Origin of the sequence: Sediminibacterium ginsengisoli (assembly GCF_900167075.1) — a bacterium.
GTDB lineage: Bacteria > Bacteroidota > Bacteroidia > Chitinophagales > Chitinophagaceae > Sediminibacterium > Sediminibacterium ginsengisoli.
Genome location: NZ_FUWH01000003.1, coordinates 57672 through 115342 on the forward strand (window position 1 = coordinate 57672; position 57671 = coordinate 115342).

At 46.2% G+C, this 57671-nt stretch carries 54 protein-coding genes (1 of these 54 only partly in view); 35 read left to right on the top strand and 19 right to left on the bottom strand.

What is annotated here, in order from left to right; translation table 11 throughout:
- Positions 1-1202, top strand: partial view of a hypothetical protein gene (locus tag B5D42_RS05955; protein ID WP_078830560.1) — the 3' portion only. The gene continues 1021 nt to the left of window position 1, outside the view; 1202 of the gene's 2223 nt are visible here — the last part of the coding sequence; the start codon falls outside the window, past its left edge; the stop codon is at positions 1200-1202.
- 1 nt (position 1203) lies between these two features.
- On the opposite strand, the gene B5D42_RS05960 is transcribed toward B5D42_RS05955, so the two are convergent.
- The 6 genes from B5D42_RS05960 to mqnC form a co-directional block, all read right to left on the bottom strand.
- Entirely contained in the window at positions 1204-1746 is a 543-nt protein-coding gene (locus tag B5D42_RS05960; protein WP_078830561.1) for a L,D-transpeptidase family protein, read from the bottom strand.
- A gap of 175 nt (positions 1747-1921) precedes the next feature.
- A complete protein-coding gene (locus B5D42_RS05965) occupies positions 1922-2815 on the bottom strand; it encodes an outer membrane beta-barrel protein (protein WP_078830562.1) in 894 nt (297 codons plus the stop codon).
- Between the two features lie 21 nt (positions 2816-2836).
- Positions 2837-3985: an anti-sigma factor gene (locus B5D42_RS05970; protein WP_078830563.1), complete on the bottom strand. Its 1149-nt coding sequence runs from the start codon at positions 3983-3985 to the stop codon at positions 2837-2839.
- 5 nt (positions 3986-3990) lie between these two features.
- Positions 3991-4479 (bottom strand): RNA polymerase sigma factor, encoded by a 489-nt coding sequence (locus B5D42_RS05975; RefSeq protein ID WP_078830564.1) that lies wholly within the window; start codon positions 4477-4479, stop codon positions 3991-3993.
- Between the two features lie 150 nt (positions 4480-4629).
- Entirely contained in the window at positions 4630-4815 is a 186-nt protein-coding gene (locus B5D42_RS05980; RefSeq protein WP_139367013.1) for a hypothetical protein, read from the bottom strand.
- A 77-nt stretch (positions 4816-4892) separates the two neighbouring features.
- A complete protein-coding gene (gene mqnC / locus B5D42_RS05985; protein WP_078830565.1) occupies positions 4893-6017 on the bottom strand; it encodes a cyclic dehypoxanthinyl futalosine synthase in 1125 nt (374 codons plus the stop codon).
- A 168-nt stretch (positions 6018-6185) separates the two neighbouring features.
- On the opposite strand from mqnC, the gene B5D42_RS05990 reads away from it, so the two are divergent.
- The 8 genes from B5D42_RS05990 (at position 6186) to gcvT (ending at position 14803) form a co-directional block, all read left to right on the top strand.
- Positions 6186-7379: an aspartyl protease family protein gene (locus tag B5D42_RS05990; RefSeq protein ID WP_078830566.1), complete on the top strand. Its 1194-nt coding sequence runs from the start codon at positions 6186-6188 to the stop codon at positions 7377-7379.
- A 159-nt stretch (positions 7380-7538) separates the two neighbouring features.
- Complete coding sequence (locus tag B5D42_RS05995) at positions 7539-8750, top strand: M16 family metallopeptidase (protein ID WP_262507777.1); 1212 nt, start codon at positions 7539-7541, stop codon at positions 8748-8750.
- On the top strand, positions 8740-10020 hold the full coding sequence (locus tag B5D42_RS06000) for a M16 family metallopeptidase (RefSeq protein WP_078830568.1): 1281 nt from the start codon (positions 8740-8742) through the stop codon (positions 10018-10020). The genes B5D42_RS05995 and B5D42_RS06000 overlap by 11 nt, the downstream gene beginning before the upstream one ends.
- A 56-nt stretch (positions 10021-10076) precedes the next feature.
- Positions 10077-10433, top strand: coding sequence for a phage holin family protein (locus B5D42_RS06005; protein ID WP_078830569.1), 357 nt, complete (start codon positions 10077-10079; stop codon positions 10431-10433).
- A gap of 210 nt (positions 10434-10643) precedes the next feature.
- Entirely contained in the window at positions 10644-10835 is a 192-nt protein-coding gene (locus tag B5D42_RS06010) for a hypothetical protein (protein WP_078830570.1), read from the top strand.
- Positions 10836-10909: 74 nt separating this feature from the next.
- Positions 10910-11272, top strand: coding sequence for a PadR family transcriptional regulator (locus B5D42_RS06015; protein WP_078830571.1), 363 nt, complete (start codon positions 10910-10912; stop codon positions 11270-11272).
- Positions 11273-11293: 21 nt separating this feature from the next.
- A complete protein-coding gene (locus tag B5D42_RS06020; protein WP_078830572.1) occupies positions 11294-13540 on the top strand; it encodes a PspC domain-containing protein in 2247 nt (748 codons plus the stop codon).
- A 177-nt stretch (positions 13541-13717) separates the two neighbouring features.
- Complete coding sequence (gcvT, locus tag B5D42_RS06025; protein ID WP_078830960.1) at positions 13718-14803, top strand: glycine cleavage system aminomethyltransferase GcvT; 1086 nt, start codon at positions 13718-13720, stop codon at positions 14801-14803.
- 74 nt (positions 14804-14877) lie between these two features.
- Here gcvT and B5D42_RS06030 read toward each other — a convergent pair whose 3' ends face one another.
- Complete coding sequence (locus tag B5D42_RS06030) at positions 14878-15249, bottom strand: DUF2116 family Zn-ribbon domain-containing protein (RefSeq protein WP_078830573.1); 372 nt, start codon at positions 15247-15249, stop codon at positions 14878-14880.
- A 331-nt stretch (positions 15250-15580) separates the two neighbouring features.
- On the opposite strand from B5D42_RS06030, the gene B5D42_RS06035 reads away from it, so the two are divergent.
- From B5D42_RS06035 to B5D42_RS06045, 3 genes are all read left to right on the top strand, one after another.
- Complete coding sequence (locus tag B5D42_RS06035; protein ID WP_078830574.1) at positions 15581-15919, top strand: single-stranded DNA-binding protein; 339 nt, start codon at positions 15581-15583, stop codon at positions 15917-15919.
- 295 nt (positions 15920-16214) lie between these two features.
- Positions 16215-16943, top strand: coding sequence for a 2-phosphosulfolactate phosphatase (locus B5D42_RS06040; RefSeq protein WP_078830575.1), 729 nt, complete (start codon positions 16215-16217; stop codon positions 16941-16943).
- Positions 16944-17300: 357 nt separating this feature from the next.
- Positions 17301-21062, top strand: a complete 3762-nt coding sequence (locus B5D42_RS06045) for a DEAD/DEAH box helicase (RefSeq protein ID WP_078830576.1) — start codon at positions 17301-17303, stop codon at positions 21060-21062.
- 344 nt (positions 21063-21406) lie between these two features.
- Here B5D42_RS06045 and B5D42_RS06050 read toward each other — a convergent pair whose 3' ends face one another.
- Positions 21407-21730, bottom strand: a complete 324-nt coding sequence (locus tag B5D42_RS06050; RefSeq protein WP_078830577.1) for a YHS domain-containing protein — start codon at positions 21728-21730, stop codon at positions 21407-21409.
- Between the two features lie 334 nt (positions 21731-22064).
- Here B5D42_RS06050 and B5D42_RS06055 point away from each other — a divergent pair, with 334 nt between their 5' ends.
- The 14 genes from B5D42_RS06055 (at position 22065) to B5D42_RS06120 (ending at position 41657) form a co-directional block, all read left to right on the top strand.
- Positions 22065-24977, top strand: a complete 2913-nt coding sequence (locus tag B5D42_RS06055) for an outer membrane beta-barrel protein (RefSeq protein WP_078830578.1) — start codon at positions 22065-22067, stop codon at positions 24975-24977.
- 379 nt (positions 24978-25356) lie between these two features.
- Positions 25357-26064, top strand: coding sequence for a GNAT family N-acetyltransferase (locus B5D42_RS06060; protein WP_078830579.1), 708 nt, complete (start codon positions 25357-25359; stop codon positions 26062-26064).
- 36 nt (positions 26065-26100) lie between these two features.
- Complete coding sequence (gene argG, locus B5D42_RS06065; protein ID WP_078830580.1) at positions 26101-27330, top strand: argininosuccinate synthase; 1230 nt, start codon at positions 26101-26103, stop codon at positions 27328-27330.
- Positions 27327-27674, top strand: a complete 348-nt coding sequence (locus B5D42_RS06070; protein ID WP_217698793.1) for a cupin domain-containing protein — start codon at positions 27327-27329, stop codon at positions 27672-27674. Before argG ends, B5D42_RS06070 begins: the two co-directional genes overlap by 4 nt.
- 2 nt (positions 27675-27676) lie before the next feature.
- On the top strand, positions 27677-28657 hold the full coding sequence (argC, locus tag B5D42_RS06075) for an N-acetyl-gamma-glutamyl-phosphate reductase (RefSeq protein WP_078830962.1): 981 nt from the start codon (positions 27677-27679) through the stop codon (positions 28655-28657).
- Positions 28658-28681: 24 nt separating this feature from the next.
- Positions 28682-29833, top strand: coding sequence for an aspartate aminotransferase family protein (locus tag B5D42_RS06080; protein WP_078830581.1), 1152 nt, complete (start codon positions 28682-28684; stop codon positions 29831-29833).
- Between the two features lie 37 nt (positions 29834-29870).
- Positions 29871-30833, top strand: coding sequence for an N-acetylornithine carbamoyltransferase (locus tag B5D42_RS06085; protein ID WP_078830963.1), 963 nt, complete (start codon positions 29871-29873; stop codon positions 30831-30833).
- 25 nt (positions 30834-30858) lie between these two features.
- Positions 30859-31644, top strand: a complete 786-nt coding sequence (argB, locus tag B5D42_RS06090) for an acetylglutamate kinase (RefSeq protein WP_078830582.1) — start codon at positions 30859-30861, stop codon at positions 31642-31644.
- A gap of 3 nt (positions 31645-31647) precedes the next feature.
- Entirely contained in the window at positions 31648-32721 is a 1074-nt protein-coding gene (locus B5D42_RS06095; RefSeq protein WP_078830583.1) for a M20 family metallo-hydrolase, read from the top strand.
- Positions 32722-32768: 47 nt separating this feature from the next.
- Positions 32769-34112, top strand: coding sequence for an argininosuccinate lyase (argH, locus tag B5D42_RS06100; RefSeq protein WP_078830584.1), 1344 nt, complete (start codon positions 32769-32771; stop codon positions 34110-34112).
- A gap of 59 nt (positions 34113-34171) precedes the next feature.
- A complete protein-coding gene (gene bamJ, locus B5D42_RS06105; protein ID WP_078830585.1) occupies positions 34172-34909 on the top strand; it encodes a BamJ family beta-barrel-assembly machinery protein in 738 nt (245 codons plus the stop codon).
- A 160-nt stretch (positions 34910-35069) separates the two neighbouring features.
- On the top strand, positions 35070-37886 hold the full coding sequence (locus B5D42_RS06110; protein ID WP_176112922.1) for an outer membrane beta-barrel protein: 2817 nt from the start codon (positions 35070-35072) through the stop codon (positions 37884-37886).
- Between the two features lie 176 nt (positions 37887-38062).
- A complete protein-coding gene (locus B5D42_RS06115) occupies positions 38063-39148 on the top strand; it encodes a helix-turn-helix domain-containing protein (protein WP_078830587.1) in 1086 nt (361 codons plus the stop codon).
- A 118-nt stretch (positions 39149-39266) separates the two neighbouring features.
- Positions 39267-41657, top strand: coding sequence for an outer membrane beta-barrel protein (locus B5D42_RS06120; protein WP_139367014.1), 2391 nt, complete (start codon positions 39267-39269; stop codon positions 41655-41657).
- A 22-nt stretch (positions 41658-41679) separates the two neighbouring features.
- Here B5D42_RS06120 and B5D42_RS06125 read toward each other — a convergent pair whose 3' ends face one another.
- From B5D42_RS06125 to trmB, 3 genes are read right to left on the bottom strand one after another with little or no spacing between them, the layout of a single operon-like run.
- Entirely contained in the window at positions 41680-42066 is a 387-nt protein-coding gene (locus B5D42_RS06125; protein WP_245825584.1) for an MGMT family protein, read from the bottom strand.
- 38 nt (positions 42067-42104) lie between these two features.
- Positions 42105-42314, bottom strand: coding sequence for a C1orf53 family protein (locus B5D42_RS06130; protein WP_078830589.1), 210 nt, complete (start codon positions 42312-42314; stop codon positions 42105-42107).
- A complete protein-coding gene (gene trmB / locus B5D42_RS06135) occupies positions 42298-43002 on the bottom strand; it encodes a tRNA (guanosine(46)-N7)-methyltransferase TrmB (protein WP_078830590.1) in 705 nt (234 codons plus the stop codon). Before trmB ends, B5D42_RS06130 begins: the two co-directional genes overlap by 17 nt.
- Before the next feature lie 101 nt (positions 43003-43103).
- Here trmB and B5D42_RS06140 point away from each other — a divergent pair, with 101 nt between their 5' ends.
- The 3 genes from B5D42_RS06140 to B5D42_RS06150 are packed head-to-tail and all read left to right on the top strand — an operon-like array spanning position 43104 to position 45451.
- Entirely contained in the window at positions 43104-44186 is a 1083-nt protein-coding gene (locus B5D42_RS06140) for a serine hydrolase domain-containing protein (protein ID WP_078830591.1), read from the top strand.
- A 60-nt stretch (positions 44187-44246) separates the two neighbouring features.
- Positions 44247-44666 carry a hypothetical protein gene (locus B5D42_RS06145; RefSeq protein WP_078830592.1) on the top strand — a complete coding sequence of 140 codons (420 nt, stop codon included), beginning with the start codon at positions 44247-44249 and terminating at the stop codon, positions 44664-44666.
- 29 nt (positions 44667-44695) lie between these two features.
- Complete coding sequence (locus tag B5D42_RS06150) at positions 44696-45451, top strand: hypothetical protein (protein ID WP_139367015.1); 756 nt, start codon at positions 44696-44698, stop codon at positions 45449-45451.
- A 127-nt stretch (positions 45452-45578) separates the two neighbouring features.
- On the opposite strand, the gene B5D42_RS06155 is transcribed toward B5D42_RS06150, so the two are convergent.
- The gene (locus B5D42_RS06155; protein WP_078830594.1) at positions 45579-46262 is read right to left on the bottom strand and encodes a response regulator transcription factor; all 684 of its coding nucleotides are present in this window, start codon (positions 46260-46262) and stop codon (positions 45579-45581) included.
- The gene (locus tag B5D42_RS06160; protein WP_078830595.1) at positions 46262-47758 is read right to left on the bottom strand and encodes a sensor histidine kinase; all 1497 of its coding nucleotides are present in this window, start codon (positions 47756-47758) and stop codon (positions 46262-46264) included. The genes B5D42_RS06155 and B5D42_RS06160 overlap by 1 nt, the downstream gene beginning before the upstream one ends.
- Positions 47759-47879: 121 nt before the next feature.
- On the opposite strand from B5D42_RS06160, the gene B5D42_RS06165 reads away from it, so the two are divergent.
- The 3 genes from B5D42_RS06165 (at position 47880) to B5D42_RS06175 (ending at position 50556) form a co-directional block, all read left to right on the top strand.
- A complete protein-coding gene (locus B5D42_RS06165) occupies positions 47880-49103 on the top strand; it encodes a TIGR03435 family protein (protein ID WP_176112923.1) in 1224 nt (407 codons plus the stop codon).
- A 102-nt stretch (positions 49104-49205) separates the two neighbouring features.
- Positions 49206-50021 (top strand): AraC family transcriptional regulator, encoded by an 816-nt coding sequence (locus tag B5D42_RS06170; RefSeq protein ID WP_078830597.1) that lies wholly within the window; start codon positions 49206-49208, stop codon positions 50019-50021.
- A gap of 61 nt (positions 50022-50082) precedes the next feature.
- Positions 50083-50556 carry a DUF6265 family protein gene (locus tag B5D42_RS06175; RefSeq protein WP_078830965.1) on the top strand — a complete coding sequence of 158 codons (474 nt, stop codon included), beginning with the start codon at positions 50083-50085 and terminating at the stop codon, positions 50554-50556.
- 381 nt (positions 50557-50937) lie between these two features.
- Here the strand turns inward: B5D42_RS06175 and B5D42_RS06180 are convergent, their stop codons facing one another.
- A complete protein-coding gene (locus tag B5D42_RS06180; protein ID WP_078830598.1) occupies positions 50938-51600 on the bottom strand; it encodes a DUF4145 domain-containing protein in 663 nt (220 codons plus the stop codon).
- A 398-nt stretch (positions 51601-51998) separates the two neighbouring features.
- On the opposite strand from B5D42_RS06180, the gene B5D42_RS06185 reads away from it, so the two are divergent.
- From B5D42_RS06185 to B5D42_RS06195, 3 genes are all read left to right on the top strand, one after another.
- Entirely contained in the window at positions 51999-52667 is a 669-nt protein-coding gene (locus tag B5D42_RS06185) for a DUF3800 domain-containing protein (RefSeq protein WP_078830599.1), read from the top strand.
- 11 nt (positions 52668-52678) lie between these two features.
- Positions 52679-53176 (top strand): hypothetical protein, encoded by a 498-nt coding sequence (locus B5D42_RS06190; protein ID WP_078830600.1) that lies wholly within the window; start codon positions 52679-52681, stop codon positions 53174-53176.
- Positions 53177-53848: 672 nt separating this feature from the next.
- Complete coding sequence (locus tag B5D42_RS06195) at positions 53849-54319, top strand: Lrp/AsnC ligand binding domain-containing protein (RefSeq protein WP_078830601.1); 471 nt, start codon at positions 53849-53851, stop codon at positions 54317-54319.
- A gap of 5 nt (positions 54320-54324) precedes the next feature.
- On the opposite strand, the gene B5D42_RS06200 is transcribed toward B5D42_RS06195, so the two are convergent.
- The 5 genes from B5D42_RS06200 to B5D42_RS06220 form a co-directional block, all read right to left on the bottom strand.
- On the bottom strand, positions 54325-54909 hold the full coding sequence (locus B5D42_RS06200; RefSeq protein WP_078830602.1) for a DUF420 domain-containing protein: 585 nt from the start codon (positions 54907-54909) through the stop codon (positions 54325-54327).
- A 28-nt stretch (positions 54910-54937) separates the two neighbouring features.
- Positions 54938-55750, bottom strand: coding sequence for an SCO family protein (locus B5D42_RS06205; RefSeq protein ID WP_078830603.1), 813 nt, complete (start codon positions 55748-55750; stop codon positions 54938-54940).
- A gap of 74 nt (positions 55751-55824) precedes the next feature.
- Positions 55825-56277, bottom strand: a complete 453-nt coding sequence (locus B5D42_RS06210; protein ID WP_078830604.1) for a cytochrome C oxidase subunit IV family protein — start codon at positions 56275-56277, stop codon at positions 55825-55827.
- A gap of 43 nt (positions 56278-56320) precedes the next feature.
- A complete protein-coding gene (locus B5D42_RS06215) occupies positions 56321-57001 on the bottom strand; it encodes a cytochrome c oxidase subunit 3 (RefSeq protein WP_078830605.1) in 681 nt (226 codons plus the stop codon).
- A gap of 78 nt (positions 57002-57079) precedes the next feature.
- Positions 57080-57658 carry a cytochrome c oxidase subunit 3 gene (locus tag B5D42_RS06220; protein ID WP_176112924.1) on the bottom strand — a complete coding sequence of 193 codons (579 nt, stop codon included), beginning with the start codon at positions 57656-57658 and terminating at the stop codon, positions 57080-57082.
- Positions 57659-57671: the final 13 nt, after the last annotated feature.

The window sequence follows — 57671 nt, forward strand, 5'->3', positions numbered from 1 at the left end:
GTAACATGACTATTGACAAAGCATATTATATCGATATTCTCAATAAATGGAAGGCCAAACAGGAAACCGACAAACCCATATTCTATATCATCAACACCAGCGGCGGCGGCACACGCAGTGCAGTGTTTACCATGAATGCCCTTCAGCGGCTCGACAGTTTATTCGGCGGTAAACTGATGGACCGCACATTCCTGATCAATGGGGCTTCAGGCGGAATGCTTGGCGCAGCTTATTTCAGGGAACTTTATTACGAAAAGAAAAAAGGCATTCCTGTGGATATGGGCAGCAAGCAACATATCGACAATATCGGCAAAGACCTGCTCAGCCCGCTGTTTTCATCTTTCGTTACCAGGGATATCATGGGGCCGGTACAGAAATTTGAGAAGAACGGTTACCAGTATTCCAAAGACCGCGGTTATGCATTCGAACAAAAACTGAATGCAAATACAAATGGCATCCTCGATAAGAAACTGAAAGATTATATACAGGCCGAAGCCAATGCAGAGATCCCGGTTATGTTCTTCAATTCCGTAATTAACCGCGACGGAAGGAAAATGATCATCGCCACACATCCTGCACGGTTCCTGATGCGGCCGGTTACCAACATCAACAATATCCTTCCTTTCGATCCGGATGCAGTTGACTTCAATTCCTTTTTCAAAAATGAAGATGCTGCCAATATCGGTATTCTCTCTGCCCTCCGCATGAATGCAACATTTCCATATGTATTACCGAATGTATGGTTGCCTACAGAACCGGTGATCGATGTAATGGATGCAGGGCTGCGTGATAATTTCGGCCAGGAAACCGCACTTCGTTTTATAGAAACTTTTGAAGACTGGCTGAAAGCAAATACCAGCAAAGTGGTGTTATTACAGCTGCGCGACAGGAGCCTTGCCGACTGGGACCGCCCCATGGAAGAAAACTCTATGCTCGATTTTCTTACCAAGCCGTTCCTGCTCCTGCAAAACAACTGGTACAAACTGCAGGATTATTACCAGCATGATGAATTGAAATATTTGTCGGAAGCATATGGTCCGCAGTTTCACAGGATCTGCTTCCAATATGTGCCTTCAAAAAAGGAAGCGCCGGCAAGTCTCAGCTTTCACCTTACGGCGGCTGAGAAAAGAGATATTGTACTGGCGCTCGATAATCCGCTCAACGGCCTGGAGTTCCAGCGGCTGGCAGCACTTGAAAAATAGATCAGCGCCTGATCTCTACTTTCGTACCTACAGGCAGGATGCTGAATAATTCTTCCACGTAAGTATTCTTTGTACTGATGCAGCCTTCGGTCCAGTTGTCATAACGGTCTATTGCATATTCCTCATGCGGCCACGTCCCATGTATACCAATGCCGCCGCCGATCTCTGCATTGGCAGGAATAAGTCCTTTCGCTTTTCTTTCTTTGAATCTTTTTACACTTTCCGCAGTGGGATAATCCAGCATCATGAACCGGTTCCATTTTTCATGGCGTCTTTTGCTTACGATATGAAATACACCTTCCGGCGTTCGCCTGTCGCCCTGCATCAGTTTATCGCCCATATCCTTATTGCCGAAAACAACGGGATAGTTGGCGATCCATTCACCTGTTGAATCAAAAAGCGTAAGCTGGTATTTGCTTTTGATCACCAGGATACTATAAGTGTCTTTTGAAAAATAACGCGCATCCATATTTCTCGCTTTGCGGAAAGAGGTACACGGAATGCATAAGGTTAACAGCATGCAGTACTGCCACATGGGTTTCATTGGTACACGGGTTTATGCACCTAAACTAATGATCACAATTGTTGAAGAGTGGTTAATTAGCAAAACATTAGCTTAACAAAAAACAAAAGCGCCGCCTGAAAAGGCGGCGCGAAGACAACATGAGAAAAATGCTGACATGCGTGTCTATAACCGTCAGCAGTTATTTATAATCAGATTACCAGTTGCTGAACCTGATACCTACGGTATAAGGATATTGCTCCAGGTGAGTTGATTCTTTGTGTAACCTGTTGAGGCTGTATGAGCCATATAAGCGAACCGGTCCCAGGCCCACTTCCGCCACTGTAGCCAGTCTCCATGGCTCCAGATCGAAATTGCCATTGTTCTTTTGTTTGCCGCGCTCGGCACTGATCTGCTTGTTGCGGCTGCTCAGCAGGTAACCTGCGCTTATTCCGCCGCTGATGCTGAAGCCGTTCCTTTTATTGGGGCTTGCGTTGATATTAACCATTAACGGTACAGTGAGGTAGCCCACATAAAGCTTGTTCTTTGAAAAACTGATCGAGTCATTGTATACATATGGAACCGGATCCCTGCGGTAACTCAGGCGGCTGTCGTAACGGAAATTGTACATTTCCAGTCCAAGTCCGTACTTCAGGTTCACCACGTGTTTGATCACATTGAGCTTCTGCATGAACAGCCAGATATTTACGTTACTGGATTTGCCGGTATTAAGGCGGAAACTGTTTTTATCTACAGGACCATCAACCGTGCGGAGCACTTTAAAATATCCGCCGGCCTGTGCTGCCGCATAATCTGTATTATCCCTGAAGTTAGCAAAGCCCAGGTCGAATATGAACCAGTTGGTGCTGATGTTGGTACGCTTATAGGGCTTTCGCTGTATCCTTACGCTGAAATCCCTGTCCCAGTCTTTCCATACACTGTTATCTTCCCCCTTGTCTTTCTTCTTGTCGGTGTTGTTATCCTTGTTCTTCTTGATGATAATGAAATTTCCCACACGCATGGTGTCGCTCTTGCCGGTTGTGGTATCTGTCTGGGCAAATCCTGCACCTGCAACCAGCATGGCTGCCATTAAACCTAATGCTCTTTTCATAATACGGTCCTGTTTTCTTGGTTATTTTAAAATTCTGGTATTACGTTCTTCTGTTTTGGTTTCTTCCTGTTTGGCTTTGCCCCGGAAGAGACTAGAGGCTTTACGGAAAATACCACGGAGTTTATCTTTATTGATCTCTATCGAACCCAGCAAAAGACTTTTGCTGTCGTCATCTGTATCCAGTTCCCTGTAAACAGCCGGCGTTGCCATTGTTGATGTGAAGCGGCGGTTCGGTTTATCATCGGTATCTGTATCCAGCACTTTAAGTGTATAGTTGTCGGCATCTGCTGCAACTGCAAGCCGGGCATTGGTGTTGGTCATTGCCGGTTCAACGGTTTCACTAACAGTAGTGCCTCTTTCGGTTACAGGAACAACGGTTTCATTTCTGGCCAGGAGAACCGGCGTTTCATCGGCTGTTACTGTTGCAGGACGTTTGGCAGTAATAACTGCATCAGGAACCGGAACGCTTGCAGGCTTTTGCATTTCAGGCACGCGCGCATCAACGGTGGCTGCATTTACAGCGGCGATCGTATTCTCATTGTCTGTACCTGTTGTTATCGTTTCTTCCGGAGTTGCTTCAGTACTTCCGGAACCTGCTGCACCTGGCGTATCCTTCTTCTGACCAGCTGCTGCCGCGAGCGGAGCTTCTTTTTCGCCGGATCTGCTGTTATTGTAGAACAGTGAAGCAGTAACCAGCAATCCGATCACAACAGCGGCGGCGGCGATCTTCCACCAGCGCATCATGATCACCGGGCGCTCCTTGGTTTCACTGCGATAAAGTGATGCCTTATCAGGACAAACCATTGTTTCCGGCTCCAGCTTTGCCTGTTTCAGCAGCGCAAACTGCGCTTCTGCGGCCGGTGTTTGTAAAAGCTTTTCTACGCGGATGCGCCCTTCCTGATTCAGTTCATTATCGAGATATAATAAAAGATCTTCTTCATGATCGGCAATTGATACAGGTTCTGCACTGCGCATCAGGCTTTCCTTGTTCATGAATACAAGGTCTTCCTCTACCGGAAGCATTGTTTCTTCCAGCATCTGGAGTTCTGCATGCAGATCAGGATTGTCGGCCACAAACTGTTCAACAGCACGCTTTTCCGCAGCAGACAGCTCACCGTCTACATAGAGCAGGAAAAACGTTTCATAATTATGTCTGTTGATCGTTGTCATTTATTTTATATCACGTTTTCAGGACTTACAAGATAATTTCTCAGCGTAAGCCTTGCCCGGTGAAGATAGACCTTTACCTGGCTCGGGTTCAGATCCATGATCTCGCCGATCTCTTCATAACTGTAGCCTTCATAATCTTTCAGCATCACCAGGCTTTTCTGCGTTTCGTTCAGCCTGTTAAGGGCATCCATCAGTATTTTCTTCATTCGTCCGCTCTGCTGCTGTTGCTGCGATCTGCCATCTTCCTGGAAATCTTCCTTCAGCTCAATTCTTTTTGCTTTCCGGATATGATCGATCATCTGGTTATAGGCAACGGTAAAAAGATAGGATTTTGATTTATCAGACTCAACGTTTTCCCTGTTCCGCCACAATTTTTCAAAAGCTGTCTGTACAATATCCCGCGCATCCTCTTCATGACGAAGATTCTTGACGATAAAGCGAAAAACATTATCGGCATAAAGAGTCACGCATTGATTGTATTCTTTCTCGGTCATAAACAGCCTTGATCTGTTGTTGTCTTGTCTGACGAAGCAGGATTTACCGCTTTGGGATGCCCGTCTTGTTAATTATACGTCTGGCGGAAGTTTTTGTTACAACTGCAAAGAAAAAAAATCCCGCGGTCAAAAAACTGCGGGATCCTGTTTTTATTTCGGAGACCAGGCCGTCAGCCGGTCCATCGATATATAATAAATCTCATTAATGTTTTCCACCTGTTTCTCTCTCCCATGCTCTATACAGGCTGCCGGAAATCGCCCGCCATTGAATAAACGGCAGGAAAAAAGGGTGGTACAGGCCAGGAGAAGGAATATGCGGATTGGTTTTTGTCTCATGCAGCGAGCTTTTGACACCGGCGAAGATAGCGGCGTTGCATCAGCGGCTGCTTTACAGAAAAGTTAAAACACGTTCATTAATAATCGATTACCTGCTCCTGTATACTTGCCGGGATCTCGCGCCACTCATACTGCTGATTTCGCAGCTGCGGCTCAAAACCCGCTTCGCGGATGGCATCCTGCATAGTCCTGTATGTAAAGCGGTGCGGTGCGCCTGCCGCACTTACCACGTTCTCTTCGATCATGATGCTTCCGAAATCATTGGCACCGGCATGCAGGCAGATCTGTGCGGTCTGTTTGCCCACGGTAAGCCAGCTCGCCTGGATATTCTTCACATTTGGCAGCATGATCCGGCTGATGGCAATCATCCTGATATATTCATCGGGTGTTGTTAGGTTATGCACGCCGCGTATACGCGTCAGCAAAGTGTCCACATCCTGGAATGTCCACGGTATGAATGCCAGGAAACCTTTCGCATCGGCCGGTTTACGGCTCTGTACTTCGCGGATGCGTTCGAGGTGGATGAACCGCTCTTCCAGCGTTTCCACATGTCCGAACATCATGGTTGCACTGGTCGTGATGTTTAATTTATGCGCCTGGTGCATAATCTCCAGCCACTCGTCGGCCCCGCATTTTCCTTTCGAGATCAGCCTTCTTACCCTGTCTATCAGGATCTCTGCGCCCGCGCCCGGCAATGAATCAAGACCGGCTTCCTGCAAGGCTTTCAGTACATCGTGGTGACTCATTTTCTCCAGTTTGCAGATATGCGCCACTTCGGGTGGTCCGAGTGCATGGAGTTTAATGGTCGGGAATTCCTGTTTCAGCTGGCGGAAGGTCTTTGTATAAAAATCCAGCCCGAGGCCGGGGTGATGCCCGCCCTGCAACAGTAACTGGTCGCCGCCGTATTTCAGCGTTTCGGATATTTTTTTCCTGTAGGTATCCATATCCGTTATGTAGGCATCTGCATGTCCCGGGATACGGTAGAAATTACAGAACTTACAATTGGCGATACATACATTGGTCGTATTCACATTCCGGTCTATCTGCCAGGTTACTTTCCCGTGCGGCACCTGCTTTTTACGCATTTCATCCGCCACATACATAAGCTCTGCAAGGGGTGCATGCTCAAAAAGGAACATTCCTTCTTCGATGGAAAGGAATTCCATATTCAGTGCCTTCCGGTATAAATCTGCTGTTTGCATATCCACGCTCGTAAGAATTAAATGAACTGCAAAGGTAGGATGATAAAATGGATTGTAATGGCTTATTGAAGTGGTCCGTTCCCGGCTTTTTACCGTTCAAAACAGGTTAAACGCATTCGGGCGCAATGCGTCACGTTTACTCGGGCCTTTTTTGTATATTGATGCTGCATGAAACGACTACTACCGATTATTGCCTTACTGCTTTGTATCAGCATGCGCACTGCCGCGCAGGAAGAATTTGTTCCGCCGCAATCCCGTTTCATCACACGTTTTCCTTTTACGCAGCTGAGTGGCGGCATTATTATCGTCCGTGCCCAGTTCGACCAGTTTGCCGATTCGCTCAACTTTGTACTGGATACCGGCAGCGGTGGTATCTCACTCGATTCGGCTACTGCACATGCCATGAACCTTCCCCTCACCATGTCAAATAAGACCATCAGGGGCATTGCCGGCCTTAAAACTGTAGAATTCGCTTATAATCACTCACTTAAGTTTCCCGGACTCACAGTAGAGAACCTTGATTTCCATATCAATGATTATGATCTTCTTACCAGTGTTTATGGTGTTAAAATAGACGGTATCGTTGGATTCAGCTTCCTCCGCAGGTATATCGTACGGATCGATAATGATGAACACTGGATTGAAGTATTCACCCCGGGCATATTCAAATACCCGCGCGGAGGCTACATGCTAAGACCCGATTTTTCAACCCTGCCGCTGCAGATGGCAGGCGTTAGTGATGAAAAATCTATTTTCAGCCGTTTCATTTTTGATACGGGTGCAGGATTGAATTTCCTGCTGTCGAAGGATTTCGTGGAAGACAGTTCCCTGCTTAAAAAGGGCAAGAAATTATACCCGACGCAGGCTGAAGGTCTGGGCGGTAAAAAGCTGATGGAACTTACCGTGATCAAAGAAGTGAAAGTAGGACCGTATAAATTTAAAAAAGTGCCCGTTCATATTTTCGAGGACGAGTTCAATGTTACCTCTTATCCATTGCAGTCGGGGCTGATCGGCAACGATATCATGCGCCGCTTCAATGTGATACTGAACTATCCTGAAAGAAGCATTTACATCAAACCCAATAACCATTTCGGCGATCCGTTTGATTATTCCTATACCGGCCTGGGGATCTACCTGCAGGATGGCGAGGTAAGGGTCATCGATGTCATCAAAGGTTCGCCGGGAGAAAAAGCAGGGTTTCTTCCGGGAGATGTTATATTCTCCATCGAAAGCAATTTTTCCAAAAACATACAGACCTATAAGAATCTTTTCCAGAATGCCACGGGGAGGATGCGGGTAATCGTTTTCAGGAACGATGCACCGGTTTCGCTTACGATTGATGTGAAGGATATCCGGAAATAAGCATGATGGAAGCTGTTTTGTTATAGTGGGTATGTTAAAATCCGGGTGAGGGCGAAGTGAGGGGGGCGAAGTCAAGAGTGTCTGGGCGAAGTGCGGGGGAAAACCTTAATTTTGGAGGTTTTAAGGATACAGACTATGATTCAGTTCAATCGTTTTGTTTTGGAGAATGGGTTACGTGTGCTGGTACATGAAGATCACTCTACACCAATGGCCGTTGTAAATATCATGTACGATGCCGGTGCGAGGGACGAAAATCCGCAGCAGACCGGTTTTGCGCATTTATTCGAACACCTGATGTTCGGCGGCAGCATTAATATTCCTGATTACGACGAACCTTTGCAGAGGGCCGGCGGCGAGAATAATGCCTACACTACCAATGATCTCACCAATTATTACTGCCAGTTACCTGCAGAAAATATCGAAACCGCATTCTGGCTCGAAAGCGACCGGATGCTGAGCCTTGCCTTCAGCGAAAAAAGCCTGGCTGTTCAGCGAAAAGTGGTCTGCGAAGAATTCAAGGAACATTATATCAATAAGCCTTACGGCGATGTGTGGCATAAAATGCGTGAACTCGCTTACACCACGCACCCTTACCGCTGGATGACGATCGGTAAAGAACTCAGTCATGTTGAAAATGCACGCATCGAAGATGTGAAAGACTTCTTTTTTAAACATTATCGTCCCGTGAATGCTATTCTCGTGGTAGCGGGTCATGTGAAGACCGACGAGATCAGAAAACTGGCGGAAAAATGGTTCGGCGATATTCCTCCGGGAACACGTTACGAGCGTAATCTTCCGGCAGAACCTGTGCAGACAGCACCCCGTTTCGCGGAAACTTACGCAGATGTGCCCCTGGATGCATTGATCAGGACCTGGCATATGCCCGGCAGGCTGGATAAAGGTTATTACCCGGCCGATCTGATCACCGAAATACTGGGCGGCGGTGGTTCATCACGTTTGTTCCAGTCGCTCGTAAAGGAAAAGAAATTATTCTCCAACCTCGACTGTTATCATTTCGGCACTATCGATCCGGGACTGGTAGCTATAGACGGAAAACTGGTGAAAGGAGTAAGTATGGAAGAGGCGGCGCAGGCACTGGATGAAGAGATCGTGAAGATCAGGCAGTCCGGCGTAACCGAAACAGAACTCCAGAAAGTAAAGAACAAGACCGAGAGCATCATTGCATTTGAAGACATGAGTGTAATGAGCCGCGCCGGCAGCCTTGCACTTTATGAACTCCTGGGAGATGCGCAGCTAATGAATACCGAACTGGAGAAATACCAGTTGGTAACCACGGCAGATATACTAGAGAGCAGCAATATCATTTTTGACGAGAACAACAGCAATACGCTTTATTACCATGCAAAATAGAAAAGTGGCGCCGCCGATCGTGGATGCGGTTGATTTGAACCTGGTACTCAAACCCTGCGACAGGTATAAGCTGGACAATGGCGTGCCTGTTTACGCAGTGGATGCAGGTGCAGAAGAAGTGATCATGGTAGAATGGGTATTCTACGCAGGTAACTGGTATGAGCAGAACAATATTGTAGCAGCCACTACCAACTTCATGCTGAAAAACGGAACGAAGAAACATAAAGCTTTTGCGATCAATGAGCATTTCGAGTTTTACGGAGCGTACCTGAACCGCCAGTGTTATAATGAAACGGCAACGATCACCCTGCATTGCCTGGCCAAACACCTGGAACATGTGCTGCCCATGGTGGCCGAACTGCTGACAGAGAGCATTTTTCCGCAGGAGGAGCTGGATATTTATCGCCAGAACCAGAAGCAAAGGCTGGAAGTGAATCTTAAGAAATGTGATTTTGTAGCCAACAGGCTGATAGATGAATATATATACGGCTTCCATCATCCTTATGGCCGTTATACATCCACACTCGATTACGATCGCCTGGAGCAGGAAGAATTGAAAGCGTTTTACCGGCAATATTATACATATGGTAAATGCCTTGTGTTCACTGCAGGGAAATTACCTGCAAATATGCAGCAACTGCTCAACAGCATTTTCGGATCGCTTCCGCTTAACCAGGCCGAAATACCGGCGGTTACATTTAATGCAGCGCCGGCAGCAGAAAAGAAATATAATATCATCAATGATCCTGATGGAGTACAGTGTGCCATCCGCATGGCGCGGGATTTCCCGAACAGGAAACATCCGGATTTCGCGGGAGCGCAGGTACTCAACAATATCTTCGGCGGATTTTTCGGTTCAAGGCTGATGAGTAATATCCGTGAAGACAAAGGTTATACTTATGGCATCCACAGTTACCTGCAGAATCATATTCACAACAGTGCCTGGATGATCAGCACGGAAGCAGGAAGGGATGTGAGTGCCGCAACTATAGCAGAGGTTTATAAAGAAATGGCGCTGCTGCGCAATGAACCGGTGCCGGAAGAAGAGCTTGACCTGGTACGTAATTATATGATGGGTTCGCTGCTCGGAGATCTTGACGGACCGTTCCAGATCATAGCGCGGTGGAAAAATTATATCCTGAATGATCTCGATGAAAGTTATTTTTATAACACCATCGGTATCATCAGAAAAATAACAGCAGCAGAACTGCAGGAAATGGCAAACAAATACCTGCAGGACGAAGCTTTTTACGAGTTATCGGTGGTTTAACCAGATCAACCGGGGCTGGTAATACCGGCTCCGGGAATAATTTAAACCGGCTATACATGGGACGCTTTTTCACAAAAACAATTGCAACAGCACTGGCAGTATTATTCGCTGCTTATATTCTGAAAGGCGTACATGTAGATACAACTGTAACCGCACTGATTGTTGCGGTAGTACTGGGGCTGCTCAACAGTTTTATCAAACCCATACTGATCGTTCTTACTATTCCCATTACCATCTTTACCCTCGGACTGTTCCTGCTGGTGATCAATGTACTGATCGTGAAATGGGCTGCAAGTCTTGTTCCGGGATTTACGGTAGATGGTTGGTTCCCGGCCCTCCTTTTCAGTTTTGTGGTATCCATTGTGGCGGCGCTGATAGAAGGAATTCTCGGCAAGGGCGGCGAACAGAATTAATCACCATTCATCCTTTCTTATAACCACTGGTAGAAACGTAATTTTACCGGTTTTTTATATTTCCATGTAAATCAATGATTTATGATATATACAATATCTTCCCGTACCTATTACTAAAAAAAACTTGGTACTATGTGTTGCATAGTACCAAATAATGTTCCATCTTTGTGTTATCAAAGTAGATCAATAACGAATTCAAATAAAAAGATCATGAAAACACAAAACACCAATTTCTTTCAGCAGATCAGCCGGGCTCATACAGAGACCCTGGTGAAAGAAGTAAAAGAAACCGTTGCTGTTAATAACGGCGTACAGCATAAAGCGATCTTCGGAGCGGTAGACTACTGGAACTTCCAGCGCAGCCGCAGAATCAGGATCAGCAGAAGGCACCTGACAGCATAAAAAGTACCCAAGAAAACAATTCCAATAAAAACGACCGGTATCCATCAGGATAAGGTCATTAAAAACTCCAGGTTATGGATATACAGAATACACAGAGCCAGATGCGGAAAGGCGTATTGGAGTTTTGCATTTTATCCATCATACGCCAGGGTGAAGTTTACCCGAGTGATATCGTGGACCGAATGAAAGCTGCCAACCTGCACATTCTTGAAGGAACACTCTACCCGCTGCTGACGCGACTGAAAAATGCGGGTCTTTTAACTTACCGCTGGGTGGAAAGTAACAGCGGACCGCCGCGTAAATATTTCGTGATGACTGATACAGGTCTGGAGTTTTACAAAGAACTCGAACGTACCTGGCAGGAACTGGCAGACGCCGTTCATGCGCTGACACAACCACAGAATCAATCGTCCGAAGAAATCCAATCCCAACCTTAACCAACAAAACTAGAACAGACAATGAAAAAGGTAATCAATATAAACTTCCAGGGCAGGGTGATCCCCATTGAAGAAGCTGCCTACGACCTGCTGAAGCAGTACGTGGAAAGTTTGCGTAAATTTTTTGCCAACGAGGAGGGACGAGACGAGATCATTAATGATATTGAAGGACGAATAGCTGAGCTGTTTGGCGATAGCCTGAAAAAAGGCAGTACCTGTATTACTGAAGAAGATGTAAATAACATCATCGCCAGTATGGGCAGACCTGAAGATTTTGATGAGGAAGAGAACAAAGTGCACTCACAGCTGGGTGGCGAAGAGAAAAAGGAAAGCTATACAGGAAGCGCCGCAGCTTTCGAACCTGTTCAGGAAGGTCGTGGCCGCTTATATCGTAATGATAATGAAAAGATCCTGGGTGGTGTGTGTAGCGGGCTGGCTCATTATCTTAAAATAGATCCTACCATTGTACGTCTCGTGTTTGCGCTGAGCAGCTTTGGTGCGGGAACAGGTATACTGATTTATATCCTGCTCTGGATCATATTGCCATCCAAACCACTGGCAAGCAACCTTACTTCTAAAAGGATGTACCGTAATCCTGAAGAAAAAGTGGTAGCCGGTGTGGCAAGCGGCATTGCGGCGTATTTTGATATCGCGGTATGGATCCCAAGACTCATCTTTGTTTTCCCGCTGGTGGTAGGTATCATTACTTCTATTTTCCGCAACGCATTCTGGTTCGATTTTGATCCGTTCCCCGGCATCATCTTCGGTTCCTTCGGCGGAACGCTCTTTATCACTTATGCTATTCTGTGGGCAGTGATCCCGGAAGCAAAAAGTGCATCGGAAAAACTGGAAATGCGCGGTGAGAAAATAGATCTGAATACAATTAAGAATACGATCCAGGAAGACCTGGAAGGATTCAAGAACCGCGCGGAGAAATGGGGGGGTGAATTCAAGGAAAAAGCGCAGCATTTCGGAAAGGAGTTCGGACACACTGTTGGCCAGAAAGGCGCACAGTTCGGCGCTGAAGCCGGTTATGTAGCCAAGAAAAGCGGTAACAGGTTGCTGAATGCACTGGGTATCTTACTCAAAGCCTTCTTTCTTTTCCTCGCGGGTATCCTGGCTTTTGTACTGTTGATCGCGCTGATCGCGCTGACAGGAGCGGGTGTGGGTGTGTTCCCGCTGAAAGATTTCTTCCTCGAAGGATTCTGGCAGAATGCACTTGCATGGGCAACATTACTGCTCTTCCTGGGTGTGCCGGTAATAGCACTGGTTGTATGGTGCATCCGCCGCATCATGGGTATCAGGTCGGGCAACAGGTATATCGGTTTCACTTTCAGCGGACTCTGGTTCATCGGGCTTATCTGCGGTATCCTCCTCGCAGTCTCCATCACACGCAACTTTGATGCGAGAGCAAGAGAAAAACAGGATTACACGGTAGCACAACCATCCACCGGAAAGCTGATCGTAAAAGTACCGGATACAAAAGTGAAGGTATACGGCCGCTGGTTCAGGATGGATGGCATCATGAGCATGAATAACGACAGCCTCTTCCTCAACAACGTGAGACTGCATATTGTAAAAAGTACCGATTCAGCCTATCATATTTCTGCTTTCAAATACAGCAACGGCAGCGATGAAGGCATTGCACTGCGTAATATCAAAGAGATCAATTACGGTATTAACCAGCAGGATAGCACCGTATGGCTCGACAGAGGCTTCTCTCTGAAACGCGGCACCAAATTCCGTAACCAGGGCGTACAGGTAACCATCCAGGTTCCTGTGGGCAAAAGGATCGAGATCGACAAAAGTGTATCCCGCAGGCTGAACTGGTTCCGCATCCATACCGGAAGAAACGAATGGGATTGGGAAGAGGACGATTGGAGCAACAACTATGAAGACTGGAGCTCTAACGTAGAATATATCATGACTCCCGGAGGACTGGAGAGGGTGAAGAAAGATAAAAAAGTAGAAGAAGACAGGGACGACAGGAAAGAGGTAGAAAGTGAAGCACTGGAGAACTACAAGAAAAGCCGTGAAGACATGCAGAAAGAGCTCGATAAAAAGCAGAAAGAAGCTGAAGAACTGAAAAAAGAGCTCTCGAAGCCACTGGATACAACACGTTACCGTTACCAGAAAGCAGTTTCTTATGAAGATGCTTCCAAACAACTCAAAACAGCAGCACCAGGAGGTGCTCACGATATAGAGCCGGAAAGTGCTGATATGCCGCTGGAACTGATGCGACTGACCATGATGGAACTGGCATCTTAAACTCGGTTGAAGTTGGGAAAACAAGAACCCGGTCCTGTTCCCAGAACGGGGTTCTTCCCTTCTCTTACATTCTTTTGGCGCAGTTGGTTTAACAAGGTGGCAGGAACAATTCTGCCGCCTTTGTTTTTAACAGTCAGCTTTCTCTTATTTTTGCGCCGAACAAAACCTACGATTGATATGAAAAACACCCCTTTTACAGACAAGCACATTGCGCTCGGTGCCAAAATGGCTGAGTTTGCCGGATATAATATGCCTATCAGCTACAGCGGTATCAACGATGAGCATGCGACCGTACGTAAGAATGCCGGTGTTTTTGATGTAAGTCATATGGGAGAGTTCATGGTAAAAGGAGAACATGCACTTGAGCTGATCCAGCGTGTTACATCAAACGATGCATCCAAACTTGTAGCAGGTCAGGCTCAGTACAGTTGTCTGCCCAACGAACAGGGCGGCATAGTGGACGATCTGATCGTTTATTGTATCGAGCCGGGCAAGACCTATATGCTGGTGGTGAATGCATCCAATATTGAAAAAGACTGGAAATGGATCAGTGACAGGAATACCAACGGCGCTGAAATGCACAATATCAGCGATAAGACCTGCCTGCTCGCGATACAGGGCCCCAACGCTACAAAAATATTGCAGCCGCTTGCCGACACTGATATCATGAACCTGAAATATTACACTTTTACCAAGGGTAAATTTGCAGGTGTTGATAATGTGCTGATCAGTGCAACCGGTTATACCGGAGCCGGTGGCGTAGAGATTTATTTTGAAGACAAGGACGGGGCGGCAGCACAGATCTGGGACGCCATCTTCGAAGCCGGTGGCCCGCAGGGGCTTAAACCGATCGGGCTGGGCGCCAGGGATACATTAAGGCTCGAAATGGGCTATTGCCTGTACGGTAATGATATTGATGATACTACTTCGCCGCTTGAAGGAGGGCTGGGTTGGATCACCAAGTTCACAAAAGACTTTACAGCTAAAGATATCCTGCAGGCACAGAAAGCAGAAGGTGTAAAACGCCGCCTGGTTGGTTTTGAAATGATCGAAAGAGGCATACCCCGCCATGATTACCTGATCAAAGATGCCAGTGGTAATGTTATCGGAAAGGTTACCAGCGGAACACAGGCGCCATCTTTAGGTAAAGCGATCGGCCTGGGTTACGTAAGCATTGAACACGCAGCTGCTGATAGTGAGATCTTTATCGACATCAGGAATACGCCGGTTAAAGCCAAAGTGGTTAAACTGCCGTTTGCATAACTTATATATTTCAATAGTTTGCGGCCGGTACTTGTTACCGGCCGTTTTGTTTTGTTCCCTGTGCTCCGCAATGTTTAACCGGTAAGCATTTTACGGACAATCAGCATGCGGTCTCCCTCAAGCGGCAGATAGCCATGATCATAACAGAAATAATAAGTCATTCCTTTCTTACTGGTATGGGTATGTGTGAAGTAATTGAAAAGAAAGCCCTTCGTATAAAGATCCTGTACCGGGGTTTTAACGGCATCGGCAGTTGCAGGCAAAAGTTCCTTTAATATACGCCGGTTGCGATATAAGGTATGGTTGATACTGCGTATGTATTTATTTCCGGCCCCGTTTTGCTGGTTATTGAATGAGCTTCTGCAGTAACTGTCGCAAAAACGTTTATCAGTCCGCCCTTTCACAGGTTTTCCGCATACGGCGCATGTTTTGTTTTCGGTTGTCATAATAATGTTTTTATAAGAATCTGTGTAAAGTAAGCTGTCAAGGCACTGCAATCAAATGCGTATTTGTACGCCATTTATTAATAACGTATAAATACGCATTAAAATATTCTTATTTCTTCGGTATTCTTGCATAGAATAACATCTATTGCTATAATTAAGAATGACCGGATACGTACCAGACATGCTTCCGGTTACATTATTTACCCGTCATTTTCTTTATGCGTTTACTTACGGAAGTACGCGTTTAATATTCGTTTGAGGATCCGTCAGTCATTCATATTTGCCTTGTCATTGCAGGAAATAACCTGTGCTGATTCATAAAAAAGCAAATATGAATGCGATCAAAAACAAAGTACAGTTAATCGGAAATCTCGGCCAGCCGCCTGACATACGGCTCTTCGGAGAAGGCAGGAAAATGGCCATTATCCGTATCGCGATCAACGAAACATTTAAAGATGCAGATGGTGAGAAAAAGACGGATACCCAATGGCATAATATCATAGCCTGGGGCAAGCTGGCAGAGATTGCCGAGAAACATCTTCAGAAAGGGACAGAAATAGCCATTGAAGGCAGGCTGCTCAGCAAAAGTTTTGTTGACAAGAACGGAGTCAAGCACCATACAACAGAAGTACAGGCAACAGAACTGCTTATACTCAGCAAAAAAACATAATAGCAGAAAAAATCATAACTGGCGGCTTCCGTTCATAGAAATCGGTTAGTAGAGAGGGTGTTCTTTTGTGTTTGGTCGTGCGGGTTTCTGTGCTTGTATAATGCCTGCTGTTTGTGCGTTTGCCGACAGGCAGAATTGCGGCACTGACACTACGGTCTGGCAGATGTGGTGAGTCGACGGGTAACCGGCGCAAAGCAGGCATCACAGTTTACCATTTCGTATAACCCTGCATGCCGGGCCGGCTTTTTAAGGCAGGCCCAATTTTTACTTTTCGATACTTTATCTTTGCGGCCTTATGAGCAGCAAACCAACATTGCATACCGTATTATCACCCAGGTTACTTGATATTTACGATATGCCCAATAGTATTGTCGTTATCATTGATGTATTTCGTGCTACTTCAACTATCGCCACGGCTTTATATAATGGTGCAGGAAGAATTATCCCAGTTGATAGTGTGAACAAATGCATTGAACTCGGCAAACTGACCGGAGGTATTACTGCAGGAGAGCGCGATGGCAAAGTGATAGAAGGACTTGCCCATGGCAACTCTCCGGCTGAATATCCACGCTCTTTCATAGAAGGGAAAACACTGGTACTCACAACAACCAATGGTACTAAACTGCTTCATATGGCATTGAATAACGGGGCTTCCGAAATTGTAACCGGCTCCTTTCCCAATCTTTCTGCCGTCTGCGAGCACCTGCTTTCTGCCGGAAAGAATGTGATCCTGGGTTGCTCAGCCTGGAAGGACAGGTTTAACCTGGAAGACACGCTTTTTGCCGGCGCGGTGATACATAATATTAAAAAATATTTCACCATTCACTGCGACAGCAGCCTGATGGCAGAAGACATCTACAACCTGCACAAAGATGATATCTACAGCTTTATCCGTAATACTACGCACTGGCACCGGCTGGCTTCTTACGGACTTGAAGCAGACCTCGAATACTGTGTAACTGCCGATGTTGCCAACATATTACCTATTTACAGGAATGGAGACCTGGTGGCACATAACCGTTAACAAACGTCCGTAAGCCTGGGTAATATAAAAATAAAATTTGCACCAGCTGATACGCTATAGCAGCTCTACCGTATTTTCAGAGATCCGTTACCTCATACAGAATACAGAACATGCCCTGTAAGCTGACCCAGGCAGCCTTAGCCGCTTCGGAATCAATGGGAGTGCTTCCCGGATGATCTGATATTAACAAACATTTCATCCACAATATTTTCAAACAGCATGGGAACTGCCTTGCTTTTTGTTACTTTTGCAAATTGCCCTTTTTCTACTGGCAAACCAGGAATTATACGTGATCGCTATGTGATGGAGCTATGAGAATTTTTCCTGGTATGCCGGGCGGCAACAGAAGTATAAGCTATGGCACTACCCTACCTGATCAAACATATTTACAATACCGGCACTGAAGAAGTGATCCGGAGAGGCAAGAAGATCCATGCCCTCGGGAACGTGGAACTGATGGAGTATGACGAACTCATGGGTAATGTTGTATTCAGGGTGAAAGACGATGGTTATGCCACTTTTTATAAAGTCCATATCAACCAGTTCAAAGACCCTAAAACCTTATCGCTGCGATGCAGCTGCCCTTACAACCTTTCGGAAATCTGCAGGCACAAGGCAGGAGCACTTTTCCATCTCCAGGATATGCTGGATAAAAACCTGCTTGGTGATAAAGATGTGGCATATGAACAACGGCATACCGTTGTAAAAATGAAACAGCTTGATCTGAAATTGATCCGGATGCTGACCTCGCAGGAAAGTTTTGCCGCTGCGGAAGATTACCTCCGCAGCAGCAGATCCAATATACTAGAGGCCAAAGAAGAAAGAGTACAGGCCACACTGGAATATGAGGGTGAAACATACAAGCTGCTTATACAGAAAAACGAAGAACGTAATTTCGATACGAGCTGTACCTGTAACAGCGATACAACGCACCCGCTCTGCGTTCATAAGGTGATACTGTTATTGCAGCTGCTGCATAATTACGGACCGAATTATTTCGACACGATCCGTAACTGGGATAAAGAAAAAAATAAACTGCTTGCTTTATACGGTTATTCCCTCGACGATGACCTGAAGGGAAAATTTGAGTTCACTTATACAGAAGGCAAACCATTTCTGCGTGTACTCGATTCATCCATCAAACGTGTCTCGGCAACGCAGCAGGCAGAAACACGTCCGAAACCCATTGAAGATAAAACGGAATTACCCGAAACTGAGGAAGAACAGGAAAACAAAACATTACTCAGGCTTGGCATTGTGATCGCGGCCAACGAACTACAATACCCCTACCTGCAGCTGGATGCCGTACAAGGTGAACCTGACGAGGACAATACAAAATACACTTCAAAAGTTGCAAGGATAGACCTCGTGAAATTTGTAAACACCGAGAACTTCAACGAAGAAGATAAAATGCTGCTGCAGCAGCTTCGCAAGCTGTTGCCCAATGAAATCAGCCGTTACCTGAACCGCAACTCGCCTTTCAGCGGAATCTGGGAGAATATTGTACAGCAACATGATGATGAGCTGCCGGATGAGACCAGGCATCTGATCAACGAATACCTCCACCCCAAGATCAGGAAAATATTTACTGAACTGACCGGTAGTCCATTTGTGTTCTACCTGCCACCGGGTAAAGCTTATACAACGGCCAACCTGCAGCAGGCAGAGCTTTCGGCACAGTTTATCAGCCCGGAATTTGAAGTCGGCTACGCCAACGGACAATACGAGATTAGTTGTCGGGTGAAATTACCGCTTGCGGATCTTAGTATTGCAGATAATGAAAGTGAAACGCCTCTCCTGTTTCAATACCATAACCAGTTCTACACCTGGCAAAAACCGGAAGATATCCAGGTGATCGAAAAATTCCTGCCTTCAGGAAAGATCACTATCGCCGCAGAAGACTGGGCTTTCCAGTTACAGCAGTTTATCCTGCCGCTTTCGAAAGAATACAATGTCCACTTCAGCAATGTACAGCGTGAAGAACTGAAAGATGTAAAACCGGAAGTGAAAGTGATGCTGAAAGAAAAAGGTGATTACCTTCTGTTCCAGCCTGTATTCAATTACCGTGGCTATGATGTGCGCAGCACCGATAAAGAAAGGATCATTCTTCCCATGGCTGATAAGCTGCTCATCATTCAACGCAATACAGATGCGGAACAGGCTTTCATCGAAAAAATAGAATCGCTGCACTCTCATTTTATCCGTCCTGCTGAAGGTGGAACACTCGCATTGAAAGGAAGCGAGGTATTACGCAATAACTGGTTCTTCCTCTTTGTGGATGCGGCTAAAGAAATGAACATACCTGTCTATGGTTTTGAAGCGCTGAAGAAATTCCGTTTCAATACGGCAAAACCATCTACACGTATTTTTATCAGCAGCAATACCGACTGGTTCGATGCTAAAGTGGAAATAGATTTCGGCGGCCAGAAAGTAACTGTGGACGAAGTGAAGAAGGCACTGGCCAATAAACAACAGTTCGTTCAACTGGAAGACGGCACATTAGGAATTCTGCCGGAAGAATGGATCAGGAAATACGCATTGCTGTTCCGCGTGGGCGACGGGAAATCCGGCTCCATGAAACTGAGCAAATATCATTTCAGTGTAATCGAGGAACTCTATCTGCAGCGCGATGAAGAAGAGCTTTTCTTCCAGCTGGAAGAAAAATACGAGAAACTGAAGGAAAACCATTCCATCAAGGAAATTGCTGCACCGGCTCATCTGAAATCGATCCTGCGGCCTTACCAGGAAAGCGGTTTCCAATGGCTTAATTACCTCCGTGAAGTACATTGGGGCGGTATCCTCGCCGATGATATGGGTCTTGGTAAAACCCTGCAAACGCTCAGCTTCCTTCATTACCTGAAAGAGGTAAACCATGGATTAAAGGCACTGGTGGTTTGTCCTACCACGCTGATGTATAACTGGCAGAACGAGATCAAAAAATTCACACCGGGTATCAGTTTTTATGTTCACCACGGCGGCAGCCGCATGCGCGACAGTTTCCTGAAACATCCTGCCAACGTGATCATCACCACTTACGGAACCCTCAGAAGTGATATCCGCCAGTTTGTGGAAGTAACATTCGACTATGTTGTGCTTGATGAAAGTCAGGCTATTAAAAACCCTTCCAGTAAAGTAACAAAAGCGGCCGGCCTGTTAAACGCAAAGAACCGCCTCTGCCTGAGTGGTACGCCATTGCAGAATAACACTTTCGACATTTACGCACAGATGAACTTCCTCAACCCGGGCATGCTCGGCAGTGTGGAGTTCTTTAAACAGGAATTCTCCATACCGATCGACAAATTCGGAGAAAAGGAGCAGAAAGATCATTTAAGAAAATTATTATATCCCTTTATACTCCGCAGAACAAAAGAGCAGGTAGCCAAAGACCTTCCCGAAAAACAGGAAATGGTCCTGTTCTGCGAAATGGGCGAAGAACAACGCAAGATCTACGATGCCTACCGGAACGATTTCCGCGACAAGATCCTTGGCGTGGTAGAAAACCAGGGCATACAGAAATCACAACTTACCATTTTACAGGGCCTGATGAAACTCAGGCAGATCTGCGATAGCCCGGCAATCGTAAAAGAGGAAGAAAGATACCCGAACGTATCTGTGAAACTGGAAGAGATTGGCCGTGAGATAACAGAGAACATCAGCAACCACAAAGCCCTGATCTTCTCCCAATTCCTGGGCATGCTGGCGCTGATCAAGGAGAAAATGAAAGAACTCGGTGTTGATTATGAGTATTTCGATGGCAGCAGTACCGTAGCTGAACGTGAAAGAGCAATCGAAAGATTCCAGAACGATGACAATTGCCGTGTTTTCCTTATTTCACTTAAAGCCGGTGGCGTAGGTCTGAACCTCACAGCTGCAGACTATGTATATATTGTTGATCCATGGTGGAATCCTGCCGTGGAACAACAGGCGATCGACCGGACTCACCGTATCGGCCAGACAAAAAATATTTTCGCTTACCGCATGATCTGTACAGATACCGTGGAAGACAAAATACTGAAACTTCAGGAACGTAAAAAAAGCCTTGCCAAAGACCTGATCACGGATGATGAAGGCTTTGTCAAGAGTCTTACGAAAGAGGATGTGGAATACCTGTTCAGTTAATTTGTACTTACCGATGTTGGTCGCCTGACCCTGTTCGGAACACATCTTCTCTCGCTGATGCCTTCCGAAGGGGACTCAGCGCAGCACGCACTTGCTATTTTAAAGATGCTCATCAATTCCGACTTTCAGACGGGTGCCGGCATTTGTCGCTCAGGCCGCTGGGCCTCGTCTTTGCGCCAGCGCTTCTTTAGCCTCTATCGAAATGAGCTTCGCTTCATTCCGATTACCTGCGCTTCGCTGGGTACCGAAGCCATAGAGGCGCCTCTGCAAAGACTGGTAGATTTATTAAATTTTTCCGAACATCTGGTGTCGCCTGACTAGTAACGCATCGTCGTCATTGAAAACTATTTAATCTGCGCAGCAGCGATATACTGCTCAGGGTTCTTTTCAAACTCGGTTTTACATTCCTTCGAACAGAAACCTAGCACTTTGCTTTTATATTGAGCGGTATCTGTAATTCCCGCAGTAACAGGCATTCCGCAGGCCGGGTCTTTTTTGTTATCCACCACATCCGCCGTAAAACGATGTTCAGGTGCCATGATGTCTTTGGCAGTAGTATCTTTTGGTGTATTCTCTGCCGTAGCACCATTGCCACAGGATGCAAGCAATAAGCCTGCAGCAAAAAAGGTCAGAACGAAACGCAGTGTTACCAGTGATTTTCTTTTCATAAAAAATGCAGTGTTAGATTTCAGTAAAAGTAATCATTATCCGTTGCCGGTTATTCATACAATAAAGTGTCGTTAATACATAACCACTGTATTATCAATAGCAACAGCCCGAAACAGTTCTCTGTAATGCATTTCAGGCGATTGTTTTACCGCTTTTTTTCTTTGATTCATCGTTTAAAGAAATGTTAAAACGATAGCTGCCTTTTTAAGCTATGGTTTCACCGATTATTTGAATGGCATTCCCAACTATCACAGTAGTTTTCCGCTGAAATTTAATGAACCCATAAACTTGAAAAAGGAATTTACATTCGTTTTTCAATCATACTGATCACTTATGAGCAAATTTTTACCATTCCTGGCATGCATTCTATTCTCTATTGCTTCCTGGGGCCAGAATACCGGTACCGTCAAAGGTAAACTGGTAGACACCGTAGGAAAACAATCCCTGAAAGATGCAACAATCACCATCCTCAACGGAAAAGACTCCACACTGGAAGTATTCGGCCTCTCCAAAGCGGACGGCAGCTTCTCAGTAACGAATATTGACCTCGAAGAAATGATACTTCAGGTAAAATTCCAGGGGTATGAAACAGTTTGGCGTAAGCTTAACTTTTCAAAATCCAATACCACTATCGATCTCGGATCCGTGTACATGAAAACACAGGATAACGATCTGGGTATGGTTACTGTAACCCAGTCTCCCATCCAGATGAAGAAAGATACCGTGGAATTCAATGCATCTGCATTCAAGACAAAACCTAATGCTGTAGCAGAAGATCTGCTTAAAAAAGTACCTGGCATCCAGGTAGATAAAGACGGTAATATCAAAGCCCAGGGCGAGCAGGTACAGCGTATCCTCGTAGACGGAAAGCAGTTTTTCGGTAATGACCCTAAAATGGCTACCCGTAACCTGCCTCCGGATGTGATCGACAAAATCCAGGTTTTCGACGCCCTGAGCGACCAGAGCGCATTTACCGGCTTCGACGATGGTAACCGTATCAAAACAATCAACATTACTACCCGTAAAGACAAACGTAAAGGCTATTTCGGTAAAGCTGCCGTTGGATTCGGTGCGAAAGACGACGAGGGCCTGTACGATAACAGCTTCAATTTCAGCCGTTTCAATGGCGATCAGCAGATCACCCTTATCGGCCAGGGTAACAACGTAAACAAACAGAACTTCTCTGTTCAGGATATGCTTGGCTCACTCGGCGGTGGTAACTTCGGCGGTGGCGGCGGCAACTTCGGCGGCGGCGGTGGCCGTGGCGGTGGCGGAGGTGGCGGCATGACGATGGTCAGCGGCCTCTCCGGAAGCGGAAGCGGCGGCGGTATCGTGAATACCTGGGCCGGTGGTCTGAACTACCGCGATAACTGGGGTACCAAAACCCAGTTCTACGGAAGCTATTTCTACAACGACCAGCGCACTTACAGGGATCAGAAACGTTTTGACCAGTACATTACCAATAATCCTGATTCTTCACGCCTGAGCAATTCTGTACAATCGTCTATGACGCATAACCAGAACCACAGGATCAACATGAACATCGAACACCAGTTCGATTCAAATAACACGCTGATTATCAGACCAAATATCAGCTTCCAGAAAACTTATTCCATCACAGAACAGATGAGCGAAGTTTCTATCCTCAATAAAGGTGTTACAACCAAACTGAGTGATGTGAACATGCGTAACACTCGTGAGAACTCTGGTTATAACGCAAGCATCGACGCAACTTTCCGTCACCGTTTCCTGAAAAAGGGTAGAACTTTCTCTCTGAACCTGAACGGCGGACACAACACGAACGATGGTACGGGCGAGAACCTGACGATCACCAATAATTACAGTCTCAACACAAAGGATACAACCAACCAGATCTATTCCAGTAACCCGGAGACCAAGAATTTGTCGGTGACGGCTTCCTATACCGAGCCAATCGGAAAAAACCAGATGATCGAGCTGAATTATAACTACTCTTATAATAACAATACTTCCGGTAAACAGACTTATGCCTATAATAAAGCCACCGGCAAATACGACCTCCCGGTAGGCAACCTGAGTAACCTGTTCGAAAATGACTTCACTTCCAACAGGGCAACTGTCAGCTACCGTATCCAGAACGCCAAAGTGAACTTCAGCGTGGGTTCGGGTATCCAGGTGGGCGACAGGAAGAGCCATAACCTGACCAAAGACAGCGTGCTTACCCAGCATTATGTGAACTTCTTCCCTACTGCTAACCTGAACTACTCTTTCACTAAAACCAAGACGCTGAGGATTTTCTATAACGGTCGTCCTGGTCAGCCAAGCATCGATCAGTTACAGCCTGTAACCGACAACAGCAATGAGCTGAATGTAAAAATGGGTAACCCCGATCTGAAACAGCAGTTCACACACAGCATCCGCCTGTTGTTCAACTCATTCGATATGTTCACCCAGCGCCTGATTTTCGCAAGCGTGAATGCAAGCTTCGTTCAGGATGATATCCAGAATGCTACATTCAGCCTGCCCAACGGTGGTCAGCTGACCAAACCGGTAAACCTGGGCGGAACCTACAATATCAACGGTTTCGTGAACTACGGTTTCCCGATCAAAAGCCCTAAGAGCAACCTGAACCTGAGAGCTGTAGCTGCGTTGAGCCAGAGCCAGGGCCTGGTGGATAACAGGAGCAACTACACCCGCAATACAAGCCTGGGTGGTGAAGTAGCCTGGACTACCAACCTGAAGGACAATTTCGATATGAACTTCACGTATGCGCCAAGCTTTAACATGGCGAGGTATACACTCAATCCTAAGCAGAATACCAACTATGCTTCGCACCTGATCTCTACAGACGCTACCTATTACACACATAGCGGCTGGGTGTTAGCTACCGATTTTGATTACACGATCAACACCGGACGTGGTGAAGGATATGACCTGAATATCTTCCTGTGGAATGCAAGCCTGTCTAAACAGATCCTGAAAAACAAGGCCGGAGAGATCAAATTCTCTGTGTTCGATCTGCTGAAACAGAACAAAAGCATCACTACTACTGCAAGCGCCAACTCATTCAGCAACGTGCAGAACAAAGTGCTGAGCCGTTACTTCATGGTAACGTTCACCTACAACCTGCGCAGGTTCGGTGCACAGGGTCAGCAGCAACGCGGCGGAGACCAGCAGCGTATGCCTAACATGATGCGTATGGGTGGCCAGGGCGGCGGCCAGATGCGTATGGGCGGCAACGGTGGCGGCCGTGGTGGTTTCGAATAATCGTATAACGCTTATATATCCCCTTCCGGAGCCGTTTCAATTGAAACGGCTCTTTTTTTTGCAGGCTAACACCCGTAAGCATAGTGTTAACCAAATTTTCATAAATAAAATCCCGTATTTATTGGAAACTGTTATACTTTTACGCCCTCAAAAATTGTACAAGCTATTTATTAAGTGAAGCACTTGTTCAAACATATCATGACAGTTTTATTCAGCGGTCCGCAACCGATGCCGGTACCTGTGTATAACCGTCTCCCGCAATCCCGACGTGGTTGCTGATAGGACGAGCAACTGGCACTTGCCCCTATCAGTGGAAAATCCCCCGGAATCTCCTTTCGACACTGAAAGTGTTTTCTTTTCACGTTATTAATTTTTCAAGTTGGAACAAAAGATCATTGTTCGTATAGCCAATAGTGGCGACGCACATTATGCTCAAACCATCACTGATGAGATGGAAGCCTCGGCCAAAGCACGTGGTACCGGTATTGCCAAACGCAGTCCCGATTATGTTGCCATGAAAATGAACGAGGGCAAAGCTGTTATCGCGTTGCTTGAAGACGGTACCTGGGTAGGCTTCTGCTACATTGAAGCCTGGGGCCATGATGAATTTGTTGCCAACAGCGGCCTGATCGTTGCACCTGAATTCAGGAAAAGCGGCGTTGCCAAACAGATCAAGCAGACCATTTTCAATCTTTCCAGGGTGAAATACCCGCAGGCGAAAATATTCGGGTTAACTACCGGCCTTGCCGTGATGAAGATCAACAGCGACCTGGGTTATGAGCCTGTTACCTACAGCGAACTCACAGATGATGAGGAGTTCTGGGCCGGCTGTAAAAGCTGCGTGAACTATGATATCCTCATGAGCAAGAACCGCAAGAACTGCATGTGTACCGCAATGCTGTACGATCCTGCAGATCATTATGAACCGGAAGAAACTTCAAACGATTTTAAAAAGAACTCCAAATTATACGAACGTTTCATGAAGATCAAGCAGAGCAAGCTCTTGCGCCTTTTCAGGAAACGCGAAGGGAACGGCGGCAACGGCGGTAAGCCCAGGTCTTTATTCCATCATTTTTTCCATATATAACCGTAAGATTTTTCAAACAAGCATAACCTTAAGAAGATGAGCAGCAACCAGACAAACAACAATCTCCCCGCAGGTTCCAAAGTGGTACTTGGCTTCAGCGGCGGACTGGACACTTCCTACTGTGTAAAATACCTGACCGAGGAGAAAGGGTATGAAGTGCATAGTGTTATTGTAAATACCGGCGGATTCAGCCAGGAAGAGCTGCAGCAGATCGAGCAGCATGCTTACCGCCTGGGTGTAAAAACGCACACTACGGTTGATGCTGTAAAAAGTTATTACGACAGCATTCTCAAATACCTTGTATTCGGGAATGTATTAAAGAACAATACCTATCCCCTGAGCGTAAGTGCAGAAAGGCTCAGCCAGGCATTACATATTGCCGAACACGCCAAAGCACTCAATGCCGCCGCAGTTGTACACGGCAGTACCGGCGCGGGTAACGACCAGGTTCGTTTCGATATGATCTTCCATATCATGATCCCGGGCGTGGAGATCATCACTCCGATCAGGGACCTGAAACTGAGCCGCGAAGAAGAGATCGCCTACCTGAAATCGAAAGGTGTGGACATGAACTTTGAGAAAGCCGCATACTCCATCAATAAAGGTTTATGGGGTACCAGCGTTGGCGGTAAGGAAACACTGAATTCCAAAGGCATCCTGCCCGAAGAAGCGTGGCCGACGCAGGTCACCAGGAATGATGCGGAAGAAATAAAACTGCATTTCGAAAAAGGACAGCTCACTGCCATCAACGATCAGCAGTTTGATCATCCGTCCGATGCCATTCGTCACCTTCAGTCCATTGCCGGTCCGTTCGGTATCGGAAGAGATATTCACGTGGGCGATACCATCATCGGTATCAAAGGCCGTGTTGGCTTTGAAGCCGCAGCGCCGATGCTCATCCTGAAAGCACACCACGCACTCGAAAAACACGTACTTACCAAATGGCAGCTCGGCTGGAAAGACCAGCTGGCACAGTTCTACGGTAACTGGCTGCATGAAGGACAGATCATGGACCCGGTAATGCGCGATATAGAAGCTTATTTTGAAAGCTCACAGGCTAATGTAACCGGCGACGTATTCATACAACTGATGCCTTACCGTTTCCAGGTGATCGGTATTGAATCTGCATACGATCTCATGAGCAGCAAGTTTGGTAAATACGGTGAAATGAATAACGGCTGGAGCGGCGATGATGTAAGAGGCTTCTCCAAGATCTTTGGCAACCAGACCGCGATCTACCACAGTGTAAAGGATAGTGCAAAGTGATAAAGCCTGTTTCCATACAGGAACCATTACTCCATTATAACTGGGGCGATGGCTGTGATGGCTGGACACTGGTTGAAGAGCCCTCACTCTCTGTAAAACGGGAACGCATGCCGGCCGGAACAGCCGAAGCATTGCATTATCATCAACAGGCACAGCAGTTTTTTTATATTCTCAGCGGAACAGCCACATTCGAGATCAGCGGCGAACGCATACAGGTAAACGAACAGCAGGGACTGCACATACAGGCAGGCCTGCTGCATCGCATTCTGAATGAAACGAACCAGCCGCTGGAATTCATTCTCTCATCCCAGCCTTCCACAAAAGGCGACAGAATAAATCTATGACCATGAAACAGCTTAAAGCAGGCATAATAGGCGGAGCCGGTTATACGGGCGGGGAAATGATCCGCCTGCTGATCAATCACCCGGCAGTGCAGATCGCTTTTGTACACAGCACAAGTAATGCAGGCAATCCGGTGAGTAAAGTGCATGCCGACCTGCTTGGTGAGACCGAAATTCGTTTTACAGATACATTCAGTAATGACGTGGATGTGCTGTTCTTATGCGTGGGGCATGGTGATGCGGCCAAATTCCTTGCTGCGAATGAAATCGCTCCGCATGTAAAAGTGATCGATCTCTCTCAGGATTTCAGGCTCAGTGCCAATGCCATAGCCGCAGGCCGCACATTCGTTTACGGTCTTCCGGAACTGAACCGTGAAAGCATTAAGTCTGCATCAGATATCGCCAATCCGGGTTGTTTTGCTACTGCCATACAACTTGGCCTGCTGCCACTGGCACAGGCTGGCGTGCTCGGCGATGTGTATACCACAGGCATCACAGGCTCTACCGGCGCAGGCCAGGGACTCAGCGCCACCTCGCATTTCAGCTGGCGTGCCAATAATATCCAGGCTTACAAGACACTGCAGCACCAGCATATCAACGAGATACACCAGAGCCTGCAGCAGTTACAGGGCAACGATGGCATGCATGTACATTTTGTTCCATGGCGCGGTGATTTTACAAGAGGGATCTATGTGACTTCGATCATAGACTGCGGCCTTCCGCTGGAAGCCATCCGCGAACTCTATGTTCAGTATTATGAGCAGCATGCGTTTACACATGTAAGCAATAACATGATAGACCTGAAGCAGGTGGTGAACACCAATAAATGCCTGCTGCATGTTGAAAAACAGGGCAACAAAATTGCAGTTCACAGCGCTATCGACAATCTTTTAAAAGGCGCAAGCGGACAGGCAGTACAGAACATGAACATTCTTTTCGGTCTCGATGAAACAACCGGACTGAAACTGAAAGCAAATTATTTTTAACAGGTATCAAATACAGCAAGCAAGATGAAGCTATTCGACGTTTATCCACTCAATAATATTTCCATTGTCAGAGCACAGGGTTCTTATGTATGGGACGACAAGGGCGTTCAGTACCTTGATATGTATGGCGGGCATGCCGTGATCAGCATTGGTCATACGCATCCGCATTGGGTAAAACGAATAGAAACGCAGCTGGAACAGATTGCATTTTATTCCAATTCAGTGATCATACCGTTGCAGCAGCAACTGGCAGCAAAACTGGGTGATCTCAGCGGCAAGGAAGATTACCAGCTCTTTCTCTGCAACAGCGGCGCTGAAGCCAATGAGAATGCGCTGAAGCTGGCTTCCTTTCATAACGGCAGGAAAAAGATCGTTGCTTTCCGTAAAGCGTTTCATGGCAGAACCTCACTTGCTGTAGCGGCTACGGATAACCCTGCCATTGTTGCGCCAGTGAACGAAACAGACAATGTGATCTTTCTTCCATTCAACGATACTTCAGCACTTGAAGCCTGCTTTGCAGCACACGGAAATGAAATTTCCTCTGTGATCATTGAAGGTATGCAGGGCGTAGGTGGTATCAATATTGCCACAGCAGAATTCCTGCAGCGGATCCGCCAGCTTTGTGATGATCATGGCGCGCTGTATATCGCAGACAGCGTACAATGTGGTTACGGCAGAAGCGGTAGATTCTTTTCTCACGACCGTGCCGGTGTAAATGCAGATATCTATACGATGGCCAAAGGAATGGGCAATGGTTTCCCGGTGGGCGGCATCCTGATCGCTCCGCACATACAACCTAAACACGGTATGCTCGGGACCACATTCGGCGGTAACCAGCTGGCATGTGCGGCATCACTGGCCGTACTGGAAGTAATGGAACAGGAAGCACTGATGAAGAACGCATCCGAAACAGGAAACTTCCTGATGCAGGAACTGAGACAGATTCACGGTATCCAAAATGTACGTGGCGAAGGCCTGATGATCGGTTTTGAAGTACCGGATTCTTTAAAAGACCTCCGGAAAGTACTGCTGCATGAACACAGGATCTTCACCGGAGAAGCAAAACCAAACGTGATCCGCCTGCTGCCATCACTGGCGCTGACCAGGGAACTGGCAACGGATTTTCTCAATGCGCTTAAAACAGCCATTGCAGGAATACAGGCAAAAACAAATTAATCCAACAACCAACATCACCAATAAAGAGGCGCGGAGTATGAAACAATTCATTTCGGTTCAGGACGTAACAGACATCAACCAGCTGGTAAAAAAAGCACTGGCCTATAAAGCCGATCCTTTTGCCGACAGGCATCTCGGAGCCGACAAACGCATCGGGCTGCTGTTTCTCAACCCCAGCCTGCGCACAAGGCTGAGCACACAGGTGGCTGCACGTAACCTGGGCATGGAAGCTATTGTTTTCAATGTAGACAAAGAAGGCTGGGCCCTAGAATTTGAAGAAGGCGCCATCATGAGTGGCAGTACCGTTGAACATATCAAGGATGCCGCACCGGTACTCGGCCAGTATTTCGATATCCTCTGCATCCGTACTTTTCCTTCGCTGAAAAACAGGGAAGACGATTACAGTGAGATGTTCATCCACCAGTTCATCAGGTACGCCGGTGTGCCGGTGGTAAGCCTTGAAAGCGCCACGCTGCACCCGTTACAATCACTTACAGATATCATTACCATACAGGAAGATCTGCCGCTGCGCCAGCTGGCCAGGAAACCAAAAATCGTACTCACCTGGGCACCTCACGTAAAACCGTTGCCGCAATGTGTGGCCAACAGTTTCGCCCAGTGGGTGAATGCATGGGGCGAAGCCGATTTCGTGATCACACACCCGCAGGATTATGAGTTGTCTGAACAATTCACAAAAGGCGCCGTCATCACCCATAACCAGGACGAAGCGCTCAGGGATGCAGATTATGTATATGTGAAGAACTGGAGCACCTTCAACGATTACGGCAAGATCTACGAGAACGACCCCAACTGGATGCTGACCGAAGAAAAGCTCGCTGTAAGCAACCAGGCTAAAGTAATGCACTGTTTACCTGTAAGAAGAAATGTGGAGCTGAGCGACGAGATCCTCGACAGCACACACAGCCTCGTAACCAAACAGGCCGGTAACAGGGTTTGGGCAGCACAGGCGGTACTCGCCTCCATACTTCAGCATCAATAATCTATCTTACCTAAAACATTCTGCTGTGGCCAAGTTAATAGTTATAAAAATAGGTGGCAACATCATCGACGATGAGAACAGGCTAGCCGGTTTCCTGCAATCTTTTGCTGCCGTGGAAGGCCATAAAGTACTGGTACACGGCGGCGGTAAACTCGCAACCAAACTGGCAGCCACATTGGGTGTGGAACAGCAAATGGTAGACGGGCGCCGCATTACCGACGCCGAAACACTGAAGATCGTAACCATGGTGTACGCCGGTTATATCAACAAGAATATTGTGGCGCAGCTGCAATTGGCAGGTTGTAACGCCATCGGTCTCTCCGGCGCCGACGGTAACGCTATCCTCGCACATAAACGTACAGGCCAGCAGGTCGATTACGGTTTTGTAGGGGATGTGGACTCAGTGAATACAACACTTTTCAGCAACCTGCTTTCTCAGAACATCACTATTGTGGCCGCACCCATCACACATAATGGCCAGGGGCAGCTGCTTAACACCAATGCAGATACCATTGCCCAGGAAATTGCGCGGGCACTCAGCAATGCTTACGAGGTAACGCTGGTTTATTCCTTTGAGAAACCGGGAGTGCTGCTGGATGCAGAAGATGATACTACGGTGATCAAAACCATCAATCCTGCTGAATATGAGCGTCTGAAAGCAGAAAAGCTGATTTTTGCAGGGATGATCCCTAAACTGGACAACGCTTTTTCTGCCCTGCGCAGCGGTGTCCGCAAAGTGATCATCGGCAAAGCCGAGCAACTGCCGCAACTGATCAGCGGCGAAACCGGCACCACCATTCAAGAGGAATAATATATGCAGCACCCTGATATTTCTACATACGCAGCAGATGCGATCGGTTTACTGAAACAACTCATCGCCACACCTTCTTTCAGCCGCGAGGAAGACCAGACCGCTTTGCTGCTGGAACGGTTCCTCGAACAAAGAAACGTTCCCGTTCGCAGGCTGATGAACAATGTATGGGCGGTGAACAAACACTTCGATGCCCAAAAACCTTCGCTGCTGCTCAATTCACATCATGATACCGTAAAACCGAACAAAGCATACACGCTTGATCCGTTTACACCCCTGGAAGAGAACGGACGTTTATACGGTCTGGGCAGTAATGATGCCGGCGGATCGCTCGTATCGCTGCTTGCTGTTTTCCTGTATTACTATGAACGTACTGACCTGGCCTATAATCTGGTATTTGCCGCTACGGCAGAAGAAGAGATCTCCGGAAGACAGGGGATAGAATTACTCGTACCCGAACTTCCACCCATCAGTTGCGGCATCGTGGGCGAACCTACGCTCATGCAGATGGCACTTGCCGAACGCGGGCTGCTTGTACTGGATGTAACCATACATGGCAAAGCCGGTCATGCTGCAAGAGAAGAAGGTGAGAATGCGCTGTATAAAGCAATGGATGCAATAGACTGGTTCAGGAATTATAAGTTTGAAAAAGTGTCGCCCTTGCTCGGCCCGGTAAAGATGACCGTTACGGTAATTGAAACAGAGAACAAAGCTCATAACGTGGTGCCGCCGGTCTGCAAATTCGTGGTAGATGTGCGTGTAAACGAATGTTATACGTTTGAAGAAGTGTTGCAGACTATCCGGGAACAGGTAAATGCAGATGTGCAACCGAGAAGCCTGCGCATGCGTTCTACATCCATCGGCACAGATCATCCGCTGGTAAAAGCAGGAGCTGCATTGGGAAGAACCGGTTATGGTTCGCCTACCACTTCAGACAAGGCGCTGATGCCATTTACAACGCTGAAAATGGGTCCGGGCGATTCAGCGCGGAGTCATACAGCAGATGAATATATTTATACGGCTGAAATAGAGGAAGGCATTGGCCTTTATATCAGCCTGCTCAACCAGATTTTGTAACAGTATATTGGCTGGGCTAGTCCGGCAGCCGCTTAAAGCATCCGATTATGAAACTATGGCAAAAAAACACTGATGTATCAACCGCTGTTGAAACATTCACAGTAGGCAGGGATCCCGAATTTGACCTGCAGCTGGCGCCGTTTGATGTGCTGGGATCTATGGCCCATGTAACTATGCTTGCAGAAGTGGGGCTGCTCAATAAAGAAGAAGTAAAACAAATATTAACAGCACTCGGCAACATCTATCAGCAAACGACCGATGGCAGTTTCAGCATTCAGCCGGGCGTGGAAGATGTACACTCGCAGGTAGAAATGCTGCTCACGGAAAGACTGGGCGATGCAGGCAAGAAAATTCACAGCGCGCGAAGCCGGAACGACCAGGTGCTGGTAGATATCAAACTTTTTCTCCGCAATGAGATCGCATTGCTGGTTAAGGAAATACAGCCTTTTTTCGAACTGCTGATCAGCCAGAGTGAAAAGTATAAAGACCATTTACTGCCTGGTTACACACACCTGCAACTGGCAATGCCCTCTTCTTTCGGGCTCTGGTTCGGCGCTTATGCGGAAAGCCTTACAGACGATATGCTGACGCTGCAGTCTGCCTATAAAGTGGTTAATAAAAACCCATTGGGTTCTGCAGCAGGTTATGGTTCCTCCTTCCCTATCAACAGAACACTCACCACAAAACTCCTGGGTTTTGCCGAATTGAATTACAACGTGGTGTATGCGCAGATGGGTCGCGGTAAAGCAGAACGTATTACCGCAATGGCTTTGGCAAATGTAGCCGATACCCTTGCGAAAATGAGTATGGACGCCTGCCTTTACCTGAACCAGAATTTCGACTTCATCAGTTTCCCGGCGGAACTCACTACAGGTTCCAGCATCATGCCGCATAAAAAGAATCCTGATGTGTTTGAACTGATCCGTTCTCACTGTAACCGCATCAAGGCATTGCCGAATGAGATCATGCTCATGACCACCAACCTGCCCTCCGGTTATCACCGTGATCTGCAGTTGCTGAAAGAACATCTTTTCCCGGCATTCACCACGCTGAAAGACTGTATCCGCATGGCAACCCTGATGCTCGGGAACATCAGCATCCGCACTGGTATTATGGAGGAAGAAAAATACCGTTATGCATTCAGCGTGGAAGAAGTGAATAAACTGGTGCTCCGGGGTATTCCGTTCCGTGATGCATACAAACAGGTGGGAATGGCTATCGAAGAAGGAAAATTCACTTATGATACCAGCCTGGCACATGTGCACGAAGGCAGCATCGGCAACCTCTGCAACGAACAGATCGGCAGCATGATGAAAAATACGGTTCAGGATTTCGGCTTTGAAAAAGTAAACCAGGCCATTGATCAGCTGCTCGCTTCAGGCGGCGCATAAACGATTCTTGGCACAATCAGATAAAAATTGTTGTTTTGGCCACTTCAAATACAAGTAAAATGAAAAGAACGATCCTGTTAATGGCCGGTGTGTGCAGCATCGGAACAATGTTTGCCCAGGTGAAAAAGCCTGCTGCTGCCGCAAAAACCACCGCAGCAAAACCAGCCGCAACCGCAGCAGTTACCTCATATAAGAATAATAAGGACAGCGCAAGCTATGCACTCGGTGTACGTATCGCACAGAACCTGAAAGGTCAGGGCTTTGAAGGCGTGAACATGAATGTGCTGCAGAAAGCCATGGCCGATGTGCTCCAGGGCAAAAAACTGATGCTCGACGATGCTGTGCTCGATAAATGCATCGGCGAATACCAGCAGAAAGCATCCGGTGAAAAAGCGGCTGTTGCCAAAAAGGCCGGACAGGCTTTCCTTGCCGCCAATGGCAAAAGAAGCGGGGTGGTAACGCTCCCCAGCGGTTTACAGTATGAAGTGATCAAGGCAGGTACCGATACCAGCAAACCAACACTGAACGACAGGGTTACCTGTCATTACCACGGCACCCTTACAGACGGCACTGTTTTCGACAGTTCTGTTGAAAGAGGCGAACCGATCACTTTCCAGCTTGGCGGCGTGATCAGGGGCTGGCAGGAAGCGCTGCAGCTGATGACCGTTGGCAGCAAATGGAAACTCTATATTCCTTCTGACCTGGCTTACGGCGACAGGGCTGCAGGCGCTGTGATCGCACCGGGCTCCACACTGGTCTTTGAAGTTGAGCTGATCAGCATCGAGAAAGGCGATTAATATAATTTCCAGTTACAGTTACAAAGGGTTGAAGCGATGTGCTTCAACCCTTTGTTTTTATCTGATACATCTTTAACCTTCTTTAACCTTAAGCCAAAGTTGATTAACCGCCGGTGCAGAACACCCCATTTACTTTTGGTTACTCTAAAACTAAATGGTTATGTATCGCCTCCTTACCCTGACCTTATTTTTACTGTTGTCATTTACAGCAACACTTTCCGCACAGGAAAGAATACCGGCCATCAAAGGCTCTGTATATGATACAGCCGTTAACCGCGGTATGGCTTATGCTACGGTTTCCATTGTAAACGCCAAAGATTCTACCCTGATCAGCTTTGTAAGGGCTGATTCTTCCGGTAACTTTAAGATTCCTTCACTTTCAAAAGGTAAATACCTGCTTTCCGCTTCTTATGTAGGTTATGTTCCGCTCTGGAAAGAGATTGAAATGCCGGAAGGCGGACACCTGGATATGGGCCGGATGATCATGACCGACCTGACACATGCCGGTGATGTAACCGTAACGGCAAGACGTCCGCCGGTTACCATCAATAACGATACGGTTGAATTCAATGCCGAAAACTTCAAAACCGCACCGAATGCAGTGGTGGAAGATATGCTGAAGAAAATGCCGGGCATGACCGTTGATCCTGACGGTACCGTTCGTGTGAATGGCCAGCGCATCAACCGCGTGCTTGTGAACGGAAAAGAATTCTTTACCGGCGATCCGAAGCTTGCTACCAGGAACCTGGATGCAGATGCGATCGATAAAGTGCAACTCTTCGACAAGAAAAGCGATCGTGCACAATTCACTGGTGTAGACGATGGACAGAGTGAGAAAACCCTGAACCTGAAACTGAAGAAAGATCGCAACAATGCATTGTTCGGCCGTGTTACCGCAGGTGCCGGCACGAAAGAGCGATACGATGGCCAGACCAATATCAACAAGTTCAACGGCGATCAGCAGTTGTCGTTCCTGGGTATGGCCAACAATACCAACAGGCAGGGCTTTACATTGTCTGACGTGCTGAATTTTTCCGGCGATCTTTCTCGCGGTCTGCGCTCCGGTGGCGGAGGTATCACCATCCGGAATGTTGGCGGGGAAGATAACGGTCTTCCTGTAACCGGCCTGGGACAAAACCAGCAGGGTGTTGCACGTACTTTTGCAGGCGGTGTTAACTACAACAATAACTGGAATCAGAAAACAGATCTGAACACCAGCGGTATGATGAGCGATATCAGTCTCAATACAGATCGTTCTACCAACCGCCAGAACCTGGCTGGTAACGGCGGATTCAATTACCAATCCAACAGCAATACCACACGCAACAGCAAACAACAACGCTGGAATGCCGCCATCGATCAGAAAATTGACAGTTTTGCTGCGATCAAATTCACACCGCTGATCACAGCGCAGCAGAACGACAGCCGTACGCATAACAGCTTCCTGTCTACAGATAACAACAACGTAAAACTGAACGAAGGTTTTACCGACAGCCGCACGCATTCCGAAGCATTGAATATGGGCGGAACAGTATTATATCGTCAGCGTACCAATAAAAAAGGCCGGACCATTTCTGCAACGCTGACGGCCAACTATAACGACAGCAAACAGAACGGAGATCTGAACACAAAAAACACATACTATAACGCCGGCGTATTCCTGAAGGATTCGATCATCAACCAGAAGAATACACGTAATGCCGTTACCCGCAACTTCGGATTGAATGTTGCTTATACCGAACCTATTGGTAAAAGATCATTGCTTGAAGCAACTGCATTCTACAATACCAACACGGGCGAGAGCGACCGGAGAACCTACGATTACAACAGTGGTTCCGGCAAGTACGACCAGGAAAACCTCCTGCTCACGAATGATTTCAGCAACCGTTACAACTATGGCGGCGGCAGCCTGAACCTCAGGTCTAACCAGCCTAAATTCACTTTCAGCGGTGGTGCTACCATGCAAGCAACAAGGCTGGAAAGCATCAACAATACCAATAACAATACCATCAGGCAATCATTTACGGATGTATTACCGAATGCAAGTTTCCAGTATCGTTTTGCCACATCGCGTTCGCTGTCGCTGAATATGAACACTTCCGTAACCCAGCCATCTACTTCGCAGTTACAGCCGATCAAAGACATCAGCGATCCGCTTAACACTTATACGGGTAACCCTAACCTGAAACGCAGTTACATGCAATCTGTATCGCTGAATTATTTTTCAGCCAATACTTATACACAGCGCAATTTCTTTGCCTTCATCAATGTGGCAAAAACAAACAATGCCATTGTAAACTCAGACCAGGTGATCAATGGTATCCGTACCAGTATGCCGGTGAACGCAAATGGTCAGATGTTCATTTTCGGAAATGCGAGTTATGGTTTTGCCGTAAAAAAACTGAGATCCAGGTTTGAGCTGGGTATGGGGACCAACTACACAAAAACCATCAGTTTCCTGAACGGCCAGCAGAACAATATTGAAAACACAAGCATCAGCCCGTCTTTCACCTGGAGTTTTTCAAAAGAGAACGTGCTGGACCTGCAGGCTTCTGCCCGTCTGAACATCAGCAAGGCGAAATACTCGCTGCAGCCACAGTTCGGTACCAATTATTTGCAGCAGACCTATAACATGGATGCAACGGCTTACCTGCCTTTCGGTTTTATTCTGAACAACACGTTCAACTATACAGTGAACAGTGGCCGTGCAGATGGTTTCAACATCCAGGTCCCTTTCTGGAATGCATCGCTGGCAAAAGGTTTTCTGAAAGGCAAACGTGCAGAAGTGAAGCTGAGCGTATTTGACCTGCTGAACAAGAACCAGGGCATCAACCGCAGCGCTAACCAGAACTATATCGAAGACACCCGCTATAATGTATTGCAACGCTATTTCCTGCTTGGCTTTACCTACAGGCTGAACAAGGCGGCTTCATCAAGGCCAAACGTTGTGATCCGTTCATTCAGCGCAGGCGGTTAATTCAACTCTTTTTTTCTCATGTACATTCATACTCCCGTCCTTTCCAGGATGGGAGTTTTTATTTGCGGAAACCGTCCAACCAAAATAACAGGCCGCTAACAGCTAAAAAGGTATTTTTAAATCGTTGCTGAAAAAGGACAGCAATTATATTTACAGATCACAACTACAAGTTATTCATGGACGGCAAATACCTTCTTTTCTTTATCGGTGCCATTGGTGCTTTTAACGGGCTGGTGCTTGCCGTGTATTTTCTGTTCCTTTCAAAAAGAAAAACGATCCCGGGATTCTATCTCGGCATTCTGCTTGCAGCGCTGAGCCTGCGGATCGGCAAAGCAGTGCTGGTCTATTTCAATTCCAATCTGCCGGTCATTTATCTCCAGGTTGGCCTTTCCGCCTGCCTGATGATCGGGCCTGCGCTTTTCTTTTTTGCAGAGTCATCTGTAAAACCTGCACCACAGCATTCGAAGCGTGCCAGATGGCAGTTGTCGTTATGGCTTGGGGCAGCTGTTCTGTTCGGTCTGGTCTTTCCTTACGCCACGCATCGTGCATTGTGGGGCCTTTATATCATCAGGTTTATCTATGCTGTCTGGATCATTTATGTGGTGGCTGCCGGTGTGATGCTGCGGTCTTTGTTCGGGCGTTTGCGTAGCACTTCCAACCCGCTTCGTTCTGCTGAAAAATGGCTGCTGGGTATTTACGGTTCCAATGTGCTGATCTGTTTCTCATTTGTAATTGCACTTTTGTTCCGGGATATCTGTGAAACCTATTATGGCGGCGCGGTTATTTTTTCCATTGTATTGTACAGCATGATCTTTATCCGCCTTTATTTCAACCAGGCCGCGGGTGATTTTTACCTCCTGCCTGCTAAAACGACACCCAAAAAAATGCCTGGCGCCAATATGGAAGCCATGCTGCAATCGCTCGGGCAGCTGATGCAGCAAAAAGAATTATACAAAAATGCCAATCTCACGGTAAGCGAACTGGCCAGGCATATGAACATTCCTTCACATCAGCTCTCACAATTACTGAATGAAGGCCTGAACAAAAACTTCACTTCCTATGTGAACGGTTTCCGGATCGGCAAAGCCTGCGATATGATCACAGAAGGGCATCCCTATTCGCTGGAATCCATCGGTTATGAAGTTGGGTTTAATTCAAAATCGACCTTCTATACCGCGTTCAAAAAGATCACAGGCACTACACCGAATCTGTATAAGGAAAATATGCTGTCAGAAAAAGATCATTCATTATCAATCAGTTAATAATTTATCATAGTCCGGATTTCTAAATCCGTACGCCCGGAAAAAGAGATCAGGACTTACCCGGCCCTGGAAGAAAGCAGTTTTGAGCACTGATACGCAAACGCTCAAATTCTGCTTTATGAACAAATCTGTTTTCTGCATTCTTTTCTTTTTATGTCATTCCATCCTGCTTCAGGCACAAACCCTCATTCGCGGAACTGTAACCGGGAGTAACGGCGAACCTGCCTCCTTTGCACAGGTATCGATCCATACCGGCGGTGATTCGGCGCTTCTGAAAACAACCCGTGCAGATACAAGCGGCCGGTTTGAGTTCAGCGATATGAAGGCCGGCGTTTATCTCCTGAAAGTTTCCATGCTGGGATTTCATCCTCACAGTTCTACTCTTTCCGTCTACGCAGGAAATCCTATAACCGATGCGGGAATGATCCGGCTCAGAGAGGAAGAAAAGAATCTGAATGAAGTAACTGTTCGCGCGGAGAGAGCCGCTATCCGTCAGACAGCACTAGCCACCATCTTGCAGATCAACGGTAATAATCTTTTCAAAACCTCTGTGAATGTGATGGACATTCTCCGGAAAGCGCCCGGCATCAGTATCGGTCCGGATGGCGCCCTGCTGGTCAGTAACAGGAATGTTCCGGCGTTGTTCATCAACGGCAGGCATGTTCCCATGAGCCCGGAAGAATCGCTGGCGTACCTGAACGGTCTGTTACCGGAAATGATCGAAAAGATAGAGATCATTTCCAATCCGCCGGCGCAGTACGATGGTCAGTTCAAAGCCATTATCGATATCCGGTTAAGGCGCGATCAGTCGCTCGGCTGGAAAGGTTCTGTAAGCAGCTCGTTACGCAGGCATTTTTACTATTCGGCAGATAATAGCCTGCAGTTATCCTATAAAACATCAAAAACTGCCTATCACTTCAGAACAGGATATGTAAAAGGTGATGATTATTATCTCTACACTGCTCTGCAACAACTTGCCAATACCAATTTCATGGCAACACATACGCTGACCCGGACAAACAACAACAATCTTTCGCTGGAAGCAGGTGCGGACTTTGCGATCTCATCAAAACAGGATCTGTCGGTAACTTTCAGAAGATACCGGGCCAACCGCCGGGCCGACAGCCGCAACACGCTTACTTTTTATGATCCTGGACATATCAATATTACCGGGCGGCAGCAAACATCCAATTTATACGATCCTGTACAGGCCAATGAAGCGCTGAATATTTATTACCAGTTCCGCTTATCGGAAAAACAAAGATTCAGCATACTGGCTACCGTGAGTCATACCGGTAACCGGCGCAATGAAGACATCATCATCCGCAACGCGGAAACCATGCAGCAGAACAGTTACTGGAAAACCGCGTTAAAAAATGATGCACATACACGTAGCATACAGGCGGATCATACCTTGCAACTGGGTAACGGGCACCTGGAAACCGGTGCCAGGTTTGCGTATATACGAACCATCAACGATCTTCAGTACGATACGCTGAACAACCAGCAGGTATTTGTACACGATGCCTTTCGTACCAATGATTTCAATTACAGGGAATATATCAGCGCTGTTTACGCCGCTTACACATACCAGCAAAACCGTTTCGATCTGCGGGTTGGCCTGCGGGCGGAACATACCAAAACCCATGCAGGTTCTTCTGCACAACATGATCTGTTTGAACGGAATTACCTGAACTGGCTTCCGGCCATCAGCGGTGGGTATCGTATCAATAACGGTCAGCGGATCAGTCTTGCATTTTCGCAACGCATTACACGTCCTGGCTTTGATCAGTTGAATCCTTTCCGCTTTTATTTCAGTCCGCTGAATTACTGGGTGGGCAATCCTTATCTGCGGCCCTCGGTTACTGCTTCTGCGCAGCTGTTATATACCAACAAAGCTTTCAGTGCAAGTGTTACCGCTGGTCGTGAAAAAGACCTGATGACACGTTATCCGGAATACAACCGCATTACCAACGAACTCCTGTATCTCGGAACCAACCTGCCTTACAGCGACTTTGCCACGTTGGAAGCCCGTTATTCTTTCTCCGTAGCCAAGTGGTGGAAAATAAGCCAGACTGCTGCTATGAACTACCAGAAACAGCAGATGCCTTACCTCGGCAAAACCTATGCAATAGCTGTTGCCGATTTTACACTGAATGGCAGCCAGGTCTTCAGTCTCCCGGCAGGCATTACGGCCGATCTTACTTATCGCTACAGATCGAACAGTGGTAATAGTTTATACTATATCAGGTCCAACGGCTCGCTTGATGCGGGAATACAGAAAGCATGGTTCAACGGCAGCCTGAATACCGTACTGAATGCCTATGATCTTTTTTATACCAATACAGCACGGCTTATATTCCGGGAAACAGAGATCATCAATAACCGCCTGAATCATTTTAATGCCACACGCAGAATGGTATTTACCGTTGCCTATCGTTTCGGCAAAAGCAATTATAAGCGTACGGAAAGAAAGATCAGCGATGAAGAAAGAAGGGCGGGAAACTGATGACGGAAGAATGAACAGCAGATTACAAAGCCAGTTCTGCAGCCGGATCCCAGAACTTTTTATCGAAATCGACGATCTTTTCGTTCAGCACCTTGATTTTCTCTTTGGCAAGCAGTTCTTCCATTAAGGTTGGCGTAGCGAAATGGGCTTTCCCGCTCAGCAGACCGGCACTGTTCACAACACGATGGGCCGGAACTTTCGGTTTAATGGCAGAAGCGCCGTTCAGGGCCCAGCCCACCATTCTGGCGCTTTTACCACTGCCGAGAAAACGGGCAATGGCACCATATGATGTAACACGTCCTTTGGGAATCTGCCTTACCACATCGTATACCTGATCGAAGAAGGAAATCTCCCTGCTGCCGTCGGGCATCACAACACGCGGCTTCTCTGTGATTTTTTTTGTTGCCACCGGAAAAGATTTATCCGGCAATTTACGCAATCAGACGTTTAACGTTCTTCATCGCTGTCCTGCGCCTGCTGTTCTTTGCGTTGCGCAATCAGGTTGCTGCGCCTGGGTTCGGGCACGGCTTCATAATTAAATGGGCAATGCCTGCAGCCATTCCCGCAGCAATAGCCTTTATCGAGATGAAACTTTTCGGTGAGTACCATAAAGCCGTTCTCGTAATAAAAATCAACGCCTTCAGTCAATTGTGCCACTGAGCATTTGTTTTAGCACTTCGTCCTTTTCTGCCGGAAGTTCTTTATCGGTGCGGAATGACAGGTAATGAATCCGGTTGCTTTGCGCAATATCAAGTCCTTCGTAATGTGTTTTGATCTTCAGTTCAGGCTTCATGTTGTCGCCATCTGCATGGATATTGTCTGAGGCTGCTTCCACTTCCAGTCCGAAAATGCTGATCACCAGCCGGGTGAAGCGGTAAAGATCGGGGCTGTCTGTTTTAAGATGTACCAGCCCGCCCGGTTTCAGAATACGCTGATATAAGCGTAAAAACTTTGGATGTGTCAGTCTTTTCTTTGCCCTTGATTCGCGCAGTTGCGGATCGGGAAATGTGATCCAGATCTCGGACACTTCACCTGGCTTGAAATAATCCGTGATCTTATCGATATGCGATCTTACAAACGCCACGTTATCCAGTCCCTCATCCAGTGCGGTTTTGGCACCGCGCCAGATCCTGTTGCCTTTGATATCGATCCCGATGAAATTACGCTGCGGGTATAATCTCCCCAATCCTACGGCATATTCGCCTTTGCCACAGGCAAGCTCCAGCGTAAGGGGATTTTCGTTGCCGAAGAATTCCTTCCATTTGCCCTGCATCTCCTGCGGGTATTCCAGCACATTCTTAAATGATCGTATCGCTTCGAAGCGGATGAGTTTTTTCTGTCCCATGAACCGGCAAAGTTAATACAGAATTGACGGATGCGCTTCAGCGGGTTTTGGTATCCTATTTGTTATATTTAACCGTCTGTAAATAAAAGCAAATGCAACCCATGAAACTCAGCCGTTTATTCCTCTTTGTAATCCTGGCCGGTTTTGCCTGCGCAGCCGCTGCTCAGAACAATTTTTCCGATGTTGACCGCTGGCTCAGCGCCCAGACCGGTAATATGGGCGGACGGAGCCTGCTGGTGGTGTATAAAGACGGGAAACTGATCTACACCAAAGCCGTGAACGATATGCGTGCCGGCCAGAAACTGATCAACCGCGCTATTGCGAGGCGACAGGGAAAAGAAGCCAACACTGAGGATTATACACCCGATACGCGTCAGCCCATCGCCAGCTGCAGCAAATGGCTCAGCGCGGCACTTGTGATGACTTTTATAGACGAAGGCAAACTCAGCCTGTCCGATACTGTTGGCAGATTCCTGCCTGTACTGACCCAGAATGGCAAAGGCAATATCACTATCAGCCAGTGTTTATCCCATATGACCGGCATCAAAGCTGCCGAGCTCAAGGATGAATTACAGGATATGCGCGGCATGACCAGTATGGATGATGCAGTTCGCAGAATTGCAATGTTACCGATGGAAGGCACGCCCGGAAAAGTATTTCACTACAGCAATACCGGCCTTCAGCTTGCGGGTGCCGTGATTGAAAAGATCAGCGGTAAAAGTTTTGAACAGTTATTCACAGAACGTATTGCCGTTCCGCTGGGCATGACCGGTACCGATTTCGGAAAAGGCCCTGTTGCCTTACCCGCAGGCGGCGCGATCAGTACCCCAAATGATTATATCCGTTTTCTCGAAATGATCCTTCACAAAGGCATGTTCCGCGGCAAACGCATACTTTCTGAAAAAGCAGTTGCAGACATGCAGGTGAACAGGATCACAGGCGATGTTAAGGTCGCCTACGCGCCCGCAGAAGCCGGAAATTTCGGTTATGGTTTCGGTGAATGGGTGATGGATAATATAAGTCCGTCAAATGCGGTCACAAGTCCCGGCTTATTCGGCAGCTTCCCCTGGATCGATAATGAACGAGGCTACGCTGGTTTTCTGATGACCTATTATATCAAAAATGATGGCCGTAATCAACGTTACAAACAATTAAAGCAACTGGTGGATAAAGCAGTGAAATAACATTTATGCAACGATAATAACAGGGCTCGTGTCAGTTGGGCGTACTGCAAACCTGCTGACATGAAAAGCTTTATCCGAATTTTAATACCCGGCTGCCTGGCTTTGCTGCAATTTTCCTGCAGCAAAGAACAGAATCAGAATATATCACTCCATAAAAAGTGGAAGCTGATTGCCACTTTTAACGGCTACCTGATGGGCGGTGATTTTCAATGGCACGATGTTCCGGAAAGTTATACGCATACGCTTGAATTTACTGCCAGCGGCAAATACGACAAACGTATGGCCGGCCCGGGCATTATCAGCAATTGTACAGGAACCTACCAGTCCTTCCCTGGCGGCCGGGTCGATATCGTTTCAGGTTGTCAGACCGTTACGGAAACAGTAAAAGTGAGTGAGCTGTCTGCGGAAACGCTCATCCTGGATCACCAGGTTACAGAAGGTGTGACCAGAGATAAATATGTTGCGATCAGCATACCATAACGGTTGCATACCGTATTAACTTTTGTATTTTGCAGGAAACGAAATATATGTTTCAGCTGAAGAAATTCGATTTCGGCGAAATACAGAATGCCATCCAAATGTGCTATCCTGCCGATGCCGAAAAAGAAACAACGGACTCCGATCATTGTCCCGCGTCGCAAACGCTTTCAACGCTGATTGCTGAACAATTTTACGACAACGGAATATTCTTTACCCGCTGGAATAACTTTACAGACCAGGTTGCAGAGATTACAGGCTTGCCGCTGCAAGGCACAACTTACGGACAAGCACCCAGCTTCAGTGCGTTTATTACACTTGAAAAACAGGTAAGCGGCAATTTCACACGTACAAAAGAACTGCATTTTTTCATCAGCATCGCAGGAAAGTTCTATACCGTTATTGGCAAGGATAATAGTGCACTTGTTGTGGATCAACAGCATTTTCGCAGCACGACCTGCATGATTATTTCACCTGTACATGAATATGCAACAGCATTTCAGCAACTGACAGATGCTATAGAAAAAGAATACAGTGACTATCGTTTCGTTCCATTCGAAGTATACAGGCAGCCCTTGCGCGGTTTAACAACAGGCTACGCAGACGAGGCGCCACAAACTGTTTTTGAAGCTATTTTCGACCGGTCTGTTCTTATCCCAAAATATGCGCCGGGGCTGGGAGATGCTTATTATAAAAGTGAAAACTGGCGAAGTGCAGATTATGTTGATGATGGCAGTTATTGGATAGGCGTAACCCCATTCTCTGATCATCAGGAAACAGGATCTTAATAGGGTGACAAGGTTAACAGAACTTAATATAGGGGTGAGGGCGAAGTGAGGGTACAAACCGGGGGCGGTTTGTTTGGTGAGTATTTTGCCCATGCTGGTCGCCTGACCAGCATGCCTTTATCCGCCATTAATAAACAAGCTTATACCCCACACCCCGGATATTAATGATCTTCACGGAGCTGTCTTTCTCAAGGTATCGTCTCAGTTTGGAAATGAATACATCGAGGCTGCGGCCGGAAAAATAATCCGTGTTATCCCAGAGCCTGTTCAGGATATCGTTACGGCTCACCTGCTGGTTCCGATGCAGCAATAACAGCTGAAGCAGGTCTGCTTCGCGTGAAGTCAATAATAGTTTTTCGTTGCCCGACTGCAGTTCTCCGGCAGGATACAGGAATGAATATTGGCCTATTGCCCACGTGAAAATTTCTGTCTGCGCCGGCCGGCTTTTATTTTCTCTTTTCAGTAATTCATTTACCCTTACGATCAGTTCGGCAATGCTGAATGGTTTTTTAAGATAATCGTTTCCGCCGGTGTCAAATCCTTTTAATACGTCTGCCGTTTGCGAACGCGCGGTAAGAAAAATCACCGGGGTGCTCTGATCCGTTTTACGGAGTGCGGCAATCCATTCAAACCCATCGCCATCGGGAAGCATTACATCGGCAATAATGATATCCGGTTGATGCTGCCGCAACAATATTGCTGCTTTTGAAAGCGTGGCGGCATGATATACTTCAAAGCCGCTTGCGTCAAGGTTCTCCTTTACAATTTCCGCAAGTGCGGCTTCATCTTCTATGAAAAGTATTTTTCCCATTATTGCAGCGGCCATGATAAAGTTACGGTAGTACCTTTCCCTTTAGTGCTGATGACGGCAACTTTTCCGTTATGCGCTTTCAGGATGGCCTGTACATAATTGAGGCCAAGTCCATACCCTTTTACAGCATGTTCTTTTCGCGGCTCGCGGTAAAACTTTTCGAATACATGCGGTAATGATTGCGCATCAATGCCCATTCCTTTATCTGTGAAGGCGATATGGATGTACTGATCATCCTTATAACACCGGACCCACAGATCCGCAGTATCGCCGGAATATTTAATGGCATTGTCTATCACATTGCAGACAGCCTGCATAAAAAGCTGCCTGTCTGCTATCAGCGCATCATTGTCCGGATCGCCGGAATATTTATAGCTGACCGGCTTTCCTGACGTGGTGATAAAATCGTCTGCAATCGTTTGTATCGCGTTGCTGATCATTATTTTTTCCGGGTGAACGGCAATGCTGTTCTTTTCATAGAAGGAAATATCGAGAATATGATCAATGAGCATTGACAACTTCTCCGTTCCGTTCCTGGCATGTGATAAATAACGATCCGATTTTTCTTTTTCAAGGTTATTGCCCTGCAAAGATTCTATCGCCGCTGAAATGGTAGCCACAGGCGTTTTCAGCTCATGGGTGATATTGCTGATGAAATCGTTCTTGATCAGCGACAGTCTTTTTTCGCGCAGCAGCGCAATGATCAGCATGCCGATACACCAGGCCACCAGCAGGATCAGCAGGAGCGCCCCGCCCAGTATCCATTTCATCTGCGACAGAACATAACCAACCGGGTTAGGAAAAACAGCGCGTACATATTGCTCCTCCGGCGACCACCATTTGTACGTTGGCGAAGAGCGTGTAATCACAACACCTTTCCCCGACAGGGAATCCGGCAATGAAGCATAATGTACGGTGCTGTCATTTTTGCTGGTGTAAAAATGAAAACTGCTACGGATATGATGCTGGAGCAGGTATTGACTGAGCACGGTTCGTAATCTTGAAGTATCAAACCCGTAACGCCTCACTTTTTCATTCAGGAACTCGCCAAGGTTCTGGGTTCTGTAGTACACTATATGTTTTTCTAGGTCTTCGCTCCGGAGATTTTTCGCATAACGTAATGCTATTTTTCTCCTGTAGGCCGTATCCTCCGCACGCAAAGAATCCGGCAGTTCGGATGTACTGAATGAAGTCTGGTCTTTATTGTTTTTTGCATTGGTAATAACCTGCACCATCGTTTTCAGGGAAGCGTTGTATTTACTGTGAATGCGGAAAGCGGAAGTGTCCATCAATTGTAGCACAAGCAGCCGTTCAATGGTATCGCAGCGAAGCTGGAATTCTTTTTTAACAGCATCTTCGAATACCATGTTCACTTCTCTTTCAAAGTTGAACCGGGTGGTTTTATAATAACTCCGGATCCATGCATACTGCAATACAATTACACCCGCAATTGCGATCAGACAGATGGCCAGTAAAACACGGAGGTTTTTTGTCATGGTATAAAGATAAAAACCAGGGACCGGAGTTTACAGGCCGTTAACAAACGATAACAAAGTGTAACCGCACTTAACACCCGGAATGATGCAGATGATCAAACTTCGTATCAAAATCAAGATTATGAAAAAGATATGCTTCCTTCTGCTGCTTACATACGCGGTGCTGAAAGTTCCCGCACAGCAGACCATGCTTGCTGCCGGCAGCCGCTTTCCCGATGTGATGATCACACAGATCAGCAATGCTCCTGTAAAGTCATTGTTCCTGAACGGGGAAAAAGACAACAAATTCTATATCCTCAATTTCTGGGGAACCTGGTGCAGCCCCTGTATTCCTGAAATGGATGCACTGGCAAAACTGCAGGTGAAGAACAACAGGATCCGCGTGGTAGCTATTTCCGATGACGATGCAGGCAGGAAGGCAAAATACCTGGCCAGTAAACCATCCGGGCTTTGGCTTGCTACAGACACCACCTACCAGCTGTACAAAATGCTGAACCTGGCCAGCGTGGGGCATAGCGCCATTATCAGTCCGGATAAAATGATTGTAGCTGTGGTACGTACGGATTCCATTAACCAGCGGCTGATCGACAAGCTGTTAAAAGGTGAAACCGTTGCGAGCAATGCGAAGACCAATGAACCGAAAATACAGGCGGCCGGCGATCCTTTTGGCGTAGACTCATTAACGAAGCATAGTTTCAGCATCAGGGGGTACCAGGTTGGACAGCGACCAATGGGAAGAGTATATTTCGACATTCCATGGTTCAAAGACAGGCGGGCCAGTTGGTTCAATGTTGGTATAGGTAACCTGTACCGTGCGGCCTATGGCATCAAGACTTATGGTAAGCAGGAGTTTTACGATGCATCTGTGAAAAAGGAGGAAGTGAACGGTCACGACATGAACAACAAAAACGCATTCTACTGCGTGGATCTGCTGGTGGATTCATCACAGAAAGAGCAGTTCTATCCCATACTGCAGCAATACCTGAACCAGTTCTTACCCGTGAAAGTAAGGCAGGAAAAACGCATGCTGGATGTATATGTGCTGAAGCAGAAGCCGGGGGCAACCATTGGCTTTACAGCATCCACCGCAGAAAATTCATCCTATGGTTTCAGCGGCCGCGGGTTTGAGGGAACGAAGCAGCGCCTTGCCGATTTCGCAGGTAATTATCTTTCGAATGAAATGGAACTTCCGGTACTTGATGAAACAGGCCTGACAGGTTATTACGACATCAAAACAAGTGTGGAACTCCGCACCACGGAAGGTATACGTAAATCGATAGACGCATTGGGGCTGGTACTTGAAAAAGCACAGCGCGAGATGCCGGTGATTGTTTATTATAAATAGCGCAGATTATCTGAGCGAAGCCGCCTTAAACGGGCGGCTTTTTTATTCTCTGCATGAATTTATTTAACTTGATAAGCAGAATCCTTCATTCAATAATACACCATGCAGTACAACACATTTGATCCGGCTCCCGATTTAAGCGCTGTGATCAAATGTTACTGGACACTCGAATACGCATCCAAAGAAACACCTCAGAAGCAAACCATTGTTCCCGATGGTTGCATGGAAATGATCTTTCACCATGGCGATCTGTACCGGCAATACGTGGAAGATGGCAGCAGTATTATTCAGCCAGCCGCTTTTGTTTTCGGCCAGCTGACAGCTCCGCTTGAAATAGAACCCACAGGCAACACGGGCATTTTTGCAGTCCGCTTTCAACCCAACGGTTTCACGCCTTTTGCAACTATTCCGCTGAAAGAAATGGAAAACAAAGCGGTTCCGCTTGAAAAACTGTTCGGCCAAGCCGGCCTTGAACTTGAACAAAAAATCTTAACGGCAGTAACCACTGAAGAAAGAATAAAAACGGTTGAAGCATTTCTCCTGAACAGGTTCATGCATGCAGACATTATTGACCAGGTTGTAAAATCGACGGTTGAAACAATATTTGCTGCAAAAGGACAACTGAATATAAACGATCTGTCTGAGCAGACAAATATCAACCGCCGTCAGCTGGAACGGAAGTTTGCAGCCGCTATCGGGTTAAGTCCGAAACAATTATCGAAAACCATCCGGCTGCAATATGTGCTTCACATGCTGCTGCGCGGAAGATGCACCAGTCTTACAGAGCTGGCTTATGAAGGTGAATATTACGACCAGGCACATTTTATAAAAGATTTCAAAGAGTTCACAGGTCTAACGCCCGGGAAGTTCTTTGGAAAGCACCTTGAAATGTCGAGGCTGTTTTACAGGGAACAATAAAGTGTCGCATTCTTACAATTTCAGAAAACCAGGCATCAGCAATTTTGTTCAAAAGCTAAATATGAAACCACGCATTCTTTTTACAGTAATTGTATTAATGATTCTTTGCAGCTGGACAGCAGCAGATCAAAACAATATGACCAAAATAAGCTGGCTCACCGGAACCTGGGAAAACAAAACGCCCAAGGGCAGCATATACGAAAACTGGAGCAGGATCAATGACCATGAGCTTGCGGGAAAAAGTTACGCGATCAGGGGAAAGGATACTGCTGTTTTCGAGAATATCCGGCTGACAGAAGAAAGTGGCAAGTTATTTTATATCCCGACCGTTAAAAACCAGAATGCCGGGTTACCGGTTCGTTTTGCATTAAAGGAGTTGTCCGATACAAAAATGGTTTTTGAAAATCTGCAGCATGATTTTCCGCAAAGGATCAGTTATACAAAGATTAGTCAGAATGAGTTGGTAGCGGAGATTTCGGGAGCGATGAATGGGAAGGAAAGGAGGCAGGAGTTTCCGATGAGGCGTCTAAAATAGAGCATTCATAGCATGAGCTTATTATATTGAGCAAAAAAACTAATGACTTGCGAATTAGAAGAAAATAATCCAATATTTCTTCTCCGCTGATGTCTCCCGCAGGGGACTCAGCGCAGCACGGACTTACCATTCTTAAAGATGCTTATCAACTCCAACTTTCAGGCAGGTGCCGGGCATTTGTCGCTCAGGCCGCTGGGCCTCGCCTTTGCGCCGTCGCTTCTTTGGCCTCTATCGAAATGTGCTGCGCATCATTTCGATTACCTACGCTTCGCTGGGCACCGAACCCAAAGAGGCACCTCTGCAAAGACTGGTAGATGTATTAAATTCTTCCGAACACCTGTGGTGGCCTCATCACCAACAGTGTGGCATTGCTTTATGATTTTAAATTTTAAGCTTCTTATTTATTTTTGGCAATACATATATACTCTTGAGGATGTGATTAATAATATCTAGCGCATATGCTAATTTATCAATTGACATAGATTTTATTTTATGTGCCGAATCATTACCAATTACACGTAGCTTATCAAGAATAGGCAATTCCTGTTTAGAAATTAGTCCTTGCTCATTAAGCTGATTTATCTTTTGTTGAAGGTTTCTACCTGGTATCTTTTGCTGAAGACAAACAGCTTCAATGATCATACGTAAACCAACGCCCGCCATCAATGCTGAATTAGTAATGAACTGCGTTCTAATTTCTTCATATAGTTCATAAATTTTATTCGGAAGCATTTCTTGATCATCTGCACGTAAAAAAGTAAAGTCTTCGACTTCGAATCCTTCAGAAGTCAATGAATTATAATCAATGTATTCTGGTTCGTCCTCCAATGCATCATATAGATACTCTCTCTTGCATAGCGAAACCGTTTCGCAGCCGCCACATTCAAGAATCATATAATCAGCAAGAAAGTCAGCAGATTCCATTTTATGGGTTACTCGATAGATAAAAACTCCACGATGCTTTGTATCTCGATTACAGTTATTGCAATGCGTGATAACAGCTTTTTTTAAGGAAATTCTTTGGGTTGTTCGTGTCTCTTTCATAAATCAACTCTTATCAGTTTTGATTGACATGCTTAAATATCATTTCTCTAATAATATCGTTAATCTAAGCCGTAAATCTTAAAGCAAAGCTATTATTTACCGATTTTGGAGATTGTTTAGTACATCTGCACTCTTAGTTCGGTGTTGGGCAAAAGCAAGGTAATGGAAATAATGCGAAGCTCATTTTGATAGAGGCCAAAGAAGCGCTGGCGTAAAGAAGAGGCCCAGCGGCCTGACCGACCGGAAGCAATGAATTTAAAGCCGTTTGGAGAATTGAAAGTTCTTCCGAACAACTGGAATGATTAAATTTTATAATTTGATATTTCAATTTGCCTACCTCTATTACGGCACGCTATATTGTAAAATTTTTTTATACTTTCATGGAAATTTAAATTTGAATGCCTACTTACAATCTCTATTGCGATGAAAGTTGTCATTTAGAAAATGACAATATGCCTTATATGTTACTGGGGTATGTTTGTGTGCCATATAATCAAATGAGGCAACATAATGAACGTATTAAACAGTTAAAAGAACAGCACCATTTTTATGGTGAAATTAAATGGAGTAAGGTATCTAATTCACAACATAGGTTTTATAACGATCTCATTGATTATTTTTTTGCCACAGATCTCTTTTTTCGAGCTATAGTTATTAAAAAAGAAAAAATTAACAACAGTAATTTCAACCAAGATTATAATACGTTTTATTACAAAATGTATTATCAGCTTCTAAATCATAAGCTTGACACTCTTAGTCATTATAATATATATCTCGATATAAAGGACACGCTAAGCACGGGCAAAATCAATCATTTAAGATCGATTTTGCATACAAAATTTGGTGTTATTAGAAATCTTCAAAATATACATTCTAACGAAAGTGTATTCCTTCAAATTACAGATCTTATAATGGGGGCTATCGGGTATCATTTAAGAGGAAATAAAAGAGTATTAGCGAAAACCAATTTAATTAATCGAATACAAAAGCATTCACAACATCAGATAGATAGGTCTACCCCAAAGAATGAGGATAAATTAAACTTATTTTTTATTGAATTGCAGTAAAGACGTTAGCTATGCCATTTAATCAAATGAAGGTTTATAATCAACACCTTGAAATCGCACATATGAATTCCGGAGATAGAAATGCATCTTTATATTCCATTTTTAAGAGGGATATTGAAGATAATACTGCATTTACATTTCGAGGGAAACGAATAAATCCTATTAAAGGCGAAGATATACCCATGCAAACCCTTTTTAGGCATTTAACAACAGTTATTGTGGATCAAGCAACTCGAAGTAGGGAATTTGAGATCCAGAGGAGTATTAGATTGCATTGGATAAAATTTCATACAGACGAGGTAAAAAAGGATGAAATAATGACCTTTAGCGTTGAAGACACTGACGGAATTCGCACATATATTGTTGATGTGAAAGAAAAATATGTAATCATTCTAGCTCCATACAGGAACAGGCAAGAATATTATTTGCTTACTGCTTATTACTTAGAGGGGCGAAACATTAAAAAGATCGAAAGCAAATATAAAAGACGGTTGCCAGAACTTGTATAAAGCAGAAAACGCCAAACTTCATGGTTTGGCGTTTTCCAATCTCCTTCTTCCAAACGGAAAGATGAGCAGTGCAAAGATATCATAAAATAACAGAATTACAAGCCGCTCATCCTATAAAACGCAAAAACCATTCCTTAAAGTGTGTTAAGAAATCAATAGATAGTCTTACGGTCAATTAGCCTGTTACATGTTAGTAATAAAACGAATATCGAATTGATTTGCAATTAGATATGGCTTTGAGCGCTTGCCATTGTTAGCTACCAACAACGGTGTACCGCAAACAAAAAAGCCCCATAGGTTTTTACACTTACGAGGCCTCTTACGATTGCTGTTAAGCTGTAGGGGGAGGGATCGAACCTCCACGGGGCAGTTAGCTATAGCGCAAAGTTCAGTGGTCGACCCTGGTCTTTGCCCGCCTTACAGCGGATAAAGGCTCTACACTACGTTTATCCTGTGATCCCCACCCCCGAGACAAGAGGGCATGTCTGCCAAAAATTTCATCACCCCACAATGTAATAAGAACTGTTTGCCACCGCTTTAACCGCTTTGACAATACAATATTAGTCAATGTTGTTGATTCATTGCAAATATTTCAACAATTATTTTGAAAGTATAGAAATTGTTTAATATTTTAGCTTATTGATTAATTTTTATCTAAAATCATAGCTAAAAATGTCTGCCAAATTGAATCTTGACAAACTTGATCTGCAGATCATCCAGGAAATGATGGAGAATGCAGATATCTCTTATGCCGACCTCGGTAAAAAATTATTCGTTTCCGGAGGTACCATCCATGTGCGCATTAAAAAACTCGAAGAACTGAAGGTAGTTAAAGGTAAAAGATTATCCGTAGACCTGAAAGCCCTCGGTTACGATGTAATTGCATTTATCGGCATCTACCTGGAAAAAAGCTCGCTGTACGACAGTGTGGCCAAGGAACTGCGCAAGATCCCCCAGATCGTCAGGCTGAACTATACTACCGGCAATTACAGCATGTTCGCCGAAATCGTATGTAAAGACATACAGCAACTGCGTTTTGTGCTGCACGATGAACTGCAGAAGATCAAAGGCATAGAACGTACCGAGACCTTCATTTCGCTCGAAGAAAGCCTTGACCGGAATGTTGTGGTGACGACAGAATAATGATCCTAAGTGTAGTAAGGACTGATCATCAGGTAAACAACCGGCCCGGTAACAGCCACATAAAGCCATAATGGCCAGGTAATGCGTGCCAGCTTCCTATGTTGCGGAAACTCGGCCGTTAAACCGCGGTAGGCTGTGAACAGGATAAAAGGCAGGATGATGGCTGCCAGGAATATATGGGTGATCAGGATAATAAAATACACTATCCGCATGCTGCCGGCTGCAGCTTTTTCTGCATCGTCTACAATACCATTGTGGTCTGCATCGCCGAATTTTGCTTCGCCGGCTAGTAAATGGTGGGCTATATAAGAAACGAGGAACAACACCGACAGGACCAGCGCCACGATCATTATTTTCTTATGCAGCAGGTAATTGCCATTCTTCACGGTAACCAGCGCTGCTACCAGCAATACTGCAATAATGCTGTTGATCACTGCATTGATCGTGGCAAAAATATGCACATTGAAACCCGGTGCTACTTCTACTTTTATTTTACCCAATGCTACCACAGCTGCAAAAACCACGAAGGATACCACTCCTATCAGTAATCTTGCCTGCTTGTCATTCTTCTTTATCGATGCCTGTAACATATCAATTGTTTGTCTGTTCTTAAGTTGTTTACCCGTTGATCTTGCGTCTTCTGCGCATATACAATACAAAGAAAGTGACCATGAGCACGATGATCAGCCAGAGCCAGCTCAGGTCTATGATCTCGCGGAAAACGCCGCTTTTCTTGTGCTCGTCTTTCTCCAGCATCAGCAGCCCGATATCTTTCGCAAGCTTTCCTACCGATGCTGAATCAAGGCCATTGTAATAACCGCGCACTATGCGGTCGCGGTCCATCAGCACAAACCTGCTGGTATGTACAAAGTCAGGACTGATCGGCTCTTCGCTGAACTTGTCAACCTTCATCTCCTCAAACGCAAAACGATAGATCGAATCCCTGTTGCCGGTAAGCATCCACCAGTTGTCGTGGTTCACACCAAAACGGTCGGCATAATCTTTCAGCACACTCACCGAATCACGCTCAGGATCTATCGAAAAAGAGAGGAACTGTACAATAGACGTATCGATCCGGTTTCGGACATTACCACCTTTGATAAAGGATTGCTGCAGCCTGGACATATTCCTCGTCAGCTGCGGGCAGATACTGCGGCAACTCGTAAAGAAGAAATCAGCAACGATGATCTTGCCGGGGTTATTATAAAGGCTTACCGTATCTCCGAGCTGGTTCACCAGCCTGATATCTTTTGTTTTATGCCAGATGCTGTCTGTAACCATTTTACCGTTTTCCACGCGTGATACCACCGTATCCAGCAGGTATTTACGCGGCATGTCGACGGCGCCATCGCTCTTGTATTTCAAAACAAGATAACAGAACACCGGTATCAATACCGCCACGGCCAATCCTAATAGTGCTTTCTTGTTCATAATTCACAGGTATAAAAAAACCACCGCCTTAACAGCCGGTGGTTGATCAAAATATAGTTACAGATCTGTTAAGATCAATGATGACTACCTTTCTCTTCGGCTTTCTTTTCTGCCGGCTTTGCTTCTTCACCGTGGTGAGCCGCTTCTTTCTTTTCTACCTTGATCGTGCTCTGTTCTTTAAAATGCGGATCGTACGTGTTACGCAGGTGTCTGAAAGAGTTACCATCATAGAGGAATGCAATGATGAACCAGATGAATAATGCCAGGGGCACAACAATGGTCATGATCATATTCTTCAGTTCATGCTTCAGGTGCATGAAGTATGCAACAATGTAAAATGCTTTTGCCATCATCAGGATGATGATCGCGCCTTTACAAAAATGTCTCAGTCCTTCGCTTTCCATGCCGATCATCCAGAAACCGATGATCAGCTCAACGATGGTTAACACGGAAAGGATGATCGTTACCCGGATGATCTCTTTTTTTCCGCCACCGCCGTGTTCTTCGTGTGCTACTGTATGTTCCATATAATATCTTGTCGTTGGTTTGTAATGTGTTGATGCAGGTTGTTTAGATCAGGTAGAAACAGGTGAATACGAATACCCATACGAGATCTACAAAGTGCCAGTACAGACCGGCTTTTTCTATCATCAGGTAATGACCACGTTTTTCGAAAGTATCACTCAGGGTCATGATCAGCATTACGATATTGATCACTACACCAGACAATACGTGGAAGCCGTGGAAACCGGTGATGGTAAAGAAGTAGTTGGTAAAGTTGGTAGATGATGCCGTTCCGTCAGCATTCGGGAAAGGATTGCTGCCCCACCATGCACCTTCGTGGAACAGGTGGTTCCACTCCCATGCCTGGCAACCCAGGAACGCCAGACCACCGATGATGGTCAGCACCAGGTTGATCACAACACCTCTTTTGTTCATCTCATGACCGGCTTTCACAGCAAGCACCATGGTAACGGAGCTGATGATCAGGATAAAGGTCATGATACTCACGAAAACGAGTGGCGCATGCACACCTTCCGGAGCAAAAGGGAAACTTCTGAACACCTCGTTCGGGTCAGGCCAGCCATTGGTTGAAAAACGGATGGTACCGTAAGAGATCAGGAATGCACCAAATGTGAAGGCATCACTCATCAGGAAGTACCACATCATCAGTTTGCCGTACTCTACATTGAAAGGGCTTTTGCCGCCACCCCACAATTTGGTTGTTGTTGCAGTTGTTGTGCTTGACATGATTACACTCAAAATTTCGTTACAAAAATATTGGCTAGTGTTTAAAAAAGGTGCGGCAGGCGCAACTTTTTTCAGGACCTATCCTATCCAGCTATAAAAAATAAAAAGGTATATCCACAGTACATCTACAAAATGCCAGTATATGCCCGCAATCTCAACCGGCACGCTGTTATAGCTCTTCACCTGCGTACGGAATGCACGTGCAAAGATCACCAGTAACGCTACCACTCCACCCAGTACGTGCAGCATGTGCAATGCCGTGATCACGAACAGGAATGATGCCGATGAGTTGCTTTTCGGTCCTATCAGTGCTATGCCATGTCCTTCCAGGTCCATAAACCCGAAATACTGCATCACCAGGAACGTCACACCCAATGCCGCAGTTGCGGTAATCAGTGTTCTGTAACGGCTCATTTCCCTTGCTTTGAATGCTTTGGTTGCCAGGTGCATCGTAAGACTGCTCAGCAGGATCACAATGGTTGACACCCAGAAGATCTTCGGCAATTCGAATGCCAGCCAGTTGCTCTGGTTCTTTTTTACAATATAGGCGCTCGTTAAGCCTGCAAACATCATCACAATGCTACCCATGGCCACCCATAAGGTAAACTTATGCGGATGTATGCGTTGTGGTTGTTTTGTATGTAATGCAGTCATCATACTTTAAAATTTA

Coding starts and splice junctions, on each gene's coding strand:
- B5D42_RS05975 (WP_078830564.1), bottom strand. CDS start 4,479: ATGACCGAGAAAGAATACAATCAATGCGTGACTCTTTATGCCGATAAT.
- B5D42_RS06140 (WP_078830591.1), top strand. CDS start 43,104: ATGAAACTCAGCCGTTTATTCCTCTTTGTAATCCTGGCCGGTTTTGCC.
- B5D42_RS06085 (WP_078830963.1), top strand. CDS start 29,871: ATGAAACAATTCATTTCGGTTCAGGACGTAACAGACATCAACCAGCTG.
- B5D42_RS06185 (WP_078830599.1), top strand. CDS start 51,999: ATGCCTACTTACAATCTCTATTGCGATGAAAGTTGTCATTTAGAAAAT.
- B5D42_RS06015 (WP_078830571.1), top strand. CDS start 10,910: ATGGATATACAGAATACACAGAGCCAGATGCGGAAAGGCGTATTGGAG.
- B5D42_RS06205 (WP_078830603.1), bottom strand. CDS start 55,750: ATGAACAAGAAAGCACTATTAGGATTGGCCGTGGCGGTATTGATACCG.
- B5D42_RS06200 (WP_078830602.1), bottom strand. CDS start 54,909: ATGTTACAGGCATCGATAAAGAAGAATGACAAGCAGGCAAGATTACTG.
- B5D42_RS06115 (WP_078830587.1), top strand. CDS start 38,063: ATGGACGGCAAATACCTTCTTTTCTTTATCGGTGCCATTGGTGCTTTT.
- B5D42_RS06210 (WP_078830604.1), bottom strand. CDS start 56,277: ATGGAACATACAGTAGCACACGAAGAACACGGCGGTGGCGGAAAAAAA.
- B5D42_RS06000 (WP_078830568.1), top strand. CDS start 8,740: ATGCAAAATAGAAAAGTGGCGCCGCCGATCGTGGATGCGGTTGATTTG.
- B5D42_RS06170 (WP_078830597.1), top strand. CDS start 49,206: ATGCAGTACAACACATTTGATCCGGCTCCCGATTTAAGCGCTGTGATC.
- B5D42_RS05960 (WP_078830561.1), bottom strand. CDS start 1,746: ATGAAACCCATGTGGCAGTACTGCATGCTGTTAACCTTATGCATTCCG.
- B5D42_RS06180 (WP_078830598.1), bottom strand. CDS start 51,600: ATGAAAGAGACACGAACAACCCAAAGAATTTCCTTAAAAAAAGCTGTT.
- trmB (WP_078830590.1), bottom strand. CDS start 43,002: ATGGGACAGAAAAAACTCATCCGCTTCGAAGCGATACGATCATTTAAG.
- B5D42_RS06165 (WP_176112923.1), top strand. CDS start 47,880: ATGAAAAAGATATGCTTCCTTCTGCTGCTTACATACGCGGTGCTGAAA.
- B5D42_RS06040 (WP_078830575.1), top strand. CDS start 16,215: ATGAGCAGCAAACCAACATTGCATACCGTATTATCACCCAGGTTACTT.
- B5D42_RS06195 (WP_078830601.1), top strand. CDS start 53,849: ATGTCTGCCAAATTGAATCTTGACAAACTTGATCTGCAGATCATCCAG.
- argG (WP_078830580.1), top strand. CDS start 26,101: ATGAGCAGCAACCAGACAAACAACAATCTCCCCGCAGGTTCCAAAGTG.
- B5D42_RS06030 (WP_078830573.1), bottom strand. CDS start 15,249: ATGACAACCGAAAACAAAACATGCGCCGTATGCGGAAAACCTGTGAAA.
- argC (WP_078830962.1), top strand. CDS start 27,677: ATGAAACAGCTTAAAGCAGGCATAATAGGCGGAGCCGGTTATACGGGC.
- B5D42_RS06215 (WP_078830605.1), bottom strand. CDS start 57,001: ATGTCAAGCACAACAACTGCAACAACAACCAAATTGTGGGGTGGCGGC.
- B5D42_RS06095 (WP_078830583.1), top strand. CDS start 31,648: ATGCAGCACCCTGATATTTCTACATACGCAGCAGATGCGATCGGTTTA.
- B5D42_RS06120 (WP_139367014.1), top strand. CDS start 39,267: ATGAACAAATCTGTTTTCTGCATTCTTTTCTTTTTATGTCATTCCATC.
- B5D42_RS05965 (WP_078830562.1), bottom strand. CDS start 2,815: ATGAAAAGAGCATTAGGTTTAATGGCAGCCATGCTGGTTGCAGGTGCA.
- B5D42_RS05980 (WP_139367013.1), bottom strand. CDS start 4,815: ATGAGACAAAAACCAATCCGCATATTCCTTCTCCTGGCCTGTACCACC.
- B5D42_RS06080 (WP_078830581.1), top strand. CDS start 28,682: ATGAAGCTATTCGACGTTTATCCACTCAATAATATTTCCATTGTCAGA.
- gcvT (WP_078830960.1), top strand. CDS start 13,718: ATGAAAAACACCCCTTTTACAGACAAGCACATTGCGCTCGGTGCCAAA.
- B5D42_RS06010 (WP_078830570.1), top strand. CDS start 10,644: ATGAAAACACAAAACACCAATTTCTTTCAGCAGATCAGCCGGGCTCAT.
- B5D42_RS06045 (WP_078830576.1), top strand. CDS start 17,301: ATGGCACTACCCTACCTGATCAAACATATTTACAATACCGGCACTGAA.
- B5D42_RS06145 (WP_078830592.1), top strand. CDS start 44,247: ATGAAAAGCTTTATCCGAATTTTAATACCCGGCTGCCTGGCTTTGCTG.
- B5D42_RS06020 (WP_078830572.1), top strand. CDS start 11,294: ATGAAAAAGGTAATCAATATAAACTTCCAGGGCAGGGTGATCCCCATT.
- B5D42_RS06050 (WP_078830577.1), bottom strand. CDS start 21,730: ATGAAAAGAAAATCACTGGTAACACTGCGTTTCGTTCTGACCTTTTTT.
- B5D42_RS06175 (WP_078830965.1), top strand. CDS start 50,083: ATGAAACCACGCATTCTTTTTACAGTAATTGTATTAATGATTCTTTGC.
- B5D42_RS06190 (WP_078830600.1), top strand. CDS start 52,679: ATGCCATTTAATCAAATGAAGGTTTATAATCAACACCTTGAAATCGCA.
- B5D42_RS06110 (WP_176112922.1), top strand. CDS start 35,070: ATGTATCGCCTCCTTACCCTGACCTTATTTTTACTGTTGTCATTTACA.
- mqnC (WP_078830565.1), bottom strand. CDS start 6,017: ATGCAAACAGCAGATTTATACCGGAAGGCACTGAATATGGAATTCCTT.
- B5D42_RS06005 (WP_078830569.1), top strand. CDS start 10,077: ATGGGACGCTTTTTCACAAAAACAATTGCAACAGCACTGGCAGTATTA.
- B5D42_RS06160 (WP_078830595.1), bottom strand. CDS start 47,758: ATGACAAAAAACCTCCGTGTTTTACTGGCCATCTGTCTGATCGCAATT.
- B5D42_RS06055 (WP_078830578.1), top strand. CDS start 22,065: ATGAGCAAATTTTTACCATTCCTGGCATGCATTCTATTCTCTATTGCT.
- argH (WP_078830584.1), top strand. CDS start 32,769: ATGAAACTATGGCAAAAAAACACTGATGTATCAACCGCTGTTGAAACA.
- B5D42_RS06220 (WP_176112924.1), bottom strand. CDS start 57,658: ATGATGACTGCATTACATACAAAACAACCACAACGCATACATCCGCAT.
- B5D42_RS05990 (WP_078830566.1), top strand. CDS start 6,186: ATGAAACGACTACTACCGATTATTGCCTTACTGCTTTGTATCAGCATG.
- bamJ (WP_078830585.1), top strand. CDS start 34,172: ATGAAAAGAACGATCCTGTTAATGGCCGGTGTGTGCAGCATCGGAACA.
- B5D42_RS06035 (WP_078830574.1), top strand. CDS start 15,581: ATGAATGCGATCAAAAACAAAGTACAGTTAATCGGAAATCTCGGCCAG.
- B5D42_RS05970 (WP_078830563.1), bottom strand. CDS start 3,985: ATGACAACGATCAACAGACATAATTATGAAACGTTTTTCCTGCTCTAT.
- B5D42_RS06155 (WP_078830594.1), bottom strand. CDS start 46,262: ATGGGAAAAATACTTTTCATAGAAGATGAAGCCGCACTTGCGGAAATT.